Here is a 57,671-nt window from a genome sequence, read left to right on the forward strand (position 1 = left end):
CTTAAGCTTTCGCATCGCGCCGTTATTAACAGCAGGTAAGGTGTTGGCTGTAGATGTTCAACCAGAAATGTTAGAAATCATTGAGTTATTCAAAAAAGAGAAAAATATCACCAATGTTGAGCCTGTTTTGGCAACCCTTAGTGACCCCAACTTATTATCTGAAAGTATCGATTTGGCATTGATGGTAGATGCTTATCATGAACTTGAGTATCCCCAAGAAGTGATGCAAGGAATTGTCAAAGCACTTAAACCAGGTGGGAAGGTGGTGCTGGTTGAGTACCGGGGCGAAAATCCTTTTATTATGATTAAACGTCTGCACAAGATGACTCAAAAGCAAGTCCGTAAAGAAATGCAAGTTGTTGGTTTGATTTGGCGGGAAACTAAAAACTCGTTACCTCAACAGCATTTAATGGTGTTTGAGAAACCCGATCGGGCTTAGGCGGTACATTACAGGAAAAATTCAAATATTTGTGCAGCAGTTGTCTAGTCAGAATTCAGTCGTCAGAATTCAGGAATCAGAATAGTTACAGAATCAGAGAAATATTTGATGATTATTTTGGCATCAGTCTATTTTTTGGGGAATGAGACTGGCGCTTTTGGTTACACTATCCCAAACAATCCAGTTAAGAGAATTATCTAAATCATCGGGGCTATTTGAAACTTTGAAATATAGCTTTTCTTCACGTTTTCTTTCAATGGCAAAGTCGGCGTTTTGAGCATAAGCGACTATAAAACCTTTGTCTCGTAAACAATACATTGCCCAGGCTTTCAATGATTGCTTGTATGGTTCGTGTGGAATTGGCGGTTTTGCGATCGTGTCTTCAATTACTTTAAATATTTCCGTGAGTTTCGCGGCCATAGTAAATTAAGTAGGGTTTTTAAGAGCCAGGGCAAAGGTCATTGCCGCTATACATAAAGAAAAGATTGAGGTTTTTAAACTCACAGAGGTGGGTTTTAGTGTAGATCCGGTTTCTAAGTGTCGATTTAACTGTGCATCTCTAATGTGTGTTCTATCCATTTGAGTATTTTCAAATGTTATTATCCCCAAATTTTTGTCAGATTGAGTACAAAACCAGGTAAAACACTTTCTCCAGAAATAGTTTGAGGTGATTTTAAAACTTCCACATTTTGTCCAGGACGATAAATTTCTACTTCCTGTTTTTTTCGATTTATTAGCCAACCTAAACGACAACCATTTGACATATACTCATACATTTTTTCTTGAACTTTTTTCAAAGTGTCAGATGGCGACATTATTTCAATTACAAAATCAGGACATAAAGGAATAAATTTTTCTCTTTGTTCTTTTGTCAAACTGTCCCAACGAGATTTTTCAACCCAAGAAACATCAGGAGAACGATCGGCACCATTTGGTAAAGTAAATCCAGTGGAAAAATCAAAAACTTCGCCTAGTTGCTTTTGTTCATTCCATGATGCTAATTGCATAATTAAATTAACGTTACTTCTTCCAGTTTCTCCTCCCGTTGGTGGCATTATGATTAATTCTCCTTGGGCATTGCGTTCTAGTTGTAAATCGGGATTTTCTTCACACAGCTGATAAAACTGATCTCTTGTCAGTTTAAGAATTGAATTAAGATTTAATGTCAGTGCTGTCATAGAAGTGTTTCCCTTTCTTACTGACAAATAATTATTCAATGGACATCTGGATCGCAGCGAATTTCAATCATAAAGCCATCTGGATCGTAGAAATACACACCTCTGCCAGTAGGGCGAGTGACTGGGCCATGTGCGATCGCTATTTTATTTTCCCCGATTACTGTCACCGCGCGATCGAATAACTGCGGATCGATGTCAAAGGCTAGATGGTATGCTCTGGTGAATGTCTTCTCTGGATTGGGATCTGGTGGTAATAATTCTGGTTCCCCAAATAAATCGAGAATCGTTCCATCCGGGGTGATGAAGTTCGCTACTTTCCCAGATGCGACAAGTTCCACCAGGGTTGCGGGTACTTCGTCGCCTGTAAGTTCGTGCAAACCAAGAATTGTGCCATAAAAGTAGCGGGAAGCTTGCATATCCCGGACGTTGAGGGCAATGTGATGCACTTTACGCAGATTTCCTGGCGCAAGGACACTGTTCGCGGATTGGGTGCTAGATAGCATAGTAGAACTAAATCTCAATACTTTGATAGAAGCTGAACTTTTTACTTAAAGTTTAGTATTTATAATAAAAATCTATCATGGCATTTGATTATTCTTTAGACTTTAAAATTATTGATTTTCGCCAACATCCTGAACTATATCGTGTTGGCAAGGGTGAGCAGGGTGTACTTTTGGTTGAACCATACAAATCAGAAATCCTTCCCTACTGGCGGTTCAAAACTCCTGATATTGCTAGAGAGTCGAGTGAAAAAATCTACGAGATGTTTCTTGATTATCTAGAACAAGATGATTTTGTCGGTGCGGATATGGCACGGAAGTTTATCCAAATGGGTTATACTCGCTCTCGCCGTTATGCTAATCATAAAAGTGGCAGGAAATATAAACAAAATTCGGAAACTTCAGGTGATAAAAAAGAGATTCTTCCTTATGAAGTAGACGCAGTTAAAGCGGAATCAGCAGCAATATTTAAAGCTAAGTGGGTAGAAGCAAAGACAAATGAGAAATATCAAGAGCTTTTAGCCAAGCATAAACAGATGTATGAGAGTATCTGATTTTTGTAAATAAATATACTGGGCGATTAGAAATCGCGGCTACACAAACTAAGTCCGCCTGCGCGGACTCAGGAATTTGAAACCCACGGAGGTGGGTAAAGTCTCGTATAGCCGTGAATTCCATTCCCCAGGGTGAGTCTTTGAACTCCATTAATGAGCCTTTGAACTCCATTAATGAGCCTTTGAGCTTCATTAATGAGCCTTTGAACTCCTTTAATGAGCCTTTGAGCTTCATTAATGAGCCTTTGAACTCCTTTAATGAGTCTTTGAACTCCTTTAATGAGTCTTTGAACTCCATTAATGAGCCTTTGAGCTTCATTAATGAGCCTTTGAACTCCTTTAATGAGTCTTTGATACTCGTGAACGTGGTATATGTCGCCAATTAATTTAAGATTAACGCGATCGCATTTCCCTTATCTTCATCGCATCTCCTCTCTGGGCAAGCCAACAAAAATCATTAAGATTAACGCGATCGCATTTCCCCTTATTCACCCATTGAAACTTGACTGCGGTCAAACAACCACCCATCGCCGACAATCTCCTCTAGACGTTGATTGAGTCGGCGGAGGAAATATTCTGGATCGTTGAGTCGTTGCTGGGTAAACCAAGCATCAAACGCTTCCTGTGTCTCAATTCCTTGGACACCCGCCGTCCCTGCTATCATCTTGAAACTACGCTTTTGAAATTCCTGTAACTGGGGATTACCTTCATCAGCTGGACGGTGGCAAAAGAAGATTGCCGTTGCTCCTAGTACAGCTTTTAATTCATCACCTTGAGGTACTCTATTATATAAAACACGGATTAACTGAATGGTATCTGCTAAGGGAGCTTGAATCCTCAGTGTCAGCCAGATTGCTTGAGCCAGGTAAACCAAACCGTTGCTTTGATCTGTTAAACCTAAATCACTGAGAACTGTTACTAAATCACCATAGGCACGAACATGTGCAAGTGCCAAAGCAGCTTCTAGATTTAGCTCTAACTCTCTAGCTTTATCTCCAGTTTCACCAGCAACATAAGCCATGTTGCTCAGGGTAGTGGCTTTGCCTTTGGCATCGCCAATATGCTCACAGATTTCCAAGGATTGCTCCCAGAGTGCGATTGCTCTAGCGATGTCCCCTTGTTGAGCGATTACCCTTGCCATGTTGTTGAGGGTAACGGCTTTACCTTTGACATCGCCAATCCCTTCTTTGATTTCCAAAGATTGCTCCCAGAGTGCGATTGCTTTAGTGATGTCCCCTTGTTGAGTGATTACCCCTGCCATGTTGTTGAGGATAGTGGCTTTGCCTTTGACATCGCTAATCTGCTCACAGATTTCCAAGGATTGCTCCCAGAGTGCGATTGCTCTAGCGATTTCACCTTGTTGGGCGATTACCCCTGCCATATTGTTGAGGATAGTGCTTTTGCTACTTACATCGCCAATCTGGTCAGATATTTCCAGGGCTTGTTCAAACCAGTCAAGTGCTCTTTGTATATATCCTTGTTGAGCAATTACCCCCGCCATGTCGCCAAGACTTGCCCCTTTGCCTTTAAGATTGCCAATACTTTCTTTAAGTTCCAAAGATTGCTGCCACAAATCAACTGCTCTTTCTGTATCTCCTTGTTGGTAGGTTAGCCATGCTATTTCGTGGAGAGTGGCGGCTTTACCTTTGACATTGCCAATCTGCTCAGATATTTCCAAGGATTGCTGATACATAAAAATAGCTCTTTCTATATTTCCTTGTTGGGCAATTAACTTTGCCATATCGTGGAGAGTGGCGGCTTTACTTTCGATGTAACCAATATGCTCAGATATTTCCAAAGATTTCTGCCACAAGCCAAGCGCTATTTCTGTATCTCCTCGTTGGAAAATTAACCATGCCATCTCATGGAGAATTCTAGCTTTGCTCATCTTGTCGTCTTCAGGACAAAGGTCTAAGGCTTGCTGACAATGAACAACAGCTTCTTTTACTAAACCCACAACCTCTTCTGCATAAGCGATTCTTTCTAAGATCCGGTAGTCTTGAAAGACTGACAGAATTTGCTTACATAAATTTAAAGCTTCCACAAAGCGAGAATTACTCCCCCAAACGGTTGCAATCCTATCTCCAACGCTAACAGCGATTTCTTGCTCTTTTGCTAGCAGCCCCAACCGTACAATTTCCAACCCTTCTGTTTCCGTTGTTTGCTTAGACTCCTCCCACCAGACTTGATGGATTTTCCTCACCGCTTGCTGTCGCGTTGCTTGCCATTCTTCCTCACTCAACACTGGTTCTAACAACGGTTCTAAAATTGTCGTCACCCGATAATTAGCTGGCTGGTTGGGGTGAGTGGTGGCGGACTCGACTAGGCTAAGGCTGGTTAGCTTGCCCAAAACTGCCAATTCGTCGGCGGTAGAAATTGCCCTGACAATATCCTCCGTCACAGGCAGATGAAACACACTCAACCTTGCAAGAAACTTTTGTTCTTCCAATTCCAAAGCATCCAGCAGAGTTTGTGCCAAAATATCTTCACGGAATTTTTGCTCAGTCGCCTCCAGACGATTCAATAATTCATCCGCCGCTAATCCCGGCTGCTGAATCACCTCTAATAGCCACTTCAGCAACCGGGGATTACCATCAGCAATGTGAATAATTCGCTGAGTTCTTAACTGCTGCCTAACTTCTTTATCTAAGGGAAAGCAAATTTTATCAATATCACTGCTGCTCATCTGTTCCAGGCGTTCCAGATGCAGACGATGAGGTGGCAAAGTGTCTTCTTTCAAATAGCGACAGGTGACAATCAGCCGACTTTCTGCCCCATTCTCCGCCAATGCCGCACAAATCGCCCCTAAAATTTCGTAAGCCTCTGCCGTCATCCGCAGCGAACCATCTTCAATATTAGCTGTGGGGAGATTCTGCTCAAAGTCATCCAGCACCAGCAACAAAGGTTGGTTGTGTTCCTTTTCAATCGCTGCAAAAAAGTTTTGCAACCGCCCTTTTAGAGACACCTTTGGTTCGTTCAAAAGTGTAGGCACATCTGCAAACCGCTCAAACTTATTAGAAAGCTTATTCAGCAAACCTATCTCATCCAAAGGGCCAATCAACACGACTCGCGCAAAATTATCACGCTGCGTCTGCACCCGCGTACATAACCGCGCCGCCAGGGTACTTTTCCCCAGTCCCCCCATCCCGGCAATAAACACCCCGATTTGGTCGCTGGTTTCCCGCAATGCCCGGAGACACCGTTGCAAAGGTCGTCTGCGTCCGACAAACTCAAACCGACTGGCAACTTTAACTAGATTATTCTCATCGAGAAATTCTTGCTCTGGCGCTGTAAACTTCAGCTTTTCACGATTTTTTGTTCTCAGAGGTGTCACCAGTTCGGCAATCGGGCGCGTATCCCGATACATTCGCAACAGATGCCAGTCGGTGCATTCTTTGTCAATCATCTCCTGCTGCGCTGCTTTGACTGCTGCTTCAACAGTTGCCCCCGTCGCCAAAGCTTGATAAAGTGCCTGTGCTGCTACAATACCCGTGCGGTCATACACCGGACGCGCCCAGCCTAAAACTATACCTGCCCCCGCCTTCACCAATGCCTGCGCCATCGAGGGTACTGTCCCCTTGTTAGGAACCTGTCCCGTATGACAGCCAGAGAGAAAAGTTACACGCGGCCAGCGTCCCCGAAAGGCTTTAGCTAAGTCATTGACGGTAGTCAGTTGTATATTTCCCACCTCATCTTCAGTGATGAAGCAGGGGGTATTGTCTGCTAGGGTTACACCTTTTGCCAGCAAAGAGCCGTAGCCTTGTTGGGTATAAATTATCCCGTGTCCCGTGAGGTGAAAGACATCAAAATAGTCTTCGGGGTAGGATTTCACCAAATTGGCTAACTCTGCAACCGAGCCACTTTCCTCAACAATCAACGCCAAAGGCTGATCTTTAGTTGCTTGCAAAATGTTCGCTTCTTCCTGCTCAAACCCTAGTGGCGGAACTCTCGGATCTTCAGGAGAAGTTGCCATAAACAGCAAGCGCAAGGGGCGATTTTGCACGCCAATGATTTGGGTTTGACGCTGCTGCACAGAACGCACTGGTAAAACGGAGATATTTTGACGTTGCAGTAAAAACCCAATGCCATCATGCAGCAATTCCCAAGGCAGATGTGCCAATCCCAACGCCACCCGTTCTGTTTCTGGGTTCAACCCCTGCGCTTCGCTGGTTTTAATCAAATCTAGAAGAATCGTTTGCTCATCCGCCTCATCCAGCGCTCTTCTCAACCATCCTTCTTTACCATCCAGCCATTGATAAAGTTGCCGTCCCAACTGGGTGAGATAGGGTAGGCGATCTTGTTGTTGAGCATAGTAATTTTGCTCACACAAATCAATGAGTGCTGCCAACTCCGTTTTATCCAGGCGACGTGAGCCATAATCACAGCGCAATTCAAAAGTTTGCTGTTGACTGAGGGCGAAGGTGAAGTTTAGGGGCATGGCTGACAGCAGTAGTTTCCACAGTAACCTTCACCGTATTATCACCTTTTTACCGAAATTATCGCCGATATTCATCGCCGCAATCGCCGATAAGCTGGTACAAATCGCGTGATTGGCGAGATACTGCATTGATGCGATCGCGATCGTCTTCATCTAAACTAAAACTAAATACTTTGGCGTTATCTTCTATATGTTCAGATACACCAAGTTTGGCACCAACTATCACACCTCCTACAGTTGGTCGATCTAAAATGTAACGCACTGCCACGTTTGAAATGCTGACTCCATGCTTATTAGCAATTTCCTTCAGGATAGCCAGCAACTCTTGAAATAATTGCCAACCACCCCAAGCATCGATCATATTTTTATATTTTTTCAAACTAGCAGTGGACAAATCAATTCCTCGTGGTTCCGGCTTACCCAAATAGTTTTCTGATAACAAACCGCCGCACAGTGTACCGTAAGTAAAAAGCTTTATGTCATGCTGTTGACAAAACTCCACCATATTAACTTCAGGACGGCGGTCAATAAGTGAAAATTGCACTTGGTTAGAAACAATTTTGATACCTGCTTCAGTAATAATCTTTAAGTTTTCCGTGTCAAAATTAGTTAAACCTAGATGCTTAATTTTACCCTCAGCCTGAAGTTCTGACATATATTTGAGGGCATCCAGGTAATTTTTATCCTGATATTCCCACCAGTGAAATTGCATCAAATCTAACGATTGCACATTCATTCTTCTCAAGGAAATATCAATATTTTCCTCGACGAGTTTTTTTGTCATTTTGCCTGGACGAGGTACCCATTTCGTAAAGGCTTGTACCTGAGATAAAGCATCTTTGCCACGAGTATCAATTAGTTGGCAACGAAACTCACCAATAAAGTCTTCCGCAGGGCCATAATGATCTGCTAAATCCCAAGTAGTAAAGCCAGCATCTAAATATTTGAACATAGTCTCAATAGCGGCTTGGGGATTGATCTGTCCGTGTCCGCCGGATACTTGCCACATCCCATTTAATATGCGACAGATGTTTAAATCGGGAGTAAATTGGAGACGACTAGCTGCGGGTAAGTTCATTTTCAATTTATGAGTGAAAAGTTAGGAATGGGAAGACTTAACAATTACTAATAGATAAATCATAACTGATAATTCCTAATTCCTAACTCCTAACTTTTTAATGCCAGTCTTTTTCAGCTTGTTCGAGAACGTAAGCAGCAACGTCTTGAATTTGCTGTTCAGTGAGACGCTCTTTGTAGGCTGACATATTATTTTTACCATTGGTAACTATAGATGTAACTGCCTCTATTGAATCCATACCATACTTTTTTAGGGCTGGCTTTTTGAGATTTTTACCTCGCCTGATGATGTTGCTGCCATTGATATGACAACCAGCACAATGAACACTAAATATTTGTTCGCCGTTAACTGTGTCTGCTGCACTAACAGGCAAAGTAAAAGTACTGATTAATAACAAAAACGTTACTAATACTAATGTTAGTAGTTTCTTCAATTAACTTCTCCAGATTTGGACATACTAATTGTAGGCATAAGTATCAGAACCAATACTAGAGTGATTCAAAGTCAGTTGTAAATCCAGCAAAATTTGCACAATCTTCTTGAAAAGCTTCTGCATCACTAACATCCTCAATTTTATAAGACATGATGCGCGTCCCATCTGGCATTTTTTTAGAACCAATCAATTCACCTTGATATTTCGCTGCGATCGCTTTAAAATCAACACCATAGATTTTCCAGGCATCACCCGAACAAGTAATATTTACTTGCCACATATTTTACTCCCAATTACTACCACTAAATATTCATCATCTCATAAATGGGCAACATCTTACACATCACCTCTTTGGGATTGGAATTTTCTATCTAAAGGAAGTGCCTAGCTTAATCAGGCTACGCCATAATGTTGATGTAAGAACATCTCTAGAAAATTTTATCCAAATTAGTTAAATCCTAAGAGTTGAAAATGCCTAACAATATCAAGCAACAAATTCAAACCGACTTGCAACAAGCGAAAGAAACTGGACAATTAAGAACTGAGAGGATTCGAGAAATAGTAAAATCCGCAGTTTCTCAAGTAGCTTCTGAGTTTAAACAAGGTTCTAGTGAAGTTCGTGGCATTGTGAAAGATGCAGTTTCTGCTGTAATTGAAAACTTCCAAGAAAAAGGTGGCGAACTCAAAGATGAAGTGACAGCTTCTATTGAAGGAGCGCTGGAAGGCATTAATAGCAAAAGACACGAAAGCATTGCTCAAACTCAAACAGATATAAAAAGGTTACAAGCTCAACTGGATGGTGAAGAAGAACAACTCCAACAAGAGGTTGATGTAATTTTGGCAGAGATTGAAGAGACGGGTAAGGAAAAACCTGCGAGTACCAAAACTGCGATTGATTCTGCTGTCAATGCGATTAAAGATAGTGAAGAAGTCGGATTGTTAAAGAAGCGTTACGCGCAACTGCAAGCACAGCTAGCCATTGTCCGAGCTAATATGGCTGCACGCTACGGCGGACGTAATATGGAGGTTCAAGATTATCTAGACGAGGCTAAACACTGGTACGATAAGGCTCGTCCTCAAGCAGAGTCTATGGCTGTACAGGTAGAACAGAAGCGATCGCAGTTAGAAGATAAACTGGGTGAAGCTGGTACATCTCTAGCAAGAAAAGAGCGTCAAATCAAACAAACCTTAAGAGAGTTACTTTTAACGGCGGCTGACTTATTCAAAGATAAGGAACCTGCTAATAAAGAGCGGGAGACTATTCATAAATAAGCTGCTTTAGCGTTTAATTGACTGAGAAGACTGAGAAAAAGAGAAAAGCCCTCACCCTAAATCCCTCTCCCAAGCTTGGGAGAGGGATTTAGGGTGAGGGCTATACCATTGCACTGTAATTATTAAAAATAGTAAATGGATAATTGTCGTACAACAATTACCCATTTATCAAATTCCTATTGCGTATTAGTAGATATTTCCTTCTCTATTGAGTTGTTCATCATGCTTGGCAATAACCCAAATTGCATGAATACTACCTGGTAGCCAACCTAGAACTGTGAGCAAGATGTTAATAAATAGAGTTGGGCCAACTCCAACAGTCAGGAAAACGCCTAAAGGAGGCACTAACAAACCTAGAATAAAACGAACTAATTTCATGATTTTGCCGTATTTTTGTGAGTTTATTTAATTGCATTCTGCTGAGGATACCGAATTAGGAAATATCCACCTTCAGATATTTTATTTGGAGTAGAGATGTGAGAGAACTGGTATTTCTACTCCTTAGAATACTTATCTAGAAGGTAATTCACCTTGGGTTTTTACATCGCCACTGCTGGTTAACAGGTTTCTTTCAACAAAGTAGTTGTTAATGAAGGTATTAGCAAAAGTTAGAATCACTGGACCAAGAAGGAAACCAATAATTCCGCGAACTGCGAACCCAGGAACTAGGACTGCTGCTAACCAGAAACACAAACCGTTGACGACGAGCGAAAATGCTCCAAATGATAGAAAGTTAAGTGGTAGAGAAAGAGCGGATAAGACTGGTTTAACTGAACCGTTAATTAGACCAATTACTAAAGCAGCAATCATGGCTGCGGGAAAGTTAGCAATATTAACGCCTGGAACAACTAAATCAACAATCAATAGGCTCAAAGCTGTAGCTAGGGCGGTTAATAATGGTGTTAACATTTTTCTTACCTAATCACTAAAGATTTTTTGTAACTTCTTATCTCATCTTCAACTATGTGCTAGGTTTTAACCTCTCTTGCAAGATAGAATTTGGTTCTACCCTTAGGCCGATCATTGAGAAAAATATAGCGGTTCCAATACTACGTAGGTTTTACTTAAAAAGTACTCCGAGTAGGTTGGGGAGCCACTGCGTTGGGCGGGTTCCCCGACTTGTTCGCGCAGCGTCTCCGACAGGAGAAGCACGTGGCGTTTGAGGAACGAAACCCAACATTTTCACGATTTTGTCGGGTTTCACTACCTTTAACTCAACCTACAAATCTTCTTAACCGATTAGTATTGCGATCGCTCAGATTTTCCAGACTCAGGCTGATAATAAAGGGCTGATTTATATAAGACTTGTTCTTGATGGGTTTCTAAAGTGCAATCAGACAAAGGATAAGTTACACAAGTAACAACATAACCAGCCTGTATTTCACTTGGGCGTAGAAATTTTTGCTCACTTTGATCGACTTCACCACTAATAAGTTTAGCAATACACGCAGAACATTCACCTTGTTTACACCCAGATGGTAGGCGGATACCAGCTTCTTCCGCCATATCCAGAATATATTGATTGTCTGGCACTGGAATGGTGCGATCTAATCCAAGTGTAGGATTGATAAATCGAACTTGATAAACTGCCATCTGCTGTTTCTAATTATTGTTTAACTGCTTTCATCGACAAACTAATTCGTTTGAGTTTCTCGTTGATTTCTAACACCTGCACTTTGACTACTTGTCCAACTTTGACAACTTTGTTGGGATCGTCTACAAATCTATCAGCAAGTTGGGATATATGCACCAAGCCATCTTGATGTACGCCGATATCGACAAAAGCACCGAAGTTGGCGACGTTCGTCACAATTCCCTCTAGTTCCATTCCCACCTTTAAGTCTCTGATTTCCTTAATTCCTTCTCTGAAGGTGGCATACTTAAACTCAGCCCGTGGATCTCTACCTGGTTTTTCCAGTTCGCTGAGAATATCGCGCAGTGTGGGTTCGCCGACGCTATCGGTAACGTATTTCTTCAGGTTGGTCTTTTTGAGTTTTTCGGCAATTTCTGTTACCTGATTTAATGGCACATTTAGATCGGATGCGATCGCTTCTACTACAGAATAACTCTCTGGATGCACTGCTGTATTATCCAAAGGGTTATCACCGCCGCGAATCCGCAGAAAACCCGCTGCTTGTTCAAAAGCTTTTGGCCCCAACTTCGGAACTTTCAACAGTTGTCGGCGATTTTTAAAGGCTCCATTCTGGTTGCGATGGGCGACAATATTATTGGCAACTGTTGCCGTAATCCCAGAGACGGATGTCAGAAGTTCTTTGGAGGCGGTGTTTAAGTCTACGCCGACGTAGTTGACGCAGCTTTCTACAGTGTCATCCAATTTCTTTTTCAACAACTTCTGATCGACATCGTGCTGATATTGTCCCACACCAATGGATTTGGGATCGATTTTCACCAGTTCCGCCAAAGGGTCTTGCAAACGGCGGCCGATGCTAATAGCACCGCGCACGGTAATATCTAAATCGGGAAACTCTTCTAGTGCTACAGTACTTGCAGAATATATAGATGCGCCAGACTCATTCACCATCACCTTAACTGGTTTGCGTTCTATTGTTTGCAATACTTGCGTCACAAACTCCTCTGTCTCACGGGACGCTGTACCGTTGCCAATGGCAATTAATTCAATCTTATATTTTTCAATCAAGTTTTTGACAGTTTGTGCAGCTTTCGCGCGTTGTTCAGCCGCTTGATGGGGAAAAACCGCTTGGTATTCCAAAAATTTTCCTGTTTGGTCGAGGACTGCAACTTTACACCCAGTTCTAAATCCAGGGTCTATCGCCAGTGTTGGTTTCATTCCAGCCGGTGCAGACAGCAGCAACTCTCGCAGATTCGTTTCAAATGTCTTGATTGATTCTATGTCTGCATAGATTTTTTTCTCAGAAATTACCTCTCCCATTAGAGAGACTTTCATCAAACGGTTAAATGCATCCTTCAACATCGCCTGATAAAAATCCCGAATTGTGCGAACTTTAGTTTTAATTTCTTTCGACTCCAGATAGTAAAGTACCGTATCCTCATCGAAAGCGATTTCAAAGCTTAAGATTTTTTCCGCTTCACCCCGACACAACGCCAGCATATTATGGGGTGCAATATTTTTTACCCTAATTTGATAGTTCCGGTACATCTCAAATTTGGTTGTACCTTCAGGATAATCATCTTTTATACGAGAGACAAATACCCCTTCTTGTAAAAGATAATCGCGGATATATGCCCGTAATTCAGCTTTTTCAGCTACTTCTTCCGCTAAAATATCAGCCGCACCTTTGAGTGCTTCTTCTGCGGTTTTGACTCCTGTAGTTTCAGAAATATATTTAGCCGCTTCTTCCTCCAGGGATGCAGTTGCAGCATTTTTGATATTTAGTAACTTGATGAACTCGGACAGTGGTTCAAGTCCTTTTTCTCTGGCGATGGTGGCACGGGTACGTCGTTTTGGGCGATAGGGTAGATATAAATCCTCAAGTTCGGTTTTTTGTAAGCAGGATGAGATTTTGGCTTTAAGTTCATCTGTAAGTTTACCTTGCTGTGCGATCGCACTTAAAATCACCGATTTTCGTTCTTCCAGTTCTGTTAAATAAGTATATCGATCGGCCAGTTCGCGTAGTTGCACTTCATTCATCTCGTCGGTGCGCTCTTTGCGGTAACGTGCAATGAAGGGAATCGTTGCACCCTCCGCCAAAAGTTCCAGCGCGTTTTGCACCTGATGGGATTTGAGGTTTATTTCAGTTGCCAGTATTTGAGGAATGTTCAGCATTAGGTGTCTAAAATGAAAATGCTACTTCTAAAGCTAATATGCTAGATCCTTATCCTGGCGCAAGGCCAAAGTTTTAAGCTAATTTACCAGATGATTGCTCGCAAGAGTGCAATTGGCGAAATAGACAAAACCCACCTACGCAAGTTTTATAACCCTTTCAATCCGCGTAAATGAATCAGAATTTGTTTAGCACAGGGCAGCTTGGCTGATTGAGGAGAACGACAAAGCATCACCCACAGGAATTGTCTGTTTCTAAACACTACACAATTTCGCGTAGCGTCTCGTACCCACTTTTAAAGCTTGCTACGCACACCATCGAACACAGAAATAATAGTTGTCAAGCTTTTTGGCGCTTCATCTATCGCAATAATTATTCCAATTGGCATAAAATACAACCTTGCGTAATCTTGATTTTCTATAATATTTATTTCGCTCGACTGTTGTAGCCAAAACCTTATTGGATGTAAGATTAACCACACTTCCAAAAAATTTGTTCTAAAAACACTACAACCTTTAGTTCAGAGGTTAGTAAAATGCCTTTGTTTTTCTTGATACCACTATGTACTGCTTTAGCTACAGGCTACTTGTTCAAAAAGAGTACTGATGAAATAGCATATCTTGCAGGTGTATTCGCAGCGATTAGCTTGATCTTCAGTTTAGTATTAGCACCTTGGCAGATTCAGTTTGGATTATTAATCATTGTCTTCGTCATTACCAACAGACTTTTGCAGGATAATGAGTCTAAACAATAGGAAAACAACCTAGAGAAACCTCTATCCAGCCAAGAAAACTTAGGCTTGTTTTTATTGACACCACTATATACTGTTTTGGCTACTGCCTACTTGTCCAAAAAGAGTATTAATGAAATTGCCTACTTTGCAGCTATTAGCTTGATTTTAAATCTAGTACTAGCATCTTGGCAGATTCAGTTTGGATTGTTAATCATGATTAGCAACAGATTTTTGTAAGGATAATGAGTCCAAACAATAGAAAAACCTCTACCCAGCCAAGGAAAATTGGCGGACTAATAGCTCTGTCTGAGATATATGAATTTAGATGGAGATTATTGTAGATAGAAAACAATTCCAACTCTCGATTGTCATCTAAAATTCTGGCTGTAATTTGGTGTAACGTTGTGCGATCCTACCAGTGCCAGTACTGTTGTTCGAGCTTCAATTTTCCTTTGGTCAAATTTTAGCTTTGCATTTATCTACTCTAATACTAACTCTTTACTTCTACAAGTTTAATACCCAGAAATTACTTCATAAATGTACAAATTTCCTAGAGAAAAATTCATAATGGAGGAGGTATTTGATTTTATGAAGTTTTTGTTTAAGTGTATTTGTCAATAGATAAATTTTTGATGAAGTATAACGATAAATTTGCAACATACCTTTATCGTGGTATTCTAGTAAGTAATTGTATGTAGCAATAAATTTGGAGAAAAAAGCGTATTGAAAATTACCAGGAAAAATCAAGCAAACCTATAAATGGTGTAGAAATATCTCAAATTCAATGCAACCAACGTCAACTTAAAGTTGATTAGCCGAGGCTAGTTTGCATTAGTTGTTTTGTTAAAAAAGCTCCATTTGGACATTCAGCAAAATTCCCCACAAACCTGTAAAGCGTATTACTGTAGATTGATTTATCTCCTTTCTATGATTTACGCCGCCAGTCAGACTTGTATTACTTATTGCGTTACCATACCCAAAAAAAGCACGTATACATACTCAATTTGAGTAAAAACCTTTACTTTTATAAATCGGCTTAATTGCCAGCCGAGATTACAGATATGTCTGTGAGTCGGGAGAAATTTGATGATATGTTCAGTACATTAATCAACTTTCCTGGAGCAAATAGAGAATATTTATCAATCCAGCTAGGTTTTATAGCTTGAGAAGATCGATAGTATCTTTAAAAGATTTCTACAGCAGGATACAACCAATGAAAGTTAATGAATGGGTTAATCAAAAATTCTAGCAATCCATTTTGGTTTAGGTGCATCTGTTGAATATGTGGGTGAAATTAGAGTTCAGCATCAGCGATGTCTACAACTGGCTGCACCTACGCACACTGCAAACTTTGTGTATGTAGAGAGAATTTGTGACAAAGTTCTCAACCTTCTCTATATCTGCATCTACTATTAGATTATCGCGATCGCGCTAAAAATAGTGTTGGAGCAAAACTGGGTAGCACAGAAAATATCTGTAATTCACAGTTGGGCAAACTCTAAATTGATTGTGCCAATTGCCAAGTAATAAACTGGTTTGCTTGAGAGTATAACCCAGTAAAAAATTAAGCGCGCTTTATTTAGTCCGAATCATATCGAACACTGCCATGAGAGAGCAACCTAGAATATTACATAGTATTTAGTTTTTCTCTAGGGCATGAGCTTCAACGATCATTTTGATATCAGTCACTTCAGCATACCCTTCCTAATTTTGTTGTCTATTTACTGAAGTAGAGATCGAATTGTAGAGAAGGTGTGGCCGAGATATGAAACGTTCAAAAGAACTGGCTTTTTACTGCTCGGTTCATACCTACTATCTTGATTAAGGCAAAGTACTATGAAATCTATGTCGCAAATTTCAAACTTTAAAATAATCCCTTATATTATTTTATTTGTAAGTATTTTACTTAGTATCTGTGGGCAATTGCTGATGAAAAATGCCATGCTTTATACAAATGAGGAAGTATTTACTTGGAATTTTCTTCAAAAATTATCATTAGCTATTACTGTCTACTGTTTAGGAATAGTAAATTGGATATTGGCTCTGCGCTCTGTAAAATTAAGTATTGCTTATCCACTAACAAGTTTAAATTATGTCGGGATACTTTTCGGTTCATACTACTTTTTTAATGAGGTGATTACATTAACTCGAATACTAGGAGTAATCACTATCTTCTTGGGTGTTCTTTTAGTAGTTAACCCCATAAAAAAGCTCAAGTTTAGATAATTAATTACTTAAAATATTAAAAATGAGCATTTTTACTTGGCTAAATTTAATACTTGTTGTTTTGTTTGGAACAACAGCTCAACTTTCACTCAAGTATGGATTTTATATCTCTAACTCTAATAAAGGAGAAAGCGGATCTCTCAAAAATCTCTTATTATCTCGTTATTTTTTGATTTGGTTTATCTGCTATACATTTATGACTATATTGTGGCTTTATGTATTGCGGACAATTCCTTTAAGTCAAGCGTTTCCAGTTTTAGGCTTAATGTATGCATTTGTACCAATTGCTTCTCACTATCTTTTAAAAGAAGAAGTTGTTTTTAGTCAGTGGTTAGGAATTTCCGTTATTATAACTGGCGTAATTCTAGTTGGACATTAATCTTTTATCATCAAATTATTAATATTAACAGTTACAGAAAGATCATCCTCTAAAACATTTTCACAAAATCTAAATTTAATTTATGAATATAGGCATCGTTGGCGGAGGCATCACTGGGCTAGTATTAGCTCAACGTCTTTCAAATCAAGGGCATCAAGTCACTGTCTTTGATAGTAACAAGCAGCTTGGTGGACTTACTACCTATCATGATTACGGATTATTTACCTGGGATCGCTTTTATCACGTTATCCTACCTTCTGATACTCATTTAATAAATTTTCTCAGAGATATTGGTCTTGGAGATAAACTACGTTGGCATCGGAGTTTAACAGGCTTTTACGACAATAAAAAGTTTTATTCTATTAGTAATAGTATAGAATTCCTGCGTTTTCCTCTATTTGGACTTATAGGTAAAATCAGATTAGCTTTTACTCTCCTATATGGTTCACGTCTTAATAACTGGCGGCGCTTAGAGAAGATTTTAGTTGAAGATTGGCTATTGAAACTCGGTGGTAAAAACACATACGAAAAACTCTGGAAACCTTTGCTTTTATCCAAACTAGGAGAAAACTATAAGCGAATCTCAGCAGTTTTTATCTGGGCTTATATCAAACGACTATTTTCAGCGCGCGATTCTTCATTAAATAAAGAACAACTTGGTTATGTCTCCGGCGGTTATAAAACTGTTTTTGACCATATAGAAAAATTAATTTATGCGGCTGGAGGTCATATCCACAAAGGTGTTGCGGTTGAATATATCGCACCTCATCCAGGGGGTGGAATGTGGGTAGAATCTCAGGGTAAAAAAGAGCATTTTGATAAAGTCATCTTTACTGGGCCAGTTAATATCTTGCAACAGGTTGCTGCGAGGGGACTGGTGAAAGTTTCAGACACTACTGAAACAGTAGAATACCTGGGTGTAATCTGCATGGTATTGATTACTCGTAAACCTCTAGTTCCTTATTACGTAGTAAACATTGCCGATAAAAACATTCCTTTTACCGGAGTTATCGGTATGAGTAACTTAGTTTCTTTAGAAGAGACAGCAGGGTATCACATTACATTCCTACCAAAATATATCCTTTCCACTGACCCGTTGTTAAAACAACCAGATGACGAATTACGACCAATATTTTTCCAAGGTATACGTTTAATGTTCCCCGAACTTAAAGCAGATGACATTGTAGCAGCACATATTAATCGAGCGATTAAAGTACAGCCACTACAAGTTTTAAATTATTCCAGCCTTGTTCCAAAAGTGAGTACTGAAAACGATGATTTTTTCGTCGTCAATACCTCACAGTTGGTCAACGATAGCGTCAACAACAACGCAGTTGTTCGACAAGTCGATGAATTTCTCAAAAAATCAGCATTACTGAATTCTTGAAATTTGAGTAATACATTTTATTTTAAAAATCACACGAGGTCTTTATGAGTCTTTTTGTTCTTTTACCCGCATATAACGAGCAAGAATCAATTCGACCCTTGTTCAAAAAGTTTCAAACATTGCAGCAAATCTTTAATATAGAGATAGAACTGATTCTTGTCGATGATGGCAGTAGCGATAAAACTGCTCAGACTGCTTTAGAAGAATCTCAATCACTGGGTATATTACTAAAATTAGTCCAACATCCCAAAAATGCTGGTTTAGGTCAAGCAATTAAAACAGGTTTCACGACTTTCTTAGAAATTTCCAAAGAAGGTGATTTTTTAGCGGCGATGGATTGTGATAATACTCAACCACCAGAGCTATTAATAAAAATGTATGACACTATGATAGCTGGTAGCTATGATATTGCGATCGCATCTAGATATCGAAAAGGTTCTAAAGTCATAGGCTTATCAAAATTTAGAGAGCTGATGAGTTACGGAGCCAGCTGGCTTTTCAGAATTGCAGCCCGTGTACCAGGTGTCAAAGACTACACTTGTGGTTACAGGCTGTATAACCGTACTTTCGTTAGTAAACTGGATATGTATTATGGGGAGAGTTTATTCACTGAAAGTGGATTTGCTTGCATGATAGATTTACTGCTAAAAGCCAAAGTGCTCAAACCAAAAATCATAGAAATTCCAATGGTTTTGAGATACGATCAAAAGCCTAGTGCCAGCAAAATGAAAGTTCTTAAAACTATTACTCGAATACTAAAGCTGTTGTTTAAGAATCTAGTATCAACAGAGCCAAATTCCAATTTAGGTCAGGCTTTCAAAGAGCAAGAAACACTCAGAATTCCACTGAAAATGGCAAATCGTAAATAAACCTGAGAAGAAAAGTATGAATTCTTTGGTTGAGAAGAGTGCCAGATAAGTACATGAATAGAGATGTGTTATATTTTACACTCAAACAAAAGCGGAGCTTTCCTTGCTCCGCTTTTGTATTCTGATATCATGTCCGCTTGATTACTTACTAAACCCCAAGAACCCCACCCCGCCAAAGCTGCGCTTTGTCGCTTTGTCTGCCCTCCCGAAGAGCGGGGAGGGGGTTGGGGGTGCAATGACTGTGGGAATCATAACTAATTATGCGGACATGATATGACTTCTGAATTCTTCGTCAAATAGCTCCAAATTTCTAGTCTGTGGGCGGATTTGCCAAGGCGTTGTTAAAGGGGAGGGAAATCCACACATTTTTCTAGCAACTGTGGCTTTTGCTCATTTGTTAGACTGAACAAACCAGGATTTTTCAGTCAAATCTCTGAACTACGCCAGCAGACGAGGCTACCCATGCTTACAAGTACGCTACTTCTCTCGAATCAACTTCCCACTCTCCAATATTCCTCTACACCAGAGCGTTTCGATGAAACCTGGGAAGCCCCCCTGGCTACCCTTCTGGGACTAGGACGCGCCGCTGGGGCTGACTTCATCGAATTATTTTTAGAGCGTCGCAACTATATTAGTTCTCTTGCAGAAGATGACGCTATCACGAGTATTTCACCCAGTCTGTCTACAGGCGCGGGAGTCAGAATATTTCGTGGTAAAGCTGACTGCTACGTTAGCACCAATGACCTTTCGTTTTCCGGTTTGAAAGCAGCCTTAGAAAAAGGTCTTTCTATCTTGGGATTGCAGCTACCCACTGCTAAGGCTTTCATCCCAGAAATCAACCTAGAATTACTCAGAGATTACGCCACCAAAAGAGGTAAAGATGCATGGCTACCTGTGTGTAGCTCCATCCGAGAAATGGGAGAAATCCTTCTAGATGGTACTGCCCACCTGAAGCAAAAAGCTAGCCATGTCCAATCGCGCCGTGCTACCTATTTCCGGGATTGGCAAGAAGTTTTAATCGCCGCTAGTGACGGGACTTTTGCCCGTGATATTCGCCTCACGCAATCAGTAGGATTTAACCTATTGTGTGCTGATGGTGCTAATCGTAGCTCAATTGGCGATCGCGCGGGTAATACTAGTGATGCCAACTTCTTGAGAACTTGGGATTCGCAACAAGCCGCTGAGAAAATCGCCGAATCTGCTGGAAAAATGCTCTATGCAGATTACGTGGAATCAGGTACTTACCCGATTATTATGGCTAATCACTTTGGCGGCGTAATTTTCCACGAAGCTTGCGGACACCTACTAGAAACCACTCAAATAGAACGCAATACCTCTCCCTTTGCTGACAAAAAAGGCGAAAAAATTGCCCACGAAAGTTTGACAGCCTGGGATGAAGGGCGCTCTGAAAATGCCTTCGGGACAATTGACATGGATGACGAAGGTATGCCTGCTCAGAGAACCCTCTTAATTGAAAAAGGCGTTCTGAAAAACTTCTTAGCAGATAGAACAGGTTCCTCACGCACCGGACACCCCAGAACTGGAAGTGGACGCCGCCAAAATTATACCTATGCCGCTGCTAGCCGGATGCGTAATACTTATATTGATTCTGGCGAATATAGCATTGATGAATTATTTGCCTCTGTTGATAAAGGTATTTACTGTAAAAAGATGGGTGGTGGTAGCGTTGGTGCTACAGGTCAATTTAACTTTAGTGTTGATGAAGCTTATTTAATTGAAAATGGCAAAATCACCAAACCGTTAAAGGGAGCAATTCTCATCGGTGAAGCCAAGGAAATCATGAATAAAATTTCCATGTGTTCCCAAGATTTGGAAATTGCACCAGGTTTTTGTGGTTCCGTTAGTGGCAGTATTTACACCACAGTCGGACAACCCCACATCAAGGTCGATTCTATTACCGTAGGTGGACGATAAGAATTTTAGATTTTAGATTTTGGATTTTGGATTGTGAATGAGCAGGAGTTTAAGGCTAGAACAAAGCAGCTGGCGTTACGAGTTATTCGTCTAGTTGAGCAACTACCACAAACTAGAGTTGCAGTCGTAACATCCAAAATCCAAAATTTAATATCAAAAATGGAATCGCTTCCAATCCAAAATATAAAATCCAAAATCCAAAATTGATTATGCCGAATATCAATGAAATTGCAAATTCTGCCAAGGACAATGCTGATAAGCTTGGCATTAAGAAATTCGACATTTATGGCTCAACAGTAGATGACACTAGCGTGCAAGTAGACCAAGGTGAGCCAAAACAAGTTAAAGCTTCAAATCGCTCTGGTGTTACTGTTCGTGTCTGGAATGAAGATAACACGATGGGTGTCACCAGCACCACAGATGTAGACCCCAAGGGACTAGAATTAGCTTTAAAAACTGCCTACGAAGCCAGTTTCTTTGGTGTTAAAGAAAATGTTCCTGATTTTAGTCCAGAGGCTACTACTCCGATTCCAAGTAAACCTCAAGATAAAGCACCCCAAGCACCTGTTGCTGAACTCATAGAAAAATTGTTGGTAGCTGAAAAAGAATTACTGGCAGCTCATCCAGCAATTAAAGGTGTACCTTATAATGGTTTATCGCAAAGAGATATTGACAGGTTTTATCTCAATAGCGACGGCGCAGTCAGAACTGAATCTCACTCTCTAGCATCAGTTTATCTTTATAGCAAAACTGAGGAAGATGGCAAAAAACCTCGCAGTGCAGGCGCTTATAGAATCAACCAACGTTTAGATAATCTAGATATTAATGGTTGCATCAAAGAAACTGCCGATAAAACTATCAGTCACTTGAATTATGAAAAAATCAAGACTGGTAAATATCGAGTTGTCTTTTCAGCGGAAGCTTTCTTAAGTCTGTTGGGTGCTTTTTCTAACTTGTTCAATGCCCAAAGTATTTTAGACAATCAAAGCCTATCTACTCCTGATGATTTAGGTAAGCAAATAGCTTCTCCTTTGCTTTCGGTTTTTGATGATGCACTTCACCCAGCTAACGTAGGTGCAGAAAGTTTTGATGGTGAAGGAACTCCTACTCGTCAAATTTCGCTGATTGAAAATGGTGTTTTAACAAGCTTTCTCCACAGTGCCGGCACTGCTAAAAGGTTAAATGCCCAGCCAACGGGTAATGCTAGTATTGGCGCTAAAGTCAGCGTTAGTCCCAATTTTTATCACGTATTTTCAACAGCAACTCCTGAGCAGGAGTTTAGTTTAGAAACTGCTGAAAATGTGATTTTTATCGATGATTTACAAGCTCTCCATGCTGGAGTTAAATCCTTGCAAGGTTCCTTTTCTTTGCCGTTTGATGGTTGGCTAGTTAATAAGGGTGTGAGGACGAGTATTGAGTCAGCAACTGTTGCTGGCGATTTCTTGGAACTCTTGAAGTCAATTATTTATGTAGAAAAAGAAGCAGAGTTAACGCCAGGTGGTGTTTGCCCGAAAATCTGGGTTAATGAACTATCGATTACTGGCGAGTAAAACTTAGGAAGTGATGAGTTAAAGTTTAACTCTTAACTCATCACTTGGAAATCATGACTCATCATTAGTATTCACCACCAATACTAATGGCAGTATTAAATACATCAGCACCGCTTAAATCAATACCAGCTAAAACAGCGCCATCTACGTCACTGTTATATAAACGGGAATTACTCAAATTAACGTTGGTAAGATTGGCATTATTTAACATCGTATCGCTGACGAATGCTTCTGTGAGATTAGCAGACTTTAAATTAGCTCCAGTTAAATCGGCACCTTCTAAGTTAGCACCTTCTAGATTAGCTCCTTTTAAATTTGCATTTCTCAAGTCAACACCGATTAGATGAGCGCCTTTGAGGTTAGCTCCTACTAGATTGCATCCCGAACATTCTCTAGTTTCTAACAAGCGGCGGACAGGGGCGGAATTTTCTGCTTTGACGGGAATGGGAGTAGCTAAAGATAGCGTGCTGAATAAGGCTGCTGCCGTCAAAAAAATTCGTTTCATAATTTACCTCGGACACTTATAGAAGTCATTAGATTCTGATCTTCTACGATACCAGTGTGCCAAGATTACAGAATTCTGTCCTCATGCGATCGGAAGAATAATAAATGCCATGAGATGAGATATTCTTCCGTAACGTAGTCCTATGGGAGTAAATTTCAAACTGAGATTATATTACTAAGCTTTGCCGCTACCTAATAGGTACAAGAGTGCCATCCGAACAGCGACACCGCTGGTAACTTGTGATTGAATGAGACTAAACTCTGGGTCATCCATCAATTCAGAACTAATTTCAACACCACGGTTAACTGGGCCTGGATGCAAAACTTTGACGTTAGGTTTACAAAGTTGCAGTTTTGTGCGTGTAATCCCAAACAGTTGATGATATTCTCGCAAACTTGGCAGCAAATGAGCCGTCATCCGTTCCTTTTGCAGACGCAATGTCATGACGAAATCGGCATTCTGCAAAGCTGGTTCTAGCTGCCAGTGTAGAAAAAGTTGGGGATTGGAGGAATTACTTCTGACTTCTGACTCACTTCGACTACGCCCTTCGACGCCGCTCAGGCTAAACTCAGTTACCTCCTGACTCCTGCCTTCTACTTCCTCCGAGATAAACTCGGCAAAGAATTTAGGTAAGAGGGTTGGCGGTGCTGCCAGATGAACTTCGGCACCACTGGCAATTAAACTCCAAATATTCGATCGCGCCACGCGAGAATGGAGAATATCCCCAACAATAGCAATCTTTTTCCCCTTTAAAAGTTCCAGTCGCGGATGATCTGGGTCAATTAGAGTAGTTATGGTAAATAAATCTAGCAGTGCTTGGGAAGGATGCTCATGTTGACCATCACCAGCATTCAGGACGCTAACTCGTACACCTAGACGATCCATTTCAGATGCGATCGCATTTGGTACTCCTGCCTCTCGATGGCGGACTACCATAATATCAGTTCCCATTGCCAAATAAGTTTTCGCCGTGTCGAGAATTGTTTCTCCCTTAGTCATAGAAGATGTGGCGGCGGCAAAGTTCAGTGTATCCGCACTTAAACGTTTGGCGGCGAGTTCAAAACTGCTACGGGTGCGGGTAGACGATTCAAAAAATAAATTCGCCACCACCTGTCCCTGCAAAGTTGGCACTTTCTTTGTCCGCCGTGATAGCACCTCTTGAAAACTGGCCGCAGTTTGCAAAACTGTATCGTATTCAGTAGTAGTGAAGTCAGCTAGGGAAAGAACGTGATGACGATTCCAGGTGTTAGTAGGCATAAATAGCAATTAGTTTCCTGCATAGAGATACGAGCGATCGCCTCTCTTCAGCTTTTTAATTTACAGATGCAGAGGAAATGATATCACCTGTCTTCTATCAAATTAGCTACTTGTTGTTTCTAGCATCAAGGATTTATATAGCGCTTGTCAATTAGATAAGGTATTACAGAAATCACCTTAATTGTTGCCCATCTCCCCTGAAAAAAATCGCTCTCCTGACAATCCTGCCTCTGTCTGCCCTCTAACTTTCGCTGCAATTACTAACCCTGTAGACCAGTTAATTTTTGAAAGCGTCAAATCGCTTCTGCATTCTAAGCTTGAAATGAGCTGGCTAGCTTTTGAAGCCTGATCCTCAGACCAGATGGCTTGAGGCAACATATCATCAATAACGTACAAGCCGCCCAACTTAAGCAAATTGAGCGTATCCTCAAGGCAACTATATTTTCCTACCCATGCATCAGCGAATATAAAATCAAACCTTTGAGCAGCTATTTTACCTAAAAAAATCGTCGCGTCTTCTGCATGGAAAACGACTCTTTGATCCTGACCTAAATACTTTCTGGCAACAGCTATCACTTTGTCATCTTGGTCAACTGAGATCAGCTTGGATTCCCGATCCATACCGTTCAAAAGCCAAGCAGCAGACACACCAGTTCCTGTGCCTAGTTCAAGAAACATACCAGCAGGTTTGCTCGCAGCAAGTGTTCTTAGAAAAGAACCTGTCAGTGAGTCTGAAGCCATACGAAAATTTAGGGCTTCAGACTCTGCCTGAATGTGCTTCAAAACGTTAGGATACTTTAGATTTTCTTGGTCTTTCATACGTCCATTAAGCTGGTAAATGAAAAACGTTTAAAGCTAGAGAAATTAGGCTAAGGAAGGTTAAAAACCCAATTGTATCTAGCATTGTAGTCACTAACGGGCCACTAATCAAAGCAGGATCAAGTTTCAAGCGTTTCAAAGCCATTGGCAGTAAAGTGCCGAGTGTAACAGCCACAATTGTATTAGTTGCCATGACCATGCCGGCAATTAAAGCCACCCATCGCTCTTGGGGTCGTGCCCAAATTAAGGAAAGCAGTATCATCGTTGTGGCTAAAGCGAGAGCCGTACCTAAACCAGCTAGAAGTTCCTTGCGAAGAATTTTTAAGGTATCTTTGGGTGTTACCTCTCCCACTCCCAAGCCGCGAATTGTTACCGTTAATGATTGAATACCGACAGTACCACCAGTGTTAGAAAAAATCGGCATAATGACTGCTAGAACTGGCACTGCGGCAATTACAGATTGAAAAGGCGCGATCGCACTGGCTGCACCAATATACAGAGCCATGATCCCCAACAGCCAAGGCAAGCGGTTACGGATGGTGAGTAAGGGAGAGGATAAAGCTGCTTCATCACCACTCACACCCCCCAGTTTTTGGATATCTTCTGTGGCTTCTTCTTCCAAAATATCCATGACATCATCAATGGTGACAATGCCTACCAATCGGTCTTCCCGATCGACAACGGGGATAGCGATTAAGTCGTAGCGCTGCATGATTCGCGCCACTTCTTCTTGAGGGGTTTCAGTTGTTACCTTAATGACGCGAGCGCTAGCAATATCTTTGATGAAAACATCGGGAAAGGTAAACAGCAATTGCCGTAGTGAAACTACTCTTACCAGTGTCCGGTTATCATCTGTGACGTAGGCGTAGTAAATCGATTCCTTGTCTTCGTCCTGACGGCGGATTTTGCTCAGGGCTTCACCGACAGTCAATCCTTGGCGCAACCGGACATATTCGGTTGTCATCACCCGCCCAGCAGTGCCTTCTGGATAGCCGAGAATCGTTGCTGTTGCTTGCCTTTGTTCTGGACTGAGTTCCTGCAACAGCCGTTTAATTACTCCAGCAGGTAGTTCATCAAATAATTCTGCCCGTTCATCGGGACTCATCTCTTCTACAAGTTGCACTACCTGGACATCATGCAGAGAATTAATTAGTTCTTCCTGCACCTCTGTCGGCAGATATTCAAATACATCAATTGCCTGAGCTTTGTTGAGTAAACGGAATGCGATCGCTCGTTGTTGTTCGGGCAATTGTGTAATGTATTCTCCCACATCCACAGGTTGCAAGCGATTTAAATCCCATTTCAACTGGTTTAAATCGGTAGTATCAGTCAGCAAATCACGAATATCTTCTGTGAGCATGATATATATCTCCTAAGTCTCCCCCGCGCTGGGAGACTTCCTCACCACAGCTCAGAGGAGGTTGATACTGCCATCTTGTGGACTATGGTCCATAAAATTTCAACAATTCAATATCGATAGCTAAATCAAAGCATTGCTAGTCATCATCCTAACCCGGAATAGCGCTATCTGGTAGATACTGAGGAAATTTTATCTCTTTAGTACCTTTATATAAATTTTTAGCTTCAACCTTGATTTTTAGGGGAATTATTCTGCGATCGTAGTAAGTTTTGCTACTAATATAATCTATGAGAGCTAGCGATCGCGAATAAATAACCATACGGATGGCTAAAAAAAGGGGAGTTGTCTGCAAACAAGGCATTATAAAACTTCTGCTCATTCACAAATGCTTGAGGTTCAGTAATCTAAATTGAGATACTCTTACTTGAGTGTCGTTAACTAATTACTAAATCATAAATAGCTTCTAGCTTGGCAGTTTGCTTACGAATATCAAAATTTTCGCAAATAAACTCTCGTCCTTTTTTACCCATACTCTTAGCTAAAGCCCGGTCAGACAAAAGAATATCTAATTTTTCCGCGAGAGCTTGATCGTCTTTTTCATCAACTAAAAAGCCAGTTTCTCCATCTAAAATAGCATCAGGAATAGCGCTATGCCAGGTAGAAGCTATTGGTAAACCAGAAGCGGCGGCTTCCAATATTGAAAGGGGTAAACCTTCGCTATCACCGTTCTTTGCTGTTTGACTGGGTAGAGAAAATATTTCTGCATTTCTCATGGTTTTTTGAATCACTTCATAAGGTTTTGCCCCCATAAAATTGACTCTATTACTAATACCAAGCTCATCTGCTAAAGCTTTAAGTTTTTCAGTCATTGTGCCATTTCCAATCTGAATAACTGACACATCTGGATGCTTACTGGCAATCCGGGCAAAGGCTTTTAATAGGGTATCAATTCCTTTTTTTTCAGTATGTCTGCCTACACATAAAATATATCTTTCACCTTTTGATTCACTGGCTGGGGCAAATTTTTCTAAATCTATACCACTATTCAGTTTAATAATTTTATCTTCAGGATAACCATATTCAATCATCTTTTTATACAAGAAACTAGAAAAAGCGATAAATTTAGATGCTTTTTGTTTTAATTCTTCTTCATGCAAAAGAAATTGATAGAATGCTGGATTACCTGAGAGCCACATAGATCGACGTGAAACTGTGATATCAAAACCGTAAAATGTAACGATGAAAGGAATATTTAATTTTTCTGCCAGTCGCATTGCATAAATACCATCTGGCCCAAAATGTCCGTGAATTAATTTTAGATTTTTTAGTTCATCCTCTTTTCCAAACATATTTGGTGAGGCAGAAATTATATGAATTAATTGCTTAATTTTCCATTGGTCATTATCACTAATAGCAATATTGTCAAAAGGAATTTCTTCTAATAGTTTACAAGTAAGAAATAACGGTTTGTATATTTGTAAATTATGGGCTTGTTCTCCGATAAAAGTTTCTGATACTCTCGGATAAGCTCGACGATACATCCCAACTGTTTTCATTGTGTTACTCCTATTTAATATTAATATTTCTCTTGACAAAAAAGGAACAAGATATTGGGTAAAAAACTTTGAAGTTCTTTATATATTTACGCCCTTGATTCTATCTGCTGCTATTTTGGATAAAATAGTAATTACCTGATTCATTCACAACAGCAATAATAATACCAATCAATTTTTAGTTTTTTCAAGCTAATATTAGTCTAAATCAGGGTTTCAATTATTTATGTTAGTAAGTGAAATAATAATTTTTCCTGAAACTATTATTTAGTAAATATCTTAGGGCCTAATAAAGCAAACTAGGATATTTATTATGTAAACAAACTAATTAATTTTTTATAACTTGAGCATTGACAAATAAGCCAAAATAGCAACTATGCTTTTCAAGGCTTCTAGGTATTTTGCGATGCTTGCGGTAAATGCTCGCCTACGCAACTAATAAAATATGGTTTGTAAAAGGCTGAACCGATGTCTAGATGTGAATGCACAAGATGATTTATTTGTAAAGTGCAAAAGCCCTATTTTTTATCAAATTTGATTGGGTTGAGAATAGCCTCCCTTTCTTTACTGCAATTATTTGCTGAATGTCCAACACAAACACATCAATCTTAAAACATATCTACATTAAAATTATATTTATATTTTTGCAAAAAAATGATTTAGTTTATACCAGCATAAGCATAACCTCGGAGTAGTGATTTAGTTTAGACTAGCATAAGCTCATCCTTCGGAGTTAGGCACTCTTGATTTTTTGACATCATCCCATCACTGATATTATGTCTGGCTAATTAGTTATAATTCCCGAATCTATGCACAAAGCCCAAAAAGCCCTCACCTCTGCGGTCTTAATGATAAGTCTTTAACCCTGTTTTGTCACTTTCGGAAAACAATAATCAAACCCACATTCTGAGACTTTGAATTAATCAAGCGGGGTTGCATATTTGCGGGATGATTTTACTATTTTTGTGGGATGGGCAACATGAGCGTCCCTTGTATTTCCGGGCGGGCAGGATGCCCACCCCACAAGAATCATCCCTTAATTCAGCAATGCCAAAATATCGTTTTCAATGCTCCGCATCATCATAATGTTGAGCATCGAGTAGTTAGTAATTAAAATATCTGGTGGAGTATCTTGCATATCCCAACGCGACCGCATTTCGCCACCATCGAGTCGGGGAAAGTAGTAAGGTAAATCGGGATTTAAAGATAAATTCGCCTGAAGTAGATTTTGCTGCTGCTTGGCACACTCATCTAATTCGTTTCGCAGTCGTTTGATTTTATCAGGTTAGGAAGCGATCGCTATTTTGGGAAGATTTCACCCAATCAGCATCATAATGATTAATAGAGTGTAATTCTGTCAGTTCAAAGGGGTTATCAGTACTGATATTTTGTCTAGGTTGGCAAGGAATAGAGTTAGTATAATCAAACACATCATGAGCTACACCAACCAGTATCCAAAAGTCACGAGCAGGTAAAATTAGGTAATCTAGATCATCTGGAGAAGTAATTTGGTATTTAGCACCATTTTCTAACTCCTTCTGATTGACTGAATACTCTAAAGGAAAATACCATCCAGGACGTTCTTCTATTAATGAGTAAGTATTATCTCCCTGTTTAACTTCTACTGATTCTAGGCTGCGTCCTCGCTGCTGCTTGGGGTAATGATGTTTTATAACACAGGCAATCATTGATGAGGGCTTGCTGTTTGCTTCGCCACTCAATCAAATATTTTATTTCCAACTTAAAAAGTATTACAAAGCTATAATAGTTACCAACGCATACGTAATTAAACTGAAAATACTACTCGTCTATCTAAGTTGAATTATCAACAAAAAGAATTCGTTATGCCTTAAAAAGCTGAAATTTAAAGTATAAAAAAGTACATAAATTTATGAAATTTGAACAAATATCATATTTTCGTTTGCGATCGCGGTCATTTTCTAACCATGACTAAAAATTAGCTGTATTTCTGACTGTGTTAAACCCGTTTGGCAAAGGGCAAAAAATATATTATCTTCCTCCTGCCGTAAGCTCGAACTGCCCTCTGCTTTCTTCGGTAATTTTTAGAGATTTTCTCGTGTCCGTTTTGCTTCTATTAGTTTTTCCAGTTCACCAATTTCATCTATGGTATAAAACTTTGGGTTAGGTTCAGCGTTAATTTTATCCATTAGAGCGTGAAAAGCTTCTGTATCATTACGATTCTCTAATAAATGTAGAAACTTTGTGAGGTTTTGACAGAGAATGATTGTCTACTCCACTCCGCTCCGCATTAGCTAATCCATCCCCACCGTATAGACGGATGGGGTTTTCCGCGAATCCTGATAAAACAAATCAAATTTTGTTTGGGTGTAGGATACCTCATCAAGGTTGACTTACCTTTTTGATTGCCGCATCACACCACATCCTGACAGCTTCTTCCATTGCCTCACTGTGCCCTATTTCTAACTCAAGAGCTAGCTGTTTGAAAATTTTAACTAAATCCTTGGGCAGATAGGCAGCACTTTGGGTGTAATCGCTGTGGGTGCGTTTGTTAATTCGAGTTTCCATGATGAAAAAAGTTAATCTGCTGTTCTGCTAGCATACTAGCTCATATCCCCTAGATTGGACTCAATAGCACGTAATTCTGACCACACCCAAAAATCTCCCCAATTTTTCACTATTTCGCCAGTGCCACGCCGAAATAAAATCACTAAAATTCAGTACCCAGAAGCGTATTAACAGGAGATAATAATAAGCTCACACCACCCTTAGCTGTTGTCCCATCAACCATTACAGAACTTATTCTGACTTGGTTTAGGTAATTCAGTTCACAGTCACAGGGTCGAATTTTGCAAGTAGTTCTGAACCAAATCATGAAAACATCTACCAAATTGCTAGCTCGTCTAGACTATTACTACCAGCAAATTAAAACGATTATCCTGACTCGGCAAAATCCGATTACTGGTTTACTACCTGCGAGTACAGCAATTACAGCCCACGGCGATTATACTGATGCCTGGGTGCGAGACAATGTTTACAGTATTTTGGCAGTTTGGGGTTTAGGACTTGCATACCGCAAGATTGACGACGACGAAGGACGCACTTATGAACTAGAACACAGTGTCATCAAACTGATGCGCGGGTTGTTGTTTGCAATGATGCGACAGGCTCATAAAGTAGAGACATTTAAACATACTCAGTCGCTACTAGATGGACTGCACGCGAAATATAATACCGCCACTGGTGACATTGTTGTTGGTGATGATGAATGGGGACATTTGCAACTTGATGCCACATCTATATTTTTGCTGATGTTGGGGCAAATGACGGCTGCGGGATTGCAAATAATTTATACCATTGATGAAGTAAATTTCGTCCAAAATTTGGTTTACTACATTGGACGAGCTTACCGCACACCAGATTATGGCATTTGGGAACGTGGGAATAAAATTAATCGTGGTAGTGCTGAGTTAAATGCCAGTTCTGTAGGCATGGCAAAAGCTGCTTTAGAAGCTATCAACGGACTAGATTTGTTTGGTGTGCGTGGTAGTCAAGCATCGGTGATTCATGTGCTACCAGATGAAATCGCCCGCGCCCGAATTACTCTAGAATCCTTATTACCAAGGGAATCTGGTTCCAAAGAAATTGATGCGGCGCTGTTGAGCATTATTAGTTATCCAGCCTTTGCAGTGGAAGATTTGGAGTTACGCGATCGCACTTTAAACGATATTATCAATAAACTCGCAGGTAAATACGGCTGCAAACGCTTTTTGCGTGATGGACACCAAACTGTTTTAGAAGATAGCCAGCGTTTGCACTACGAACCGTGGGAACTCAAGCAATTTGAGCATATTGAATGCGAATGGCCGTTATTTTTCACTTATTTAGTTCTAGATGGATTATTTCGTGGCGAACAAGAACAAGTTAAAAAATACCAAGAGCTTTTAGAATCATTACTCATAGAACAAAATGGCTTGCGTTTATTACCAGAACTTTATTATGTTCCAGCCGAAAACATAGAAGCAGAAAAGTTAGCACCCCAAACGCAGCCACGTTTGTTCAATGAAAATATTCCTTTGGTGTGGGCGCAGAGTTTATATTTTCTCGGTGAAATGTTGAGTGAAGGGTTGCTGGCGGTTGGTGATATCGACCCTTTAGGAAGACATTTGTGTGTGGGCAAACAGCGCGATGCATTGGTACAAATTGCTTTATTAGCAGAAGATGAAGATTTACAGAAAAAACTAGAAGTTCACGGAATTGAAGCACAAACACCTACTCAAGTAGAACCGATTCAGGTGAGAAAAGCTGGAGAATTCTCAGCTATTTATACCCAAATTGGACGTAACAACAAACTTGGTTTAACTGGGCGGCCAGTGCGGCGGCTGCGGAGTTTAACAACATCTAGAATTTTTCGGATTAGCGGTGAAACAATTGTATTTTTGCCTTCATTTTCAGATTCTCAACAGTTTTACTTAACCCTTGATTACCATTTTCTACTAGATCAAATTAGAAGCGAACTAGCTTATATTCAAAAATATTGGAGCGATTTAGGTCGTCCTACCTTAACTTTAATGTTGACGCACACCATGTTAGAGGCAGGTTCGGAAGCATTATTAGAACTGATGAAAGAACTGAAAGATGGTGTTTGTAACGGTGTGCGGGTGAAATTAGGGCGGCTAAATCAGTTAATGCTGACAGCCGGAATCCAAAGAATTGATTTTCTTCCAAATGCAGAATTTTCGCGATCGCCAGTTAAAAATGCTAGCCTACGTTGCTATTATCTAGCTTATCATCCTGAGAAAAGCTGGCGTTTAGGACATACCCAAGAATTTAAAATGGAGTATGAAACTAACTTCGGATTATTGCTTTCTTATTTGCGTTCATCAGAGAATATTTACGAGCAAATTGAGTTATTGCAAACTTTGACTCGCTTGCAGGGAATGCAATTTGATACAGGATATGGCGGCCCAGGATATCCTATCACTGTAGGGGATTTACTAGATGAAGTTTACACCAAAGCTGGAGATTTAGGCATTTGGGCAGTAGTACGTCGGGCTGCTGGGTTACGGCAAATGGTTGATATCAGCCTATCAGATGCAGTAACGAGTATCTTGGTAAGGGGTAAGCAAATTGCTGTGGGTAAAGCTTACAGCGAAGCATCCTTGATTAGCGTACCCATGTCCCACGATGAGATTGCCGATAAAATTAACCATTTTTGTCGTGAAGATATCCGCGATCGCGTCCTCACTCAAGAGATTTTAATCTATCTTGGCATCTTAATTCGCTCAGAACCCGAACTATTTCAAGGACTACTAACCTTGAGAGTCGGCTATCTCATCCTGCTAATAACCAGCGAATTAGCGCGGGAATTACACCTTACTCAAGATGAAGCTTACGATTACTTAATGCAACTTTCACCCTTTGAAGTTAAAGTGCGCTTGCGTCAGGTATTAACTGGATATACTGGCATGAGTAACCTGTTACGCCAGCAAGAATCACTGCACGTAAAACAAAAAGAAAGTGATATTGCTTGGGTGGTATTACCAGGAATCGCCGAAGGGATAGAAGTTCCGCCGGGTGGTTGGCGACGGTTTCGCCAAGCTGAAGGTGCGACGGGGCGAGTACCAAAAGAATTTTTTAAGCAAGTTTGGCTATTAATGCAACATTGCAAGGGTCTAGTAATTGGCGATAAACTAGAGCGCCGCAATCGTTTAGATAGTGAGATAATGCTGTCAGAAATGACAGCGGGGGAAAGAAATTTTGCGCTGTTAGTTGAGCATTTGCTGAATAAAATTGAAGCTACAGAATATCGCCAAGTTAATATTGAAGCATTAATCGAATTAGCTGCGATCGCTGCCAATAATCCCAAGTTGCAAATTGAAGAATATATCGTGTTGGATGTGTTGATTGGCCATGCAGTGCGATTGGCGTGGTTAGAGAATCATAGTCAACGCAGCGATCGGTATGATGAGGATAAGGCAAGTGCGTGGCGATCGTTTTACAATACTTCTCCTAGAGATTGCGCTAGTTATATTTTGAAGGCATTCAGGTTCTTGACGGAATTTGTGAAAGATTTTTAAACGCAAAGGATCGCAAAGGGAAACGCAGAGGAGCGCAGAGGATGAGAGAGAATGAGTTGAGTGGGGTGATTATTGGTTGTGCTATGAGGGTGCATAGTGCTTTGGGGCCTGGTTTGTTGGAGTCGGCTTATGAGGAGTGCTTGGATTATGAGTTGAAGAAAGCTGGATTGAATGTTGGTAAGCAAATTTCATTGCCTTTGGTTTATCAAGATGTGCAATTGGAATGTGTTTATCGATTAGATTTGATTGTCGAAAACCAAGTAATTGTAGAGATTAAATCTGTAGAGTCCTTCCACCCAATTCACTCAGTTCAACTCCTAACCTATCTCAAACTCGCAAACTGCAAACTAGGTCTTCTCCTTAACTGTTAACGTCCTCCACCTCAAAGAAGGTATTAAACGCGTAGCCAACAACCTCTAACCCCTCCTCTTACTCCCTCTCATCCTCCGCGAACCTCTGCGCTTCCCTCCGCGTTCCTTTGCGTTGAAAAAAAATATCCCCCACCTAAGACTCCAAAAGCAGGGGTTTTATTAAAACTACTTAACAGAAACAGCATCAACATCAATGGTGCTTCCACTAGAGGTAGAACCCTCAGTAGTATTAGGTACTTCAGCACCCACCTCACCCTTACGAGCTTTCCAGCCTTCAATCACTAGCCCAGACACTTCACTAACTAGCAGAGTCAAAAGGAAAACATCATCAATCTGTCCCGCAACGGGTATAAAATCTGGGAGAATATCAAATGGGCTGACCAAATAGACCAACGTTCCTAAAATTACCCACCAACGGTATTTAGGGTTACGAAGCACACTGCGATACCAGGCGTAAAGTGATTGGATTGAAAATTTCATATTTTGAACCTCCAGTTATCTTTAATTTTGACAAATCATCCTAAAAACTCACGGTGCGAATAACCGTCCTAGTTAGTCTGGAAGACGCTACTAGTAATTTGTCAACAAAGACAAATAAGTAGGTAGCGGGTTCATCTTAAACAGGCAACAGTTGTTTGTTTATAGGGCTGATTAATCGATGAGTGCTGATATCTGCTGTTCTAGCCATAAGAGATATGCCTATAGACTGATTTTATTTTGCTAGAGATTTTATAAATTGCTCGGTATAGTCTTAAACTTCTGTGCAGATCCCAAAGAATAATCTTCTAATTTAAAATCAGCAAAAGGCTTCTTTTCTAACCTATTTCTTAGCGCCTCGTCAAGAATGACACCTGATGATTCTCTTTTAACCCCAATAATTATCACACTTGTCTGATATGTAGTTAAATCCTGATTTGCCTGACAATCACTACGTTGAAATTGGCCCAAATTCAATAAGCGATAATTTTTGACACTTGGTGTATTAATAAATAATTTTTTAGCCAAAAGTTGTATTTGTTTAGAACGTTCTAAAGCCACACGTTCTTGAATTAATCTATCACCTTTGCAAGAAGCTGTACCAACAGAGATAAGCTCGTTGGGAGCTTCCATTATCTTCTCTATACCTTCTTGTTCTAAGTTCAACTTCAAAAGGTCAACACTAATAATTTCATCATTGTATTTAATTTGAAAGTTGCTACCTAAAAGCCATTTATATTTTAGTGATAAAACCGCTATATTAAACTCGGCTATCCTTCCTTGACTGTCCCTACCTTCTTGATAAGAAAAGTAATCAATATTACCTTTTTTTTCTGGATATTGTCTGTAATAAGATGTTTCAGAAAAATCTGATTTTCGCGTGGCTAAAGCCACTATACTAAGCAATCCTAATACTAGTAATAGAACTGCAAAAAATGCCAATAGCGGCACTTTTTCCGGCTGCTTACTTGGAGGTAATGAGTTTTGATTAGTATCTACACGTAAATGTTCAAGGTTAGAAGATTCTAGTATATTATTATTTGTCGGAGTCGTGTCTGTTAATTGAGTTTCGATTTCTTCTAGGGAATGCAAAATTTCTTCAGTACTAGCAGGACGTTTTTCTATATCTGACGCTGTTAGGCAATCAATTAAATTCAATAGTAAGGGTGAAATATGGGTAGCATGATTTTGCCAGTGCAACAAATTTTGCTGGACATCATACATCTCCAAAGGATGATACCCTGTCAGCAAAAATACAAAAGTGCGTCCCAAAGCAAAGAAATCTGACTGCGGTACTGCTTGACCATTCATTTGTTCTGGGGCGCTGTAGCCAGATGACATAAGTGCTGTCATCTTGTCGCCATTGCTTAGTTGCTCTTGGTAGGTTTTATTAATTTCACTGGCGGTGCCAAAATCAATTAGTACTAGATTCCCCCAACCCTGCTCAAGGGGGGATCTAATTATGATGTTAGATGGCTTAATATCTCGATGTAGGTACTGGTTGCTATGTACTACATCTAAAATTTCTATCAACTGTCTTAACCAGTCTATGGCTTGTTCTTGGGATATGGGGCTATTTTGCTGCTGTAGCCACTGTTCTAAGTTGTAGCCATCGATTTTTTCCATTGCAATGCAATGCAACACTAAACCATTTCGGGTTTGATACTGGAAGTAACTATCTTCTTTGGGAATTCCGGGATGCTTAAATTGTCCCAACACCGTTACTTCTTGCTGAAATAGTTCTACTGCTTTGGCGTCGCCTGATAAATCTTTTTTGAGTATCTTGATAATTTTAGGGGTATCTTGCTCGTATGCCTCATAAACTTTACTAAAACCTGTTTTCTCACTCAACAGGCACGTCACCCGATAACGCCCTAGCAATTCTAGATGGGAACCACAACTTTGACAAAAGCGGTTTTGATGATTATTCGGGTGATTTGGTTTAGGGCAAACAGGGTTGATACAAAGGCTCATGACAGGGGAGTGGGGAGTGGGGAGTGGGGAAGCAGGGGAGCAGGGGAGCAAGGGAGCAGGGGAGCAAGGGAGAAATTGCAGTAAGTTTTCCCCTCTGCACCTCTGCCTCTTATGACCAATACAACTCTTGGAGAGGCTGCGCCAACGGCTTCTCTACGAGACGCTATGCGAACGCGGTAGTTGAGCGCAGTCGAAACTCAGTACAAGTGCCCAATTCCCAATGCCCGATTCCCCTAGACATCCGCTCCTATTAATTCTTCTGTTGCTGTATGACTAATCCCGTCTAAATAATCATGAGATTTTTGATCTGTGTTCTGCCAAGAAAGCTGCCACAGTTTGGTTAAATGCCTCTGGTTGTGTCAAAAATGGCCAATGATTGCCGGGAACTTGGCAGATACGTAAGTTTTGAAGATAGGCTTTGTAAGGTTGAATTTGCCAATTTTGGCGGTTTAGTCCTTGTTTTGGCTGGATGAAGAGAGCAGGGGTGTCAAGGGGAATTGTAAAACCGGGCACTTGCATCACTGCCTCAAAAATACCGTCGCGGGCGGCTATGGTAAATTTGCTGCCCCAACTCCCATCGGGTTTTTGTTCTATTCCTGCTTGGAAGACTTGCTGCTGTAAGGAACTCCATCCTTGATATTGCTTTAATTGCCGTGCTTGTTGTTCCGCTTGTTCCTGACTGGCAAAGGGCCCCATACTTTTAAGAAAAGGCAAGAAGCGATATAACATTGGGAAAGTTACCCTGAAAAGACTGGGCATTTTCCAGATAAAAATCGGATCGACGAGAATTATACTCCGTAAACGCTTTGGGTTTTGTCTTGCCCAGATGGCGGCTAATTTGCCTGTCCACGAGTGACTTACAATATGGGCAAAAGTCCATCCAAGACTATCCATGAGTGCTTCAAGGTCTGCGATCGCACTCTCAAAGCTATAATCTATCTCTGGTTTACTACTTTGGCCATGTCCGCGCATATCTGGCGCAACTATGTGATAGTCCGCCGCCAAGTAATCTCCTAAACTAGACCACACCAAAGCATGGTCGCCTAAGCCATGTAACAGCAGTAAAGGTTCTTGACCTTGATTCCATTCTAAATAAGAAAGTTGGATATCAGGCTTTGATAAAGTTTGACGTACAGGCATCATTGCACATCCAAGCTTAGATAGTTTTGCGTTTATATAGTACTGCGAAAGAAGATGGGGAGCAGGGGAGTAGGGGAGCATGGGATAAGAGGCAGGGGAGCAGGGGAGAAAAGAAGTTGTAGTAAGTTTTTCCCCTCTGCCCCTTATCCCATGCCCAATCCAATTGTTACCATTTACCACTTTATGACTCTGAGGATTGTACCAATTGACACGAAATAATGAGGCTAATGAATGCCAAGATCAAGAAAAGGATGCCCCAAGGATATTAAAAGTACTATGCCAGAATTACACCAATCGATTGCCCAGCATTATCACGAACGGACTAAATACAACCCTGAGACTCTCGCTTCCAAAAGTCAGCGGTTAGACTGGACTAAACAGCCAGTACCCTTTAAAGAGTATAAAATTGGCTCTACTTTTGATCTCAAACCCTATATCCAAGAAAAAGCAGAGGCTTATGCTAATAATCCAGATGCTCAATGGTGGCAAAGACTTTCACGGCTATTGTTTCGCAGTTATGGATTGACGGCGAAAATGCCTTCTATGGGTAGTGCAGTGTATTTACGCGCTGCTCCCAGTGCAGGCGGATTATACCCTGCCGAGGTGTATGTGGTTTCCCGTGGTACGTCGTTATTGCCACCTGGTCTATATAACTACCAATGTCGAACTCATTCTCTCATGCATTATTGGGAAAGTGATGTTTGGCAAACTCTCCAAGCAGCTTGTTTCTGGCATCCTTCTTTAGAAAATACCCAATTAGCAATTATTGTGACTGCGGTTTTCTACCGTTCTGAGTGGCGCTATGAAGATCGGGCTTATCGGCGGATTTTTCTGGATACGGGACATCTGTTGGGTAATATCGAGCTAGCTGGTGCGATTACTGATTATCGCCCCCATTTAATCGGCGGCTTTGTGGATGAATCGGTCAACGATCTGCTTTATGTCGATCCGCAACAAGAAGGTGCGATCGCTGTCTTACCTCTGGCAGACTTGTTAGATGTTAATCAAAATTTACCATTGGGATGTACTGCTTTACCTTCTGCGACTGAAACCAGTTATCCTCAAATCCCTGATGGCGAATTACTAACATATTTCCATCGACACACCGAGATCCAATCGGGTGTAACTGGTAATCTTAATCTACCAACTATTAAACAAGAAAAATCTTTGGAGGATAAATACAATTTTCCTTTCTGTTTAAAAATTCCCACTATCACCGCACCGATAAACTGGGGACAAAAACTATCAGAACTGGAAATCACTATGTATAAGCGACGCTCTACCCGCGCTTACAATGGTGATGATTTAAGCTTCGATGAATTGAAAAGTTTACTCGATTTCACTTACCAACCGCAAAATTACATCGACCAAAGCTTAGATATTTCTCCAGACTACTTCGATCTAAATTTAATCGAAACATTCATTGCTGTTTGCGGAGTCAAAGGACTGGAGGCAGGTTGTTACTATTACGCACCCAAAGCCCAAGAATTACGCCAAATCCGGTTTAAAAACTTTCGGCGAGAGTTACATTTTCTCTGTTTAGGACAAGAATTAGGGCGGGATGCAGCAGCAGTGTTATTTCATACAGCCGATTTGAAAGCTGCGATCGCACAATATGGCGATCGCGTTTACCGTTACTTGCACATGGATGCGGGTCATTTGGGGCAACGCCTGAATTTAGCAGCAATGCACCTGAATGTAGGCGTCAGTGGTATCGGTGGATTCTTTGACGATCAAGTAAATGAAGTTTTAGGCATTCCTACTGATGAAGCTGTTTTATATATCACTACACTGGGACGCCCAAGATAAAAATAATCCCAGAGACGCGGAGAATCCAGAGAATTTCTTTCTCTGTTCTTTACGTCTCTGTGCAATCTTAAGGGGCTACAACTGGGGCTAGGATGCAGATAAAATAAGCCTCATCGCTCTTTGTCCTTGTTGGTAATGTTCCACATTTAAATTGCATATACTGGACGGGCAAGATGCCCATCCCACAAGAGTTATATTTAATTCGATTATGCAAATTAGATGTTTTTTAGCTTAGTACTGGTGCTTGTTAGGACTTAGTATCAATAATTCGGCAACTAACTCGTAGGAATCTTCCATATCCATCCATATAATCCAATATAAAAACTGCTATGACGGCGAATAAGTCCCTCCAGATTCTTTAATTCGACCGATATATTTTGGGATACCCATACATTTAATTTCTGGTTGGGGTCTAAATACCTATCCATGACGTAATTCAGAATTGCGAATTGCGAATGGGGATTTTGGTAAATCCGGGTAATTTACGTTTTAGTCAGTTTTTCCTGAATGAATGTCCTGTTTTGCCTCTCGACTAGCTGTAGATGTGATTAGAAACGGATTATTAGGGAGAATTCTTTGAGCATCGAAAACGACGGTCGCGGCAGTGGCAGGTAGTGTTATGGCTTTTGTATTAGTTATAGATAGCGTCGGCGCAGCCCAACCTAGTCATCGCTATAGACTGGTGAAGCTCCGATATTAAGCTGGTGTTATGTTGAATGGGGCAAGAGTGATAAAAAAGGGTTAATGTCTCTTACCTGCTCCCAGATATAGCTCACCCACTTTCGGGTCATTCAACAATTCTTCACCAGGACCGGAGATCGCGTCACGTCCCGATTCTAATACATACCCACGATTAGCCATCTCTAAAGCTTTACGGGCATTTTGTTCTACTAATACGATCGCAGTACCTGCCTGATTAATTTGTTTAATCTGCTCGAACACTTGTGTCACCAAAATCGGCGACAAAGCAGCAGATGGCTCATCTAAAATCAGCAAACCAGGTTCCAACATCAAAGCTTTGCCCATCGCTAGCATCTGGCGTTCTCCTCCAGAGAGAGTGCCAGCGCGTTGACGACGGCGATCGCTTAGTCTGGGAAACATAGTAAATATTTTATCTTTAATTGGCTTCAAGGGAACGTTAAGCACAAAAGCACCCATCTCCAAATTCTCTTCAACACTGAGGGAGGGGAAAACATTGGCGATTTGCGGTACGTAGCACATTCCTCGTTGGACAATTTGATTGGACTTTAGCCCCACGATATTTTCACCTTTAAAGGTAATTGTGCCTGTGTGGGGGATCAAAAGCCCAAAAATTGCTTTTGCCAAAGTAGATTTACCTGCACCGTTGGGGCCAATCACTGTCACCAATTCCCCTGGTGCAACCTGAAAATTCACACCTTGCAGGATATCTACATCTTTGATGTATCCAGCGTGAACATTTTGAACTTCTAATAAATAATCATTTGTCATTGGTCAATCGATTTTGGATTTTAAATTTTGGATTTTGGATTGACCCCGACCACAACTTGTACTGAGCGTAGTCGAAGTAGGGTACGGGGCAAAATGATTTTAAATTTTGGATTCTGGATTTGTTCCGCTTGACTTAGCGCGGGGCATGAACCGGAATAATCTAAAATCTAAAATCTAAAATCTAAAATTGGCACGGTCAAGTCAAACATAACTATTGACTATTGACTATTGACTGTTGACTGTTGACTATGGACTATTACGGAGTTTTTTGCAACTCTGGTCGTTCTTCTGCAAGAATCGCCCCTTCTACTGGGCAAACTTGGAGACAGATGCCACAGTCGATGCAAGTAGCAAAATCAATCCAGTACCAATCAGTTCCCTTGGTGTTTTTGCTTGGGCCATCATGAATACAAGCTACTGGACAGGCATCTACGCAGTCTGCAACGCCTTCACAGACTTCTGTAACAATTGTATGCGGCATATTCTCGATTCCCTCTCTTCTGTATCGGCTATTTCTAGCCTAACAGGGGAGGGGAGAGCAGGGGGGCAGGGGAGCAGGGGAGAAGTTGTAGTAAGTCTTTCCACTCTGCCCCTCTGCCTCTTTCCCCATACTCACTAACGCAATGGTTCTATTTTTGGTGAACCATCAGCTTTGATCCAGGCAATTTGGGCAATGCCGCGATCGCTTGCATATTGGCGAATCGCCTCTGCATCTCTTCCCCCCAAGTCAATTTCTACTCGCACTAAATCAGTAGAATCTCTGAGTTTTTGCGCGTAGACAAAGGCGGCGGCGTTAGCACTAGCTGTCTCCGGTGCTACCAACCAGTCACTCGCGGGAGTTTCCTGTGGTAATTGCTGGGTAGACAAGAGAACTTGGTATAAATCTTCGATACTTAGTCCAAAACCAATTCCGGGGATGTTTTCTCCTTGAGGATGATATAGCCCCAAAAGCTGATCATAGCGACCACCACGCCCTAAAACTCTGGCTTGGGATTCGGTATCGTTGACAACCTCAAATACAATACCAGTGTAGTAATCTATGGTTTGGATCAGGCTGAGGTCGAGGATTAACGGAAATTTTTTCTCTGATTCTAGTAATTCTACTAGGGATTTCAGGTTATTTACTGCCTCTCGCTGTTCTTCATCTAGATCCAGACTACTAACTTTTTGCAACACATCTGCACTTGGCCCGCGCAAATCCATGATGGTTTGGGCGCGATCGCGCAGTTTGTCACTTAGGGGTAAATTATCTATGGTGATGCGGTCAAGATGAGCGATCGCACTGCGAACTCGATCTTGGAGATTAGCAGGAAAGGCACTCAGAAGCGATCGGGTAATTCCCGCCTCACCCAAAATTAAATGCCATCCCTGCAAACCCAATGCTGTTAAACAATCTGCGACTAATAGCAGTACTTCGGCATTTGCCAGCAATCCGCCAGTACCTAACAACTCCACCCCAGCTTGATAAAACTCTTGCTGGCGATTATGCCTACTTTCCCAAGTGCGGCGAAACACATTGGCGTTGTAATACAACCGTTGTGGATAACTGACACCAGCCATCCGAGTCACAACAGTACGAGCAATAGATGCTGTTAATTCTGGACGTAGCCCTAATTCATCATCTTCACCATTTTGTTGTAGTTGAATCACCATCTGACGCTGGATTGCTTCCCCCGCCATCAGGGTATCCATCCGTTCTAAAGTCGAGGTGATAATCCTGTGATACCCCCAGCGATGAAACACCTGCTGTAACCGCTCTTCAATCCAGCGTTTTTTCTCCACATCCAAGGGCAATAAATCCCTGGCTCCCGCTGCTGGTTGATACACCATTATTTTTTCTTCCCACCAAACAAACCACCGAACAAACCACTACCAGATTTCTCTGGTTGCTTATCTCCATTATTGGGGGATGAAGTCACCTTATGATCGCTAGGTTGTTGTCCTAAAGCCTTATCTATTTTAGGTTTCCATTGTAGAGCGGTTTCATCACTGGGGTCTAATTTTAGAGCGTTGTCAAAGTGGATTTTGGCCATTTTTAGCTGATTTTGCTTCAAATACACCATTGCAATCAAGCTATGACAGCGACTATTTTTCGGTTCTAGCTTCAGGGCCTCTTGCAATTCTACTTTGGCTGGAGCAAATTGATTTTTGTCAATCAAAGATTGAGCGCGACGAATATACTGTTCTACAATCAAGTCTTCTTTTGGTGGCGCTGGTGTTGGTGCTGTATTTTTTGGTGTATTTGGCTGAGGCGAACCCGATTGGACTTTGGGTTGAGCAGGTGGCGGCGACGCTGCGGATGATTTACCCGCACTCCGCATTAAATACACTAAATTCAACTCACTAGCTTGGGCAATAACTTGCAGTGCTTGTTCTAAAGAATCATATTGGGTTTGGGCTAGTTTCGCGATCGCAGTTTTATAGAAATGATCGACATTAGCCGCCTCAACTAACTGTTTAGCCAAGTCGGTGTTTAGAGTTACCGAAGTAGACTCTTGTAGCAGACGTTTGCCAATTTGCGACAAAATTAGAATATATTCAGTGCGAGTGCGATCGCCGGCAAGTTTTTCGTAAGCCGGGTTAACCAGCTTTGATAACAATTCATTACCGAGATGTTTTTGAGCAGCAGTTTCAGTAAGACTACTGTCTGGGTGCAAACGACGAGCAACTTGGAGATAGCGTTTGCGAATCTCTTTAACATCGGCATCAACTGGAACGCACAGCACTGCGTGATGATCTATGAAATCATATTTAAATAGTCCACGATCTATTTTGAAAGACATATAGAGTTTTTGCACCAAAGGAGCAGTTAGATTGCTTTTAGTGTACCCAAAGTCGTAGAGAAAGCCCCCATCTGTTACACCCAAGCTGACAGTGGTGGAACCCGTAAAAGTTCGTTACTGAGAGAGTCGTGAATATAACTATTTGTGGCAAGAATTCTACCTGACTCAATTTTGACAGCAGTGCCATCGTAGGCAGTGATTTTGCCCCCGGCTTCTTGTACCAAAATTATCCCAGCGGCAATATCCCAAGGAGCAAGTCCCCGTTCCCAGTAACCATCGACACGTCCACAGGCAACATAAGCCAAATCTAGCGATGCCGAACCGCTACGTCTAACTCCTTGGGTAAGATGGGTGAGATGACTAAATTCTGCGTAGTTATTATCAGAGGTTTCGCGGCGATCGTAGGCAAATCCTGTTACTAGTAGGCTTTTACTCAGTTCAGATGTTGCTGAAACCTTTATGATCTGACGGTTACGCGTTGCCCCTAAGCCAGCAGCAGCACGGAATAGCTCATTGTGAAATGGGTCATAAATTACACCAACTTGCGGAACGCCATTAATTAACAGCCCGATGGAAACGGCGAAAAATGGGTATTGATGAGCGTAGTTGGTTGTGCCATCTAAAGGATCTATTGCCCAGAGGTATTCATTTTCTTGATTACCTAATTTCCCTGATTCTTCAGCAAGGATCGAGTGCTGGGGAAAATGGCGACGCAAAATTTCTAAAATCAACTCTTCTGAGGCTTTATCAGCAGCCGTGACTAAATCACCAGGGCGTCCTTTTTCAATAATTGCGTCTTCTAACTTACCTAAATAACCTTGCAAAATAGCACCAGCAGCTAAGGCCGCTTCTGTAGCAATATCTAGAAAAATTTGTAGATTAGTCATTAGTCATTAGTCATTAGTCATTGGTCATTAGTCATTAGTCATTGGGAAGGGTGCAGAGAAGAAAGAGATGTATTTGGTATTTTCCCCCTGCCCCCTGCTCCAATCCCCAATCCCCAGTCTTCAAAGATTTTGGCGGCGAAACTCGCCGGGAGTAAGACGCATGGGCTTTTCTGGGTTCCAGATTCCTTGACCCATGAGTCTAGCCCATTGTTGGGCGCGTTCTAAACGCTGATCATACTTGTGGTTAGGCGATCGCCCCACAAACATTGCATTCCCTTGTTTGACTAATTCTTCATTCAACAACACCTTATTTTTCCACACATAAGCTAGAGTTCGTCCGATTTTGTCTTTTGCTTCTAAATCAAACTCCAGCGTTACCGATTGTTCTACACCACCAATTAGATTCTCTAACTGTTCTTTTGCTGCTTCCCCCCAAGGGCGCTGTCGCAAATCTGGTGCATCAACACCCACTAACCGCACTTGGGAAATCAAATTTGGTTGTTCAGCCATGCCTAACACTTCCAAGCTTTGCCCACTAACTACCCGTGCTACTTTCACCTGGGCTTCACTGTTCGGCAGTTGGTTTTTAGCTTGGCAACTCACCAAGAGCAATAAGCAAGCCAAAATCGCTATTTTTCGCACCCAGTCACCAAAATTTACAGGCATCAGAAATTCGGTGATTTTGAATTGTTTATTCCTCATCTAAGGGTAAACCCGCTTTAACTTTCCCCCTAGCAAAATAGCGTCCAAACTGGAGTTCGTAGACTTCATCTTCGTCTTGTGTCTCCACTTCCAAGTCAGAACGGGGGTAACTCACACACAACAAGGCATAACCTTGGCGACGTAAATCTGGCGACAAGCCGATCGCCTCTGGTTGGTAAATTTCTCCTGATAACACTCTCACAGCACAAGCGGTGCAAGCCCCGTTACGACAGGAAAACGGTAGTTCTACCCCTTGTTTTTCGCCAGTATGCAGGATGTAGCGGTCTTCTGGCACTTCTAGGGTGTATGTTTTGTCAGTGGCGCGATCGCGAACTTTAATTGTGTATGTACGGGACATCTGGATTTGCGTTTTAGGATTAGGACTTTCAGATTCAATCTAGAATATCTTTCTTTATCTTTGCATTTTCTAGGATTCTATAGTATGATCGTAACTTGTGACACCTGGAGAGGTGGCCGAGTGGTTTAAGGCGCAGACCTGGAAAGTCTGTGAAGCGGAAACGTTTCCGAGAGTTCGAATCTCTCCCTCTCCGTTTTCAGACCTAACTCTAAATATATAGTTTGAACTATAGTTCTACAAATAGTCAGGTTCAGTAAGAAGCATATCTGAAATTTAGACTAAACATTGCGTAAATTGAATCTTTTTAGGCAATATTCAATTGCTTTATAACGGAATAATAAGAGTTGTGGCTTATCCAAAAAATACTGCTTAAGTTCTCTTTTAAGCAGTATTTTGTCAAGTGTGTAACTTTCTGCGTGAATGCTACTAAAACCTCTACTAAGATTGTGGAACCCACACAGAAACAGAACCAGCATCGCATCGAAAATCAGCCCAGCCCTCATCATTCGTTGTCACAGGTTCGCTGATATGTTCAGTAATATCAATGTAAGTGGTGTTGGGTTGCCCAACTTCCATCCACTTAGTCCCTTCTCCTCCATTACTCAGAACAACCGCGATACCGCCAGGATGTTCTTCATCTCCTAAGCGTGTCCAGGCGATTGTATTGGCGTGATCGAAGTAATCGTATTGGTCGCCATAGGCATAGGTTTGACGAACGTGCAAAAATTTATCAATTATCCATTTATGACTATCGAGCCAAATCTCATGCTCATTGCCATCACTGCCCGTATCCTTGTAATTAGCACCATAGTAATCCGCATAGAAGATACAGGGATAACCATCACTTCGCAGTAGAATCAACGCATAAGCCAACGGTTTAAACCAGCCTTCCACTACAGATTCCAACGACTGCAAGGGTTGAGAATCATGATTGTCAACTAAGGTGACGGCTAAAGCAGGTTGCTGTTGTACCAAGGTATTATCAAATATCTGCCGCATATCGTAGTCATTGCCTTGTTTGCTGGCAGCGCTAAAGTTATAGTGCAATGGCGCATCAAACAGCAACACATCACCACCGGTGACGCTAATGAAATGGTGCAGCGCTTCAACTTCATAAGACCAATACTCACCGACGGCAAAAAGATCGCGACCTGCCTTTTGGCGACAGTGTTGCAGCCATTCTGGGAAAAAGCCAGCTCTAACGTGTTTAACCGCATCAAAACGAAAGCCATCTACATCAGTGGTTTCTACAAACCACTCACCCCAGCGATTCAACTCGTCGCGCACTTCTGGACTTTCCATATCCAGATCGCATCCCATCAGATAGTCGAAAGCGCCTTTTTCCAGGTCAACCTGTTCGTCAAATTGTTTATCTTTGAATAGATAAACTGCGTTCTCACCTTCGTTGTAAACGTTGTAATCAACTGCGTCGAAGTGCCACCAGTGCCATTCCATATCAGAGTATTTGCCTTGGCGACCTGGAAAGGTAAAGTGAGTCCACACTTTAATTGTTTGCATCTCACCGATGGGCTGGGTGCGATCGTCTGGATTATAAGGCGTTGCTTCCACCTCTTCTTCTTTGTCTGCACCTAACTTGTGGTTAAGGACAACATCAGCATATACTCGAATGCCAGCAGCTTTTGCCGCCTTAACAGCAGCGATATACTCGTCTTTTGTGCCGTACTTTGTCCGAACCGAGCCTTTCTGGTCAAACTCGCCTAGATCGTATATATCATAGACTCCATAGCCGACATCGTAGCCACCCCCTGTTCCTTTGTAAGCTGGGGGTAGCCAAACAGATGTAACACCTGCATCAGCTAACTCTTTGACTTTATCTTTAAATTCATTCCAAAGATTGCCATCTGGAGGGATATACCAATGGAAGTACTGCATCATTACACCATTCAGTTGAGCCATGTGCATCCCTCTAGTAAAAGTTACGATAAATTGTGATTTCCGACACAAAGACTGTACATTAAGTTTTATTTTTTGTCTTTCAATAGAAACAAAAATCTACTAAAAACTGCACTCAACTCATATTGTTTTCTTCTGTGGGTGACAGTTCTTCAGCCAGGTTTTTCTGGAGTGCTTCCAATACTGCGATCGGATCAGCCGGTTCCTGCATCGATTTCGCTTCCGAATCAAGCCGATTTATCACATCAGGCAAATCGGTACGGAGTTCTTCTAATAGAGCAATAATCTTGGCAATTTTTTGCTCGGAGAGCAGGTTAAGCTGTAGCATCAATTGCGCCCGTTGTTCGGCAAAGTTTTCTTGGCGAGTTTGTCGTACCAGTACTCCGGTTGAGATCACCAATGACGCTGCGTCTAAGCCTTGACCTGACCAGCTAAACGAGGGGAGATTGAATGGCAAAAAGCGATCGAAAAAACTGCTAAAAATCCAGATGGCCAGTATGATTAGCAAACTATACATAAATATCGATCGCCCAAAGAATGTAGCGATCGCTTCTAGTATCCGCTGGTGGACGGGAATATCTCGAACTTCCTGGTTATGAAGTGAAATAATCGCTTCAATATTTTTTGCGATCGGGTCTGGTAATGGAGCCACGATCACTTGATTTCGAGAAGCTTTCTCTTTGAGTTTGTTAGCATCTGAACTGAAGTGTCTGTTCGCTGTGTAGTCTGCGTTATCGGTCATGCACCAACTCCTGAATCTGGATGTTACTCGATTATTGCTTATCTTCCACCGACGATCGCATCCCAATACTGCTCGATTATTTAGATTTAGAACTAGAAAAATTAAATATGATTTCCAAATAAATCAACTTTAGGGGCGTACATCTGTATGCCCCTAATAGGTATTTCGTAAAACCAAGGGTATTGAGTTCTAAGGCACTTCAATGGGAATCAAAGCATTTTCTGGTAAATAGTTGGAAAAACGCCCTTCATCTGCAAGTACTAAAATCAGGCGCAGAGGATAATCTGGCGGCACTTGCAAATCTGCCCACGGCACTGCCAACTCTAAACAACTATTTATTGCTACTTGAGCGCGACTGAAACGGGGATGCCATTGATGATTGTCTCCAGCTTCCCGAAACTGAATCGATTGCGTCAGTAAGTTAACTTCTAAAAGATGGTGGTAAAGGTAATTCAGTGGGGCTGCATCTGGTACATCTGCCAAGGGAACTGGGCTATTAACCATTGTTTTTTCTGGATAGAACCACAGCAAATTTAACTCTGCTGGAAAACCCTGCCCTGGTGCAACGCCACCTTTAAAGTCCAGCCGCAAATAGAAATTGAGGTGATCTACCCCGTACCAAAGTCGCTGGATGACGCTGCTATTGTGCATCGTCCCCCGCGCCCCGCCGATTTCTATGCGTCCAGCTTTGTCCCAATCTTGCTCATCACCGCTACCATCGATGAGGGGGTGAATAAACCCTTGTGGGGCGTGGTTAGCCTGTGCTGCGTGGTTTTCCAGTGGTTGCTTGAGATAAGGCGGAACAGGTTCATTTAATGCCTTGTAAATACCAAACAGATGTTCTCGAAACAACCGGTCAAAGATGGCATCCTGATTTGATGAGTGTCCTGCACCAAACCACCAGAACCAGTCGGAACCCTCTGCCGCATACAATGCTTCCCATGCTTCGGGGTTGTTTTCTTCTGTCGCTTCGGGATGATTTGCGAGCATTTTTCTTGCTTCTGTCAAGTAATCCCAAGCACGATTTTTGGCGGGATCGCCGATCCAAGTTGTGAAGCTGCCATCCACCCAAGAACCGCTATGTAGTTGTCCTCCGGGGATGGTGGCTGTGGCTGGAAATTCTTCCAGAAATTCGGAGACGGTAACGAGTTTAAGGCGGGGTTCATCGCTCAAACTTTGATACAAAGCTTCTAAGAAGGGTTTGCCATCTTGGGGATAAAATTCCCAGCAATTTTCCCCATCTAAGGCGATGGTAACTAGCCAAGGTTGCTCGCTTTGACTATCTCTTTGCATTTTAGCGATCGCTTGTAAATGTCCCACTAAATCCGCAGCGGCCTGTTTTGCTGGCATTGCACCATAAGTAAAGCCAATCAAATCTGATAATCTGTGGTCCCGAAACACAATTGATAAGTCACCCTCGGCGGTTTGGAGGCGATAGGGTCGGTACAGCAGTTCTGGTTGCTCCACATTCCCCGCCCCATCCCGATGAAAAAGGTGTTTCAGCGTCCACCCTAAGACGGCTTCATCTGAGCATATCCACTTAAATCCTTGGTTAATAATGTCTGGAAGTATTGCTGGACTTACTGATTGTTCCGAAGGCCACAAACCACGAGGAATCTGTCCAAAGCGCTCTTTATAAAAGTCCCAAGCTTTCCGCAAGTGGCGGGGGATATCTTCCGCCCAGTCAAAACGCTGCTTAGGTAGTGTCATATTGGGCACAGCTACCCGACCAGAGTTAGTATCAGCTAGTAAGGGTAAAATCGGGTGGGTGTAAGGCGTGGTGGTGACTTCTAGCTGCCCTGCCTCCTGCATTTTCCGATGTTGGGGAATAATTCGGCTCAAGATTTCCCGCTGTTTGGAATAAATGCGCTGGCGATCGCTTAAAGTAAAATTCCGGCCCTGTTTTAACCAAGCAGCAATTTCCGGGTCATCCCAAAACAACGGATCGATCCAAGCCAAATTGTGCCAAGCTAGCAAATCACCATAATCTGGCAATTCCCAATTAGCTAAACACCAAGCTTGCCCTTTTTCCTGCCTTTGCTGGTACAACTCGGCATAGCGGGGATGAGGGTCAATCAGCGTATGGTGATTGGCATCGAAAAAGTGTTGAATAATGAATTCCCGCTGTTGGTAGGTAAGTTGTTCATCCGGTGTCAAGCTGGCTGTGAGATAAGGGTCAAAAGCAGTGCCAGCAATATAATCTTCAAGTTGCAATATCAACGATGGAACTAAATTTACCGTTTGGTGTAACTTAGGATATTGCTCTAAGAGCAATACCAAATCCAAATAATCTTTAGTGCCATGCAAACGTACCCAAGGAAGACGGTACTGCTGACTCGAAGATAGCGAAACGCCGCTGCCAGGGGATTTGTACAGCGGCTGATGTTGATGCCAGATAAAAGCAATGTAGAGAGGATGGGACATAGAAATAGTTAGGAGTTAAGAATGAGGAGTTAGGAGTTAATTGAAAACTCATAACTCCTAACTCCTAACTCCTAACTTTTACACCACTTGCTCAATTTCTGCAATTTCGGGAATCATTTCCTTAAGGCGGCGCTCAATACCCATTCTCAGGGTCATTGCAGAACTGGGACAAGAACCACAAGCACCTTGCAGCCGCAGTTTTACAACGGGGCCATCAAGTTCTACGAGTTCCACGTTGCCGCCATCAGACATGAGATAAGGGCGCATTTCATCTAAAACTGTTTCAACGTTGTCAATTGTGAGTTCCATAGTTTAGACCTGCTAAGTTAGGGATGGGCATGGGGAATGGGGCATGGGGCATTGAATAATAACGATCCCTGTAGACCAATGCACCCTTACTCATTAACGATTATCCAAAGTTTTATTTTCCAGCTTTGTTAAATCGATCCTAAATCTAATTGCCGCTAGATTGTCAGGTGTCAGTTTTTTATGACTTTTGACTAAACCACTGCTGGTTTTAGCAACTTGATATTAGATTAGCTGAACAATTTCTCGTGCAAGCCCTCCTACTCTACTTTAGCCTTTAAAGTACTGAAGAGAACGCAAGGAGGTGAGGACAAGGAAGGTTTTTCCCAATACCGCTCAAGAGTGCTGAGTAATGAGTAATGAGTAATGAGTGCTGAGTAATGAGTTTGGATACTTGGTAATACTGGGTTTTGAGTTTTAAACTTTAAAGTTTTTTAGTAATTATTATTTAATAACCATATTAGGCATGGGGCAAAACAGTTCCGAGTTGTGAGTAAGGAATCCTACTCATTACTCATTACTCATTACTCATTACTCAACATTCAGCACCACTTGTTGAGTCGCTATCATTAGACGAAACCATGACTGGTTGTTGATATAGTGGCACGGTGAATGTGACTGTTGAGCCAAGTCCTTCGCCCAAGCTATAAAAATGTACCTCACCGCCCATAGCCTCCACTAACTTCTGCGATATTACCAGTCCCAAACCTGTGCCGCCGTACTGGCGAGTGCGGGAGCCATCCACCTGAGAGAATAATTGAAAAAGCTTATCTTGTTTATCTAAAGAAACACCAATACCCGTGTCTGCCACACGTACTCTCACCATACCAGGAAATTGCTGATCTTGAAAGTTCGCCTTTTTGAGTACTAAATCGGCGCTGACAGTAACGCCGCCTTCATGGGTGAACTTGATGGCATTGTTCACCAAATTAAGCATCACTTGTAGCAACCGTTGATAGTTACTTTGGACAATTATTTCATCAGAGGTAGCTGGCATTTGCATCCGAAAGCTGAGGTTTTTCATTTGTGCCTGGGGACGCATGAAACCTTCTACATGACTGAATAGTTCATCTAGCTTGACTGGCGCGTAAGCTAGCTCCATTTTGCCGGCTTCGATTTTGGCAATGTCCAAAATGTCGTTGATGATATTCAGCAAATGTATCGATAAGTGATGAGCTTCTGCTAAAAACTGGTTTTGCTCTTCTGGGTCGTCTGCCATACCTTCTAAAATCAGCTTCAAAAAGCCAATCATACCGTTGAGGGGGGTACGAATTTCATGGGATACATTGGCCAGAAACTCACTTTTGAGGCGGGAAGCTTCTTCCGCTTTTTGACGCGCTATTTCTAATTCTTCATATAAAGTAGCATGGGCGATCGCAGTTCCTAATTGATCTGCTGCTTCTTTTGCCAGTTCTAATTCCGATTCTGTTAATGTGTAGCATTCATCCTGCCAATTTAAGGCAACCAATCCATTAGCTTGATCTTGATAGCAAGTCGCAACTACTAAAGTTTTCTGCCACCCAGACTCTTTGTTTCCAGGCACTTCCATCATAACTGGTTCTAGGGTTGCCAAGGCTTGAGCAAAGGCAGGCTCAGAAGCTATATCTATGTCTGAGCCAAGCATTGATTTGAGTTCTGGCTGGCGATACTCAGCCTTCACCTGCACTTTTCGGCTTGAGGGCTGGTAAGGACAAATAATGCAGCGCTCTAGCCGCAGTGCTTTCCCCAAACTATCAACTGTTTGCTGCCAAATAATATCTAAATCCAATGTCCGGCGAATATTTCTGGTAATGCGATTTACCAATTTTTGGTGTTGCTGTGAACGTAAAGCCAACTCTATTTGTGTGGGCGTTTTTGATGCCACACGCGCTTGTTTTTTGTTGAGTGTCGCTTGTACTAAGCGTCCCATCACTAAAACGGTAGTAGCAGTGGTTCCCAAACTCGGCATAATCGGACTAATCACTAAGTCCAACTCAAGTAATTCCTTCTGATAGCTAAACCAACATTGAAACCTTTCTGGCACCAAATTTGTCAAAATTCGGTGCAATCGTTCCAAATAAGTAACCTTATCCACCGGAACAAAGGTTTGAGTCTGGTTCAGATCGTCAACTATTTTTTCAGTACTTAACCCCAGGAGTTCGCTGTACTGCCAATAAAAGGTCAGATAGCGCCCTGCCCCATCTTGGGTATAAACTAACTCGGCTCCTAGAGTTGGTAATGAGCCATCAGTCTTACTGGTAATAGATTCCAGATTTTGGGAAAATACATTTGACAATTGGGAATTGGCAGTAATAGTCATTAATTGAGTTGGATAGACAAAGGGTATCCGACCGTAATTTTACTAAAGCCGCTGAAATTTATACATAAATTTTTACAGCTTTTTTGGGTTTGATGGGGTATTTTTTGGTGTTCTGAAAACCAGATTGGCAAACTTTACTTTTTTTAACTTGCATTGACAGTTAAATAATGGCGTCAATCGTTCCATTCACCGCGAGGTGGAACAGGAGTACGCACAGGCGTGCGCGTTAGTTCGTCATCTCTGAGGATTTCACCCCGTAACCACTGGCGAATTGCCACCTCAATTACTTTACTTGGGTCATTGGTGAGATGCTGAATTTGCTCTAGTAACTCGGAGTCTAGGCGGACAGCAATTTCTACCTTATCGGCTTGTGTATTTTCCGCTTTGGTAGTTTTCTCTCTCATATTCATAGGTTTATATACTCTGAATTCTTTGAATTGGTTTTGTCTAAAGCTTTGTAAAGTAGTTATATTCATTATTTGGGCTAATTCGCTGAAAAATTTTCAAGGGCACAGTTAAATACTTCCCTGAAATAGCACCAAAGTAACAGCTTTAAGTTTTAAATCGCATTTTTCATATAACTGACTAGACAATGGCTCTAAAAGTTTTGCCGATAAACCAGCGATTATGGACAATTACCAGTCGCAATTGCCCAGGCTCCCTACGATCCCTACACGATCCCTGCATGTACTTATTTACATTTATTGTACGCTCCTAGCTGTTGAATACTAGCAGCGACAAATAGACTTTCATAATATTCTTAAATGTCCACCTATTTAGATCGAAAGTTAAAGATGGGGTGAAGAGGAGTAATGAGTAATAAGTTAAGGGTTATTTCCCCTCTGACCCACTCAGCACGGGCTAAACCTTAGCTATCCGCTAACGGAACTCAGCACTCAGCACTAAAAGCAGAGCGTCTTGGCTAAGAAAGCATTAAAATACATTAAGTAAATTGCCCTTTTAACTTTGGTTGCTGCTAAGGCAAAGATAGTATATGACTGACGTTCCCGCAGTTCGCATTCGCAATTTTTGTATTATTGCTCACATCGACCACGGGAAATCAACCCTCGCCGATCGCTTGCTACAAGCTACTGGCACTGTTGAAGACCGACAGATGAAGGAACAGTTTCTCGACAATATGGATTTGGAACGGGAGCGCGGCATTACGATTAAGCTGCAAGCTGCCCGGATGAACTACACAGCCAAAGATGGTCAGCAGTATGTGCTGAACTTGATTGACACTCCGGGACACGTGGATTTCTCTTATGAAGTCTCCCGCTCTCTTGTTGCTTGCGAAGGAGCGCTATTGGTAGTAGATGCGTCCCAAGGTGTGGAGGCGCAAACTTTGGCGAATGTATATTTAGCATTAGAGAGTAACCTGGAAATTATCCCGGTTTTGAATAAAATCGATTTGCCGGGGGCTGAACCAGAACGGGTAATTAGCGAAATTGAAGAAATTATCGGTCTAGATTGCAGTGGTGCGATTCTGGCTTCTGCTAAAGAGGGAATTGGTATTAATGAGATTTTAGAAGCAGTTGTCGAGCGGATACCGCCACCGCCCAATACCATAAATGAACGCTTACGAGCGTTAATTTTTGATAGTTATTACGACAGTTATCGGGGAGTAATTGTGTATTTCCGGGTGATGGATGGCACCGTGAAAAAAGGCGATCGCATCCATTTAATGGCATCTGGTAAAGAATTTGAAATTGATGAGTTAGGTGTCCTTTCTCCAACTCAAAAGCAAGTTGATGAACTGCACGCTGGCGAAGTAGGCTATTTGGGTGCGGCAATTAAAGCTGTAGCTGATGCACGGGTAGGAGACACAATTACCCTTAGTAAGGCGAAAGCGGAGTCACCCTTACCAGGTTACGCAGAAGCGAACCCGATGGTTTTTTGCGGGATGTTCCCCATTGATGCCGATCAATTTGAAGATTTGCGGGAAGCCTTGGAAAAGCTGGAACTCAATGACGCAGCGCTACATTATGAACCCGAAACTTCGAGCGCAATGGGGTTTGGCTTCCGTTGCGGTTTCTTAGGTTTGCTGCACATGGAAATTGTCCAGGAACGTCTAGAGCGAGAGTATAACCTAGATTTAATCATTACAGCCCCATCGGTGGTTTATAAGGTGATTACCTTAAAAGGTGAGGAACTGTACATCGATAATCCTAGTCGCTTGCCTTCTCCTAACGATCGCGAAAGAATTGAAGAACCCTATGTCCAAGTCGAGATGATTACGCCGGAAACTTATGTTGGAAGCTTGATGGAGTTGTCACAAAATCGCCGTGGCATCTTCAAAGATATGAAATATCTCGCCCAAGGACGAACAACCCTCACTTACGAGCTACCCTTAGCGGAAGTTGTAACTGACTTTTTCGATCAAATGAAATCGCGATCGCGCGGTTACGCCAGTATGGAATATCACATCATCGGCTACCGTGAAAATCCTTTGGTGAAGCTGGATATCATGATTAACGGCGATCCTGTGGATTCCTTGGCGATGATTGTGCATCGAGATAAAGCCTACAATGTCGGGCGGGCAATGGCAGAAAAACTCAAGGAACTAATTCCCCGCCATCAATTCAAAGTGCCAATTCAGGCATCTATTGGCAGTAAAGTTATTGCCAGCGAACATATCCCCGCTTTACGGAAAGATGTGCTAGCAAAATGCTACGGTGGTGACATCAGTCGGAAGAAAAAACTTTTGCAGAAGCAAGCAAAAGGTAAAAAGCGGATGAAATCTGTAGGTACTGTAGATGTACCGCAGGAAGCCTTTATGGCAGTACTGCGCTTGGATCAAAACTAATAAGAATTCAGGAGTCAGGAGTCAGGAGTCAGAATTCAGAATGAATTTGAGTCCGAGTGGCGGATATCGCTACGCAAAGCGAGTCCGCATACTCCTAAGAAGCAAGCTAGCAAGAGCGTCTGAATCTACTATTTTCAGTCCCCCACCAAAATTTTTTTATTCTGTATTCTGTATTCTGTATTCTTCTTCAACATTCGTTAATTTTAGTTACAACGGCTGTCAACAGCAGCCTCAAATGAGTTCCAGGTTGCTGCTGGCAGGTTAAACAATCCTTGAGTGTGCCTCTAGTGCGGGATTTCTAACAGAAAAAATGATAATTTATTGTAGAAATTCAAAACGTCATGAGCCGCAAGCAGCCCCAAGAACAACTCTCTGAGGCAGAGCAAAAGTATCGTACTCTCGTAGAACAAATTCCCGGCGTTGTACCGCATATTTTGTATTTGTTTGACCTCTTAAAAGGAACGAGCATTTATCTTAATGAGAAAAGTGTGACAGTTTTAGGCTACTCTCCAGAGGAATTTTGTCAAGCAGATCCGCAATGGTTCATGAATTGCTTTCATCCAGACGACCGACATCTCTGCTATGACATACCAAGTCGCTTTGTCAATCTGCAAGACAATGAAGTTCTTTCCACCGAATATCGATTTCGACACAAAAATGGGGAGTGGTGTTGGCTGAATATGCGAGAAGTCGTGTTTTTAGCCACTATTACCAGGGATAGGGATTACCTAAAGTCTTCCATGATATTCAGGAGTCTGATTTTTCAGCCGACCTTTTTGAGTTATTACAACTCTATCAGATTAAAGCTGCTATAATAGTGGCGATTTTTAATGGGGAGCATCTGTGGGGTTTACTTATTGCTCACCACTGTACTGGACCTCGTTATTGGCAAGCATTTGAAGTGAATTTGTTGCAGCAATT

The 57,671-nt window shown here is 41.6% G+C and carries 51 protein-coding genes, 1 tRNA gene and 1 pseudogene (2 of these 53 cut by a window edge); 17 read left to right on the forward strand and 36 right to left on the reverse strand.

The genetic code is table 11. The features are described from left to right. Positions 1–439: the 3' portion of a class I SAM-dependent methyltransferase gene (locus V7K44_RS03200; RefSeq protein ID WP_334928573.1), read on the forward strand. 308 nt of this gene lie to the left of the window's left edge; the window shows 439 of its 747 coding nt (coding positions 309–747); its start codon lies beyond the left edge, outside the window; its stop codon occupies positions 437–439. A 123-nt stretch (positions 440–562) separates the two neighbouring features. On the opposite strand, the gene V7K44_RS03205 is transcribed toward V7K44_RS03200, so the two are convergent. The 3 genes from V7K44_RS03205 to V7K44_RS03215 form a co-directional block, all read right to left on the reverse strand. Then, positions 563–859 (reverse strand): hypothetical protein, encoded by a 297-nt coding sequence (locus V7K44_RS03205; RefSeq protein ID WP_334928574.1) that lies wholly within the window; start codon positions 857–859, stop codon positions 563–565. A 179-nt stretch (positions 860–1,038) separates the two neighbouring features. Further along, positions 1,039–1,617, reverse strand: coding sequence for a Uma2 family endonuclease (locus tag V7K44_RS03210; protein ID WP_334928576.1), 579 nt, complete (start codon positions 1,615–1,617; stop codon positions 1,039–1,041). 35 nt (positions 1,618–1,652) lie between these two features. Then, positions 1,653–2,120 (reverse strand): VOC family protein, encoded by a 468-nt coding sequence (locus tag V7K44_RS03215; protein ID WP_334928578.1) that lies wholly within the window; start codon positions 2,118–2,120, stop codon positions 1,653–1,655. Positions 2,121–2,197: 77 nt separating this feature from the next. Between V7K44_RS03215 and V7K44_RS03220 the strand changes: the two genes are divergently transcribed. Continuing rightward, entirely contained in the window at positions 2,198–2,671 is a 474-nt protein-coding gene (locus tag V7K44_RS03220) for a DUF4385 domain-containing protein (RefSeq protein WP_334928580.1), read from the forward strand. Between the two features lie 484 nt (positions 2,672–3,155). On the opposite strand, the gene V7K44_RS03225 is transcribed toward V7K44_RS03220, so the two are convergent. The 4 genes from V7K44_RS03225 to V7K44_RS03240 form a co-directional block, all read right to left on the reverse strand. Next, positions 3,156–7,109 (reverse strand): tetratricopeptide repeat protein, encoded by a 3,954-nt coding sequence (locus V7K44_RS03225; RefSeq protein WP_334928582.1) that lies wholly within the window; start codon positions 7,107–7,109, stop codon positions 3,156–3,158. A gap of 58 nt (positions 7,110–7,167) precedes the next feature. Continuing rightward, entirely contained in the window at positions 7,168–8,187 is a 1,020-nt protein-coding gene (locus V7K44_RS03230) for an aldo/keto reductase (RefSeq protein ID WP_334928584.1), read from the reverse strand. A gap of 97 nt (positions 8,188–8,284) precedes the next feature. Continuing rightward, positions 8,285–8,620 carry a cytochrome c6 PetJ gene (gene petJ / locus V7K44_RS03235; RefSeq protein ID WP_334928586.1) on the reverse strand — a complete coding sequence of 112 codons (336 nt, stop codon included), beginning with the start codon at positions 8,618–8,620 and terminating at the stop codon, positions 8,285–8,287. A gap of 55 nt (positions 8,621–8,675) precedes the next feature. Beyond that, positions 8,676–8,900, reverse strand: coding sequence for a hypothetical protein (locus V7K44_RS03240; RefSeq protein WP_334928588.1), 225 nt, complete (start codon positions 8,898–8,900; stop codon positions 8,676–8,678). Positions 8,901–9,091: 191 nt separating this feature from the next. Here V7K44_RS03240 and V7K44_RS03245 point away from each other — a divergent pair, with 191 nt between their 5' ends. Next, positions 9,092–9,892: a histidine kinase gene (locus tag V7K44_RS03245; protein WP_334928590.1), complete on the forward strand. Its 801-nt coding sequence runs from the start codon at positions 9,092–9,094 to the stop codon at positions 9,890–9,892. 186 nt (positions 9,893–10,078) lie between these two features. On the opposite strand, the gene V7K44_RS03250 is transcribed toward V7K44_RS03245, so the two are convergent. The 4 genes from V7K44_RS03250 to V7K44_RS03265 all read right to left on the reverse strand — a co-directional run bounded on the left by V7K44_RS03250 (position 10,079) and on the right by V7K44_RS03265 (position 13,658). Further along, positions 10,079–10,270 carry a YqaE/Pmp3 family membrane protein gene (locus V7K44_RS03250; protein ID WP_292813485.1) on the reverse strand — a complete coding sequence of 64 codons (192 nt, stop codon included), beginning with the start codon at positions 10,268–10,270 and terminating at the stop codon, positions 10,079–10,081. A 132-nt stretch (positions 10,271–10,402) separates the two neighbouring features. After that, positions 10,403–10,801 (reverse strand): phage holin family protein, encoded by a 399-nt coding sequence (locus V7K44_RS03255; RefSeq protein ID WP_334928591.1) that lies wholly within the window; start codon positions 10,799–10,801, stop codon positions 10,403–10,405. Between the two features lie 330 nt (positions 10,802–11,131). Beyond that, the gene (locus V7K44_RS03260) at positions 11,132–11,485 is read right to left on the reverse strand and encodes a 2Fe-2S iron-sulfur cluster-binding protein (protein WP_334928593.1); all 354 of its coding nucleotides are present in this window, start codon (positions 11,483–11,485) and stop codon (positions 11,132–11,134) included. 13 nt (positions 11,486–11,498) lie between these two features. Next, positions 11,499–13,658 (reverse strand): Tex family protein, encoded by a 2,160-nt coding sequence (locus V7K44_RS03265; RefSeq protein ID WP_334928596.1) that lies wholly within the window; start codon positions 13,656–13,658, stop codon positions 11,499–11,501. Between the two features lie 533 nt (positions 13,659–14,191). Between V7K44_RS03265 and V7K44_RS03270 the strand changes: the two genes are divergently transcribed. The 7 genes from V7K44_RS03270 to V7K44_RS03300 all read left to right on the forward strand — a co-directional run bounded on the left by V7K44_RS03270 (position 14,192) and on the right by V7K44_RS03300 (position 22,735). Next, a complete protein-coding gene (locus V7K44_RS03270; protein WP_334928598.1) occupies positions 14,192–14,410 on the forward strand; it encodes a hypothetical protein in 219 nt (72 codons plus the stop codon). A gap of 1,815 nt (positions 14,411–16,225) precedes the next feature. Next, positions 16,226–16,615 carry an EamA family transporter gene (locus tag V7K44_RS03275; protein ID WP_334928600.1) on the forward strand — a complete coding sequence of 130 codons (390 nt, stop codon included), beginning with the start codon at positions 16,226–16,228 and terminating at the stop codon, positions 16,613–16,615. A gap of 22 nt (positions 16,616–16,637) precedes the next feature. Continuing rightward, entirely contained in the window at positions 16,638–16,994 is a 357-nt protein-coding gene (locus tag V7K44_RS03280) for an EamA family transporter (RefSeq protein WP_334928602.1), read from the forward strand. A gap of 82 nt (positions 16,995–17,076) precedes the next feature. Continuing rightward, complete coding sequence (locus V7K44_RS03285) at positions 17,077–18,381, forward strand: NAD(P)/FAD-dependent oxidoreductase (RefSeq protein ID WP_334928604.1); 1,305 nt, start codon at positions 17,077–17,079, stop codon at positions 18,379–18,381. Positions 18,382–18,425: 44 nt separating this feature from the next. Then, positions 18,426–19,250: a glycosyltransferase family 2 protein gene (locus V7K44_RS03290; RefSeq protein WP_334928606.1), complete on the forward strand. Its 825-nt coding sequence runs from the start codon at positions 18,426–18,428 to the stop codon at positions 19,248–19,250. A 462-nt stretch (positions 19,251–19,712) separates the two neighbouring features. Continuing rightward, positions 19,713–21,185, forward strand: coding sequence for a TldD/PmbA family protein (locus V7K44_RS03295; RefSeq protein WP_334928608.1), 1,473 nt, complete (start codon positions 19,713–19,715; stop codon positions 21,183–21,185). Between the two features lie 209 nt (positions 21,186–21,394). Beyond that, complete coding sequence (locus V7K44_RS03300; protein ID WP_334928610.1) at positions 21,395–22,735, forward strand: TldD/PmbA family protein; 1,341 nt, start codon at positions 21,395–21,397, stop codon at positions 22,733–22,735. Between the two features lie 64 nt (positions 22,736–22,799). Here the strand turns inward: V7K44_RS03300 and V7K44_RS03305 are convergent, their stop codons facing one another. The 9 genes from V7K44_RS03305 to V7K44_RS03340 all read right to left on the reverse strand — a co-directional run bounded on the left by V7K44_RS03305 (position 22,800) and on the right by V7K44_RS03340 (position 30,776). Beyond that, positions 22,800–23,240: a pentapeptide repeat-containing protein gene (locus V7K44_RS03305; protein ID WP_334928612.1), complete on the reverse strand. Its 441-nt coding sequence runs from the start codon at positions 23,238–23,240 to the stop codon at positions 22,800–22,802. Positions 23,241–23,414: 174 nt separating this feature from the next. Continuing rightward, positions 23,415–24,497 carry an aspartate carbamoyltransferase catalytic subunit gene (locus tag V7K44_RS03310; RefSeq protein ID WP_334928614.1) on the reverse strand — a complete coding sequence of 361 codons (1,083 nt, stop codon included), beginning with the start codon at positions 24,495–24,497 and terminating at the stop codon, positions 23,415–23,417. Positions 24,498–24,674: 177 nt separating this feature from the next. Then, complete coding sequence (locus V7K44_RS03315; RefSeq protein WP_334928616.1) at positions 24,675–25,316, reverse strand: O-methyltransferase; 642 nt, start codon at positions 25,314–25,316, stop codon at positions 24,675–24,677. A 7-nt stretch (positions 25,317–25,323) separates the two neighbouring features. Continuing rightward, positions 25,324–26,676, reverse strand: a complete 1,353-nt coding sequence (gene mgtE / locus V7K44_RS03320) for a magnesium transporter (RefSeq protein ID WP_334928618.1) — start codon at positions 26,674–26,676, stop codon at positions 25,324–25,326. 148 nt (positions 26,677–26,824) lie between these two features. Beyond that, positions 26,825–26,995, reverse strand: coding sequence for a hypothetical protein (locus V7K44_RS03325; protein ID WP_334928620.1), 171 nt, complete (start codon positions 26,993–26,995; stop codon positions 26,825–26,827). A gap of 115 nt (positions 26,996–27,110) precedes the next feature. After that, entirely contained in the window at positions 27,111–28,232 is a 1,122-nt protein-coding gene (locus V7K44_RS03330; protein ID WP_334928623.1) for a glycosyltransferase, read from the reverse strand. A gap of 1,277 nt (positions 28,233–29,509) precedes the next feature. After that, complete coding sequence (locus tag V7K44_RS03335; RefSeq protein ID WP_334928625.1) at positions 29,510–29,917, reverse strand: hypothetical protein; 408 nt, start codon at positions 29,915–29,917, stop codon at positions 29,510–29,512. Positions 29,918–30,292: 375 nt separating this feature from the next. Next, the gene (locus V7K44_RS33095; protein ID WP_442940657.1) at positions 30,293–30,475 is read right to left on the reverse strand and encodes a DUF6887 family protein; all 183 of its coding nucleotides are present in this window, start codon (positions 30,473–30,475) and stop codon (positions 30,293–30,295) included. Positions 30,476–30,590: 115 nt separating this feature from the next. Beyond that, positions 30,591–30,776 (reverse strand): ribbon-helix-helix protein, CopG family, encoded by a 186-nt coding sequence (locus tag V7K44_RS03340; RefSeq protein ID WP_094328789.1) that lies wholly within the window; start codon positions 30,774–30,776, stop codon positions 30,591–30,593. 305 nt (positions 30,777–31,081) lie between these two features. On the opposite strand from V7K44_RS03340, the gene V7K44_RS03345 reads away from it, so the two are divergent. Next, positions 31,082–34,288, forward strand: a complete 3,207-nt coding sequence (locus V7K44_RS03345) for a glycoside hydrolase family 15 protein (RefSeq protein WP_334928627.1) — start codon at positions 31,082–31,084, stop codon at positions 34,286–34,288. 41 nt (positions 34,289–34,329) lie between these two features. Then, positions 34,330–34,708: pseudogene (locus tag V7K44_RS03350) on the forward strand (GxxExxY protein). Positions 34,709–34,824: 116 nt separating this feature from the next. Here the strand turns inward: V7K44_RS03350 and V7K44_RS03355 are convergent. The 3 genes from V7K44_RS03355 to V7K44_RS03365 all read right to left on the reverse strand — a co-directional run bounded on the left by V7K44_RS03355 (position 34,825) and on the right by V7K44_RS03365 (position 38,250). Next, on the reverse strand, positions 34,825–35,139 hold the full coding sequence (locus tag V7K44_RS03355; RefSeq protein ID WP_334928629.1) for a YkvA family protein: 315 nt from the start codon (positions 35,137–35,139) through the stop codon (positions 34,825–34,827). 249 nt (positions 35,140–35,388) lie between these two features. Beyond that, positions 35,389–37,110: a serine/threonine-protein kinase gene (locus tag V7K44_RS03360; protein WP_334928631.1), complete on the reverse strand. Its 1,722-nt coding sequence runs from the start codon at positions 37,108–37,110 to the stop codon at positions 35,389–35,391. 291 nt (positions 37,111–37,401) lie between these two features. Further along, complete coding sequence (locus V7K44_RS03365; RefSeq protein WP_334928741.1) at positions 37,402–38,250, reverse strand: alpha/beta fold hydrolase; 849 nt, start codon at positions 38,248–38,250, stop codon at positions 37,402–37,404. A 276-nt stretch (positions 38,251–38,526) separates the two neighbouring features. On the opposite strand from V7K44_RS03365, the gene V7K44_RS03370 reads away from it, so the two are divergent. After that, complete coding sequence (locus V7K44_RS03370; RefSeq protein ID WP_334928633.1) at positions 38,527–40,059, forward strand: SagB/ThcOx family dehydrogenase; 1,533 nt, start codon at positions 38,527–38,529, stop codon at positions 40,057–40,059. A gap of 741 nt (positions 40,060–40,800) precedes the next feature. Here the strand turns inward: V7K44_RS03370 and V7K44_RS03375 are convergent. The 7 genes from V7K44_RS03375 to V7K44_RS03405 all read right to left on the reverse strand — a co-directional run bounded on the left by V7K44_RS03375 (position 40,801) and on the right by V7K44_RS03405 (position 46,259). Then, positions 40,801–41,529 (reverse strand): ABC transporter ATP-binding protein, encoded by a 729-nt coding sequence (locus V7K44_RS03375; RefSeq protein WP_099102504.1) that lies wholly within the window; start codon positions 41,527–41,529, stop codon positions 40,801–40,803. 256 nt (positions 41,530–41,785) lie between these two features. After that, on the reverse strand, positions 41,786–42,010 hold the full coding sequence (locus tag V7K44_RS03380; RefSeq protein WP_334928635.1) for an indolepyruvate ferredoxin oxidoreductase subunit alpha: 225 nt from the start codon (positions 42,008–42,010) through the stop codon (positions 41,786–41,788). 134 nt (positions 42,011–42,144) lie between these two features. Beyond that, positions 42,145–43,359 (reverse strand): ATP phosphoribosyltransferase regulatory subunit, encoded by a 1,215-nt coding sequence (locus V7K44_RS03385; RefSeq protein ID WP_334928637.1) that lies wholly within the window; start codon positions 43,357–43,359, stop codon positions 42,145–42,147. Continuing rightward, a complete protein-coding gene (locus tag V7K44_RS03390) occupies positions 43,359–44,312 on the reverse strand; it encodes a J domain-containing protein (protein ID WP_334928639.1) in 954 nt (317 codons plus the stop codon). Before V7K44_RS03390 ends, V7K44_RS03385 begins: the two co-directional genes overlap by 1 nt. Before the next feature lie 74 nt (positions 44,313–44,386). Continuing rightward, positions 44,387–45,199, reverse strand: coding sequence for an inositol monophosphatase family protein (locus tag V7K44_RS03395; RefSeq protein ID WP_334928642.1), 813 nt, complete (start codon positions 45,197–45,199; stop codon positions 44,387–44,389). Between the two features lie 120 nt (positions 45,200–45,319). Then, on the reverse strand, positions 45,320–45,901 hold the full coding sequence (locus V7K44_RS03400) for a thermonuclease family protein (protein ID WP_442940656.1): 582 nt from the start codon (positions 45,899–45,901) through the stop codon (positions 45,320–45,322). Next, positions 45,891–46,259 carry a 2Fe-2S iron-sulfur cluster-binding protein gene (locus V7K44_RS03405; protein ID WP_334928644.1) on the reverse strand — a complete coding sequence of 123 codons (369 nt, stop codon included), beginning with the start codon at positions 46,257–46,259 and terminating at the stop codon, positions 45,891–45,893. The genes V7K44_RS03400 and V7K44_RS03405 overlap by 11 nt, the downstream gene beginning before the upstream one ends. Positions 46,260–46,365: 106 nt before the next feature. Between V7K44_RS03405 and V7K44_RS03410 the strand changes: the two genes are divergently transcribed. Further along, positions 46,366–46,452 (forward strand) — tRNA-Ser (locus tag V7K44_RS03410). 245 nt (positions 46,453–46,697) lie between these two features. On the opposite strand, the gene V7K44_RS03415 is transcribed toward V7K44_RS03410, so the two are convergent. The 6 genes from V7K44_RS03415 to V7K44_RS03440 form a co-directional block, all read right to left on the reverse strand. Then, complete coding sequence (locus V7K44_RS03415; protein WP_334928646.1) at positions 46,698–48,176, reverse strand: alpha-amylase; 1,479 nt, start codon at positions 48,174–48,176, stop codon at positions 46,698–46,700. A 112-nt stretch (positions 48,177–48,288) separates the two neighbouring features. After that, entirely contained in the window at positions 48,289–48,915 is a 627-nt protein-coding gene (locus V7K44_RS03420) for a DUF1003 domain-containing protein (protein WP_334928648.1), read from the reverse strand. 189 nt (positions 48,916–49,104) lie between these two features. Continuing rightward, the gene (locus tag V7K44_RS03425; RefSeq protein ID WP_334928650.1) at positions 49,105–51,339 is read right to left on the reverse strand and encodes a glycoside hydrolase; all 2,235 of its coding nucleotides are present in this window, start codon (positions 51,337–51,339) and stop codon (positions 49,105–49,107) included. A gap of 78 nt (positions 51,340–51,417) precedes the next feature. After that, positions 51,418–51,648, reverse strand: a complete 231-nt coding sequence (locus V7K44_RS03430; protein WP_012408256.1) for a NifU family protein — start codon at positions 51,646–51,648, stop codon at positions 51,418–51,420. A 532-nt stretch (positions 51,649–52,180) separates the two neighbouring features. Further along, complete coding sequence (locus tag V7K44_RS03435) at positions 52,181–53,944, reverse strand: sensor histidine kinase (RefSeq protein ID WP_334928652.1); 1,764 nt, start codon at positions 53,942–53,944, stop codon at positions 52,181–52,183. A gap of 173 nt (positions 53,945–54,117) precedes the next feature. Then, positions 54,118–54,354 (reverse strand): hypothetical protein, encoded by a 237-nt coding sequence (locus V7K44_RS03440; protein ID WP_289796361.1) that lies wholly within the window; start codon positions 54,352–54,354, stop codon positions 54,118–54,120. Between the two features lie 584 nt (positions 54,355–54,938). On the opposite strand from V7K44_RS03440, the gene lepA reads away from it, so the two are divergent. From lepA to V7K44_RS03455, 3 genes are all read left to right on the forward strand, one after another. Next, positions 54,939–56,750, forward strand: coding sequence for a translation elongation factor 4 (gene lepA / locus V7K44_RS03445; protein WP_334928654.1), 1,812 nt, complete (start codon positions 54,939–54,941; stop codon positions 56,748–56,750). Between the two features lie 341 nt (positions 56,751–57,091). Next, positions 57,092–57,565: a PAS domain-containing protein gene (locus V7K44_RS03450; protein WP_334928656.1), complete on the forward strand. Its 474-nt coding sequence runs from the start codon at positions 57,092–57,094 to the stop codon at positions 57,563–57,565. Then, positions 57,496–57,671 carry the start of a GAF domain-containing protein gene (locus tag V7K44_RS03455; RefSeq protein WP_334928745.1) on the forward strand. The gene runs 232 nt beyond the window's last position, so 176 of the gene's 408 nt are visible here — the first part of the coding sequence; it begins with the start codon at positions 57,496–57,498; its stop codon lies off the right edge, out of view. Before V7K44_RS03450 ends, V7K44_RS03455 begins: the two co-directional genes overlap by 70 nt.

The sequence above is a fragment of the Nostoc sp. genome, from assembly GCF_036917235.1.
Taxonomy (GTDB): Bacteria; Cyanobacteriota; Cyanobacteriia; order Cyanobacteriales; family Nostocaceae; genus Nostoc.

Bases quoted from the DNA above. Each gene is read 5' to 3' on its own strand.
- V7K44_RS03205 (WP_334928574.1), bottom strand. From the start codon at position 859: ATGGCCGCGAAACTCACGGAAATATTTAAAGTAATTGAAGACACGATC.
- V7K44_RS03210 (WP_334928576.1), bottom strand. From the start codon at position 1,617: ATGACAGCACTGACATTAAATCTTAATTCAATTCTTAAACTGACAAGA.
- V7K44_RS03215 (WP_334928578.1), bottom strand. From the start codon at position 2,120: ATGCTATCTAGCACCCAATCCGCGAACAGTGTCCTTGCGCCAGGAAAT.
- V7K44_RS03220 (WP_334928580.1), top strand. From the start codon at position 2,198: ATGGCATTTGATTATTCTTTAGACTTTAAAATTATTGATTTTCGCCAA.
- V7K44_RS03225 (WP_334928582.1), bottom strand. From the start codon at position 7,109: ATGCCCCTAAACTTCACCTTCGCCCTCAGTCAACAGCAAACTTTTGAA.
- V7K44_RS03230 (WP_334928584.1), bottom strand. From the start codon at position 8,187: ATGAACTTACCCGCAGCTAGTCGTCTCCAATTTACTCCCGATTTAAAC.
- V7K44_RS03240 (WP_334928588.1), bottom strand. From the start codon at position 8,900: ATGTGGCAAGTAAATATTACTTGTTCGGGTGATGCCTGGAAAATCTAT.
- V7K44_RS03245 (WP_334928590.1), top strand. From the start codon at position 9,092: ATGCCTAACAATATCAAGCAACAAATTCAAACCGACTTGCAACAAGCG.
- V7K44_RS03250 (WP_292813485.1), bottom strand. From the start codon at position 10,270: ATGAAATTAGTTCGTTTTATTCTAGGTTTGTTAGTGCCTCCTTTAGGC.
- V7K44_RS03255 (WP_334928591.1), bottom strand. From the start codon at position 10,801: ATGTTAACACCATTATTAACCGCCCTAGCTACAGCTTTGAGCCTATTG.
- V7K44_RS03260 (WP_334928593.1), bottom strand. From the start codon at position 11,485: ATGGCAGTTTATCAAGTTCGATTTATCAATCCTACACTTGGATTAGAT.
- V7K44_RS03265 (WP_334928596.1), bottom strand. From the start codon at position 13,658: ATGCTGAACATTCCTCAAATACTGGCAACTGAAATAAACCTCAAATCC.
- V7K44_RS03270 (WP_334928598.1), top strand. From the start codon at position 14,192: ATGCCTTTGTTTTTCTTGATACCACTATGTACTGCTTTAGCTACAGGC.
- V7K44_RS03275 (WP_334928600.1), top strand. From the start codon at position 16,226: ATGAAATCTATGTCGCAAATTTCAAACTTTAAAATAATCCCTTATATT.
- V7K44_RS03280 (WP_334928602.1), top strand. From the start codon at position 16,638: ATGAGCATTTTTACTTGGCTAAATTTAATACTTGTTGTTTTGTTTGGA.
- V7K44_RS03285 (WP_334928604.1), top strand. From the start codon at position 17,077: ATGAATATAGGCATCGTTGGCGGAGGCATCACTGGGCTAGTATTAGCT.
- V7K44_RS03290 (WP_334928606.1), top strand. From the start codon at position 18,426: ATGAGTCTTTTTGTTCTTTTACCCGCATATAACGAGCAAGAATCAATT.
- V7K44_RS03295 (WP_334928608.1), top strand. From the start codon at position 19,713: ATGCTTACAAGTACGCTACTTCTCTCGAATCAACTTCCCACTCTCCAA.
- V7K44_RS03300 (WP_334928610.1), top strand. From the start codon at position 21,395: ATGCCGAATATCAATGAAATTGCAAATTCTGCCAAGGACAATGCTGAT.
- V7K44_RS03305 (WP_334928612.1), bottom strand. From the start codon at position 23,240: ATGAAACGAATTTTTTTGACGGCAGCAGCCTTATTCAGCACGCTATCT.
- V7K44_RS03310 (WP_334928614.1), bottom strand. From the start codon at position 24,497: ATGCCTACTAACACCTGGAATCGTCATCACGTTCTTTCCCTAGCTGAC.
- V7K44_RS03315 (WP_334928616.1), bottom strand. From the start codon at position 25,316: ATGAAAGACCAAGAAAATCTAAAGTATCCTAACGTTTTGAAGCACATT.
- mgtE (WP_334928618.1), bottom strand. From the start codon at position 26,676: ATGCTCACAGAAGATATTCGTGATTTGCTGACTGATACTACCGATTTA.
- V7K44_RS03325 (WP_334928620.1), bottom strand. From the start codon at position 26,995: ATGGTTATTTATTCGCGATCGCTAGCTCTCATAGATTATATTAGTAGC.
- V7K44_RS03330 (WP_334928623.1), bottom strand. From the start codon at position 28,232: ATGAAAACAGTTGGGATGTATCGTCGAGCTTATCCGAGAGTATCAGAA.
- V7K44_RS03335 (WP_334928625.1), bottom strand. From the start codon at position 29,917: ATGATTGCCTGTGTTATAAAACATCATTACCCCAAGCAGCAGCGAGGA.
- V7K44_RS03340 (WP_094328789.1), bottom strand. From the start codon at position 30,776: ATGGAAACTCGAATTAACAAACGCACCCACAGCGATTACACCCAAAGT.
- V7K44_RS03345 (WP_334928627.1), top strand. From the start codon at position 31,082: ATGAAAACATCTACCAAATTGCTAGCTCGTCTAGACTATTACTACCAG.
- V7K44_RS03355 (WP_334928629.1), bottom strand. From the start codon at position 35,139: ATGAAATTTTCAATCCAATCACTTTACGCCTGGTATCGCAGTGTGCTT.
- V7K44_RS03360 (WP_334928631.1), bottom strand. From the start codon at position 37,110: ATGAGCCTTTGTATCAACCCTGTTTGCCCTAAACCAAATCACCCGAAT.
- V7K44_RS03365 (WP_334928741.1), bottom strand. From the start codon at position 38,250: ATGCCTGTACGTCAAACTTTATCAAAGCCTGATATCCAACTTTCTTAT.
- V7K44_RS03370 (WP_334928633.1), top strand. From the start codon at position 38,527: ATGCCAGAATTACACCAATCGATTGCCCAGCATTATCACGAACGGACT.
- V7K44_RS03375 (WP_099102504.1), bottom strand. From the start codon at position 41,529: ATGACAAATGATTATTTATTAGAAGTTCAAAATGTTCACGCTGGATAC.
- V7K44_RS03380 (WP_334928635.1), bottom strand. From the start codon at position 42,010: ATGCCGCATACAATTGTTACAGAAGTCTGTGAAGGCGTTGCAGACTGC.
- V7K44_RS03385 (WP_334928637.1), bottom strand. From the start codon at position 43,359: ATGGTGTATCAACCAGCAGCGGGAGCCAGGGATTTATTGCCCTTGGAT.
- V7K44_RS03390 (WP_334928639.1), bottom strand. From the start codon at position 44,312: ATGTCTTTCAAAATAGATCGTGGACTATTTAAATATGATTTCATAGAT.
- V7K44_RS03395 (WP_334928642.1), bottom strand. From the start codon at position 45,199: ATGACTAATCTACAAATTTTTCTAGATATTGCTACAGAAGCGGCCTTA.
- V7K44_RS03400 (WP_442940656.1), bottom strand. From the start codon at position 45,901: ATGAGGAATAAACAATTCAAAATCACCGAATTTCTGATGCCTGTAAAT.
- V7K44_RS03405 (WP_334928644.1), bottom strand. From the start codon at position 46,259: ATGTCCCGTACATACACAATTAAAGTTCGCGATCGCGCCACTGACAAA.
- V7K44_RS03415 (WP_334928646.1), bottom strand. From the start codon at position 48,176: ATGGCTCAACTGAATGGTGTAATGATGCAGTACTTCCATTGGTATATC.
- V7K44_RS03420 (WP_334928648.1), bottom strand. From the start codon at position 48,915: ATGACCGATAACGCAGACTACACAGCGAACAGACACTTCAGTTCAGAT.
- V7K44_RS03425 (WP_334928650.1), bottom strand. From the start codon at position 51,339: ATGTCCCATCCTCTCTACATTGCTTTTATCTGGCATCAACATCAGCCG.
- V7K44_RS03430 (WP_012408256.1), bottom strand. From the start codon at position 51,648: ATGGAACTCACAATTGACAACGTTGAAACAGTTTTAGATGAAATGCGC.
- V7K44_RS03435 (WP_334928652.1), bottom strand. From the start codon at position 53,944: ATGACTATTACTGCCAATTCCCAATTGTCAAATGTATTTTCCCAAAAT.
- V7K44_RS03440 (WP_289796361.1), bottom strand. From the start codon at position 54,354: ATGAATATGAGAGAGAAAACTACCAAAGCGGAAAATACACAAGCCGAT.
- lepA (WP_334928654.1), top strand. From the start codon at position 54,939: ATGACTGACGTTCCCGCAGTTCGCATTCGCAATTTTTGTATTATTGCT.
- V7K44_RS03450 (WP_334928656.1), top strand. From the start codon at position 57,092: ATGAGCCGCAAGCAGCCCCAAGAACAACTCTCTGAGGCAGAGCAAAAG.